The following is a 57,671-nucleotide window of genomic DNA, read 5'->3' on the forward strand; positions in this document are numbered from 1 at the left end:
CCCGTACCACTTCGGCATGCCGACCAGGGTCGGGTCCACGGTGAATGCGCCTCGCGGATGCTTGTCGAGGCCGATGGCAATGCCGATGTCGTACTTGCCCAACCGGATCGCGTCGGCGCATGCCTCGGTGGCGCTGGCCGCGGTGGCGCATGCGTTGAAAACATTCGTGAACGGTATCCCGGTCAGTCCCATGAGACTCACGATTGCATCCGGGTTGGCGACCTCCCAACTACCCCCGACCGCGAATTGCACGTCTTTCCAATCGATCCCGGCGTCGGCGAGGGCAGCGCGGATGGCATCGGCGCCCATCTGCATCGCCGTCTTTCCCTCGAATCGACCGAAGGGATGCATTCCCACCCCGATGATGGCCACGTCGTTCATGTCGCAGATCTCCTGTCCGTCAGACGGGTTGGAAGGCGAAGGTGAGTACGTCGTCACCGGTCTCGTCGGTGCCGAGGGGGATGGTCGTCAGCTCGACGTCCATGCCGAATTCGAGCTTGGCGGGATCGTTCTCGGTGAGTCGTCCCTCGACACGGATGACGTCGCCCAGCTGGACGAGTCCGACGCCGAACGGGACGAACGTCTTGGATGACTCGTCTCCCAGATAGGGGGCGCCGGGTAGGAAGCCCTGGGTGGTCCAGGCGATCAGGGTGCCGCGCCGCGGAAGCTCGATCTCGGTCATCGCCGGGCGGCTACACCGTGGGCACAGGTCCTGCACCGGGAAAACTGTCGCTTCGCAATCGTTACAGCTACTTCCGAGCAGGTGGGGTTCGGCGTCTGGCCACGTCGAGATCTCCGGTGCGATCATTCGTGTCATGGTGGTTCCTCACGTCGTGATGGTTGGGCGGGGCCGCACGTAGTTCACTCGGTGCCCACGGTCGCCGCCTGCTCGCGGGCCCAGCAGTAGTCGGCCTTGCCCACCGGGCTGCGCTGGATGGCAGGACTGAACAACACGGTCTTGGGCAACTTGTAGCGGGCGATCGATTGGGCGGCGTGATCGATGATGTCGTCTGCGGTCGCCTCCCCGCCCTCGATCAGCTCGACGATCGCGACCACCGCCTCACCCCACTTGTCACTGGGACGTCCGGCGACCAGCACATCGCCGACCGCGGGGTGGGACGCGATCGCCATCTCGACCTCTTCGACGAAGATCTTCTCGCCTCCGGAGTTGATGGTCACCGAGTCACGGCCGAGCAGGTGGATGGCACCGTCGGCGAGATGCTGTGCACGGTCGCCGGGGAGGGAGAAGCGTTCACCGCCGACGACGGGAAAGGTCTTCGCGGTCTTGACCGCATCACCCTTGTACCCGAGTGGCACGAAGCCACGCTGGGCCAACCAGCCGAGCCCGTCGTGCCCGGGTTCGGCGATCTGGTCGATGTGCTCGGTGAGCACACAGGTGTCGGAGCCGGGATTGAACGTGCCGGTGGTGACCGCGCCGGCCGTCGAGATGTGGGTCATCTGCGTGCCGGTCTCCGACGATCCGACGCCGTCGAGCACGATGGCATTGGGCAGTACGGCGAGTAGACGTTCTTTGATCGTCGGAGACAGCACGGCACCACCATTGGCGATCACCGCGATCGAGGAGATGTCACGGTCACCACGTTCGAACGCCGTGACCAGGGGGCGTGCGATCGCGTCACCGACCACCATGACGACCATCGGCTTCTCCCGCTCGATGGTCTCGACGACCACGTCCGCGTCGAGTCGGTCCACCACCGGAGACAGCACCACCGTCTGCCCCGATGTCAACGCGGTCATGATGGCCCATTGCGCGGCGCCGTGGATCAGCGGCGCGAGCACCATCACCTTCAGCTGGTTCCCCTGGGCGACGCGGTCTTTGACTTGTTCCAGCGACGACGTGAGTTCGCCCGTGTAGACGTCACGACCACCACCGCCTGCCATGTAGATGTCATGTTGTCGCCACAGCACCCCTTTGGGCATGCCGGTCGTCCCGCCGGTGTACAGGACGTAGAGATCGTCGGGGGAGGGTGTGACCGGCACCGGATCGGGCTGAGTTGCTGCCAGGAGCTCTTCGTAATCGACTGCGCCGGGCAGCAGTTCATTGCCGGAGTCGTCGGGGATCTGGATCAGCACACGTAACCGGGGCAGGTCCGGCAACACCTCCGCCAGTCGCGGCGCGAACGTCGCGTGGTAGACGAGTGCGGTGGCGCCGGCGTCGGACAGCAGGTACTGGAGTTCGTTCTTGACGTAGCGATAGTTCACGTTGAACGGTGCGACGCGCGCCCGAAACGCGCCCAGCATCGTCTCCACGTACTCGTTGCCGTTGTACGCGTAGATGCCCAACAGGTCCTGTCCGACCTCGTCGCCGGCAAGCGCGTCACGTTCGGCATACACGCCGAGGCCGCGGTAGTGGAGATACGCTGCAAGTCGCTTCGACCGGTCCGAGATCTGGCGGGTGGTGAGGTGGCGGTCGCCGAAGACGAGGAGATCCCGATCGGGCACGGTCTCCGCGACCGCGTCGGCGACCTCGGGAAAGGTGAACTGGCGTGTCGTGGTGGCGGTGGGGGTGGACTCGGGCACGTCTGCTCCTCGCGCGTCGGCGTTCATCGCTCTCGGTGTGGCTGTCATAGTAACTGTAAGCAATACGGAAAGGCTTGCGATAGGCCCCAGTGCCAATTGGCGCCGATCATCGTCCGACCCAGACCGGTGGTCGACGCTCGACAAAGGCCAGAGCTCCTTCGCGGGCGTCGTCGCCGTTCAGGATTCGGGCCGACTCCCGCTGGACCTGCTGTCGATGAGTGGCACCCCCGGTGGTGGATTCACGCATGTACTTCTTGGTGAACTGCACGGCCAGAGGGGCATTCGCTGCGATGACAGTGGCGAATCGGTCGGCCTCGGCCAGGACTTGCGACGCCGGCACGACACGATTGACCAGGCCGAGCCCATAGGCGCGTGCCGCATCGATCGGTAAGCCCGTCAAACCCAGTTCCAGTGCGACGGCCACCGGGACGCGGCGGGGAAGTTCGGAGATGCCGCCACCGGCCGCGACGAGTCCGTGTCGGGCCTCGGGCAGCGCGAAGGTTGCGTCGTCGGCGGCGACGACGACATCGCAGGCCAACACCAGTTCGAATCCGACGCCGAGCGCACGCCCGTTGACCGCGGCGACGATCGGTTTCGGAAAGTCCCGGGTCAACACGACATCGAGGCCCGGGCCATCGGTGTGGCCGGTGCCACTGCCGTTCTCCGCCAGCGACATCAGATCGAGACCGGCACAGAAGGATCGATCTCCGGCGGCCGCCAGGACCACCACAGCGACACGGCCGTCGGTCTCGGCGTCGGTGAACGCCCGGCCCAGGGCACCCATGGTCGCGCCGTCGAGCACATTGTGCCGTTCGGCGCGGTTCAGGGTGATGGTGACGATGGCACCGTGCTGTTCGACGAGGACGGACAATGTCCCGACCTCACGCGGCTCCGCGAGGTGTGGCCGCGGAGCCGATCGTCGTCAGGCGTTCCGCATGGTCGAGGATGCACTGCAGGCCGAACTCGAAGTTGTGATCATCCGGGGCGCCGCCGGTATAGCCATGTGCCGCGGCCCGCGCGAGGATCGGCGTCGCCTCCGGCGAGATGGCCAGGTCCTCGTAGTAGGTGCGGGCCGCGGGATCGGACGCCTTGCTCTTCTCGTGCAACCGGGTCAGCACGTTCGAACCGTGCAGATGAAGTTGCAGTGCGGAAAAGGTGTCAAACGCGTCATCGAAGCTGAGCCCTGCCTCCACCAGCCGCGCGACGAGTCGCTCGATGTGTTTGGCGCCGAGCTCGGAGTAACGGGGGCCGAGTGTCGCCCGGATGAGGATGAGGTCGACGAGGATCGGGTTGTCGAGAAATGCCCGGCGCATGGTGTGCGCGTAGTGGTAAAGCGATTCGCGCCAGTCGTCGGACTCCGGGAGCGGAACCGCGAGCAGGTACTGGCGCAGCGCGCGATCCGTCATCGCGTTGAGGAGGTCGTCCTTCTTGCGGAAGTACCAGTAGATGCTGGTGACGCCGACACCGAGGTGCTTGCCGAGCATGGGCATGCTCAGGTTGTCGATCGAGACCTCCTCGGCGAGCTCGAAGGCGCCGGCGATGATGTCGTCGGGATCGATCGAGCCGCGTTCACGCCGTTGGCGTTTGCGTCCGGTGCTCTGCTTCGGCATGTCGCCGCCTCTCCGTGAGCGGTCGCTCCTCTGTGACCGGTTACGACAACGTCCCTGAGGACTGTCGAGATAGCTTACGGTAAACGGTACAGTAGACGCCATGACCCTCGTGTCGACTTGGTTCGGGCGAGGGCGGGAGTTTGTTGCGGAACGCTCTACCGATAGGTATACAGTAGGCATGTCCAGTGATGTCGGGGCGACAGGAAGGCGCAGTCGTATGTTCGCGTGCGCGCCATGTGGACGGGAGTCGGCTTGAGTCTCGTCGAGCGGAGTCCGGAGAAGGTCGGCAGCGGCGTCGACGAGGCGGTGCGCTACGAGGTCACCGCGGGCGGCGTCGCGATTCTGACCCTCAACCGACCGGATCGGCTCAACGCGTGGGCCGCGGACATCGCCTCCTCGTTCGCCGGACTGATCGATCGCGCGGAGGATGACCCGGAGGTACGCGTCATCCTCATCACCGGCCGCGGGCGCGGATTCTGCGCGGGCGCCCACATGGGATCGGTCGAGCAGGTCGCCACGCTTGCCGACGGCGAGCCGGTCGACGTCGGCGTCGCGGTCGGCGAGCGGCCCGCACATTTCCTGCTCGCCGTGCGCAAGCCGGTGATCGCGGCGATCAACGGAGCCTGCGTCGGGATCGGCCTGACACATGCGCTGATGTGTGACGTGCGATTCGCCGCCGCAGGTGCCAAGTTCGCAGCGCCGTTCACGCGCCGTGGTCTCATCGCCGAGCACGGGATCTCCTGGATTCTGCCGCAGGTCGCGGGGCCCGCGGTCGCCAGGGAACTATTGCTCAGCGGGCGTACGTTTCTCGCCGAAGAGGCGTGCGACCTCGGGTTGGTCACGGCTGTGCTGCCTGCCGACGAACTGTTCTCGCACGCACTGCACTACGCCGAGGATATCGCCGCGAACTGCTCGCCGGCCTCTCTCGCCGTGGTCAAGGAGCAGTTGCGTGTGGACGTCGACAGCTCCGCCCAGGAGGCCGCCTCGCGGGCGGAGGATCTGATGAACGAATCCTTGACACGACCTGACGTGATCGAGGGGATCACGGCGTTCCTCGAGAAACGTACAGCCCGGTTTCCGCCGTTGTCGTGACGAGTCCACGACCATACAACGCCTGCACCACCGAACCACCCGACCACACTCCCATCACCTGGAGGACACGATGAACGAACTCGGATACCTGTCGATCGATGTCGACAACCACTATTACGAGCCGCTCGACGCGTTCACTCGCCACCTGCCCAAGGAGTTCCGCCGTCGAGGCGTGCGAATGCTGCAGGACGGCAAGCACACCGTGGCGGTCATGGGGGAGAAGGTAAACCGGTTCATCCCCAACCCGACGTTCGACCCCATCATCGAGCCGGGCTGTCTTGATCTGATGTTTCGGGGGCAGATCCCCGAGGGCGTCGACCCGGCGTCCCTGATGAAGGTCGAAGAGCTGGGCCTGCGACCTGAATATCAGAACCGCGACGCACGTATCAAGGTGCTCGAGAATCAGGAACTGGAGTCGATCTTCATGTTCCCGACGTTCGGGTGCGGCGTGGAAGAGGCACTCAAGAAGGACATCGGCGCCACGATGGCGTCGCTGCACGCATTCAACCTGTGGCTCGACGAGGACTGGGGATTCGACCGTCCCGACCACAAGATCTACACCGCGCCGATGATCTCGCTTGCCGACCCGGAGGCCGCCGCGGCGGAGGTCGACTTCGTCATCGCGCGCGGTGCGAAGCTCGTTCACGTCCGGCCCGCGCCGGTTCCGGGAAGCCCCAGGCCCCGTTCGCTCGGCCACGAGAGCCATGATCCGGTGTGGGCGCGTCTGGCCGAGGCCAACGTACCCGTGGCCTTCCATCTGGGCGACAGTGGTTACCTTCAGATCGCGGCCATGTGGGGCGGCAAGGAGAACTTCGAGGGGTTCGGCACGATCGACCCGTTCGACAAGGTGGTGGTGGACGACCGGGCGATTCACGACTCGATCGCGTCGATGATCGTGCACGGCGTGTTCGTGCGGCATCCGAAGCTACGGGTGGCGAGTATCGAGAACGGTTCCGAATGGGTCCACCGGCTGATCAAGCGATTGCACAAGCTCGCCAATCAGTATCCGAAGTGGTTTGCCGAGAACCCGGTAGACGAACTCCGCGAGCATGTCTGGATCGCGCCCTACTACGAAGAGGATGTCAAGCACCTCGCCAACACGATAGGCACCGAACGAGTCCTGTTCGGATCGGATTGGCCGCACGGTGAAGGCCTCGAGAATCCGACGTCGTACGTAGATGATCTCGCGGGCCTGAGCAGCGACGCGGAGATCCGCCGGGTGATGCGTGAGAACGCGCTGGAGTACCTGGGGATCTCGGTTCCGTCGGTGGCGTGATCTGCGGAGAACGGGAGACTCATGCCGCACAAGGTGATCGATTGTCTGGTCAACGTCCATTTCGGGGAGACCGAGCAGCAGCCGTCGTGGATGCTGGCCGTCCGGGACAACTATTTCAAGGGCGGCTCGTCGATGTTCGCGCCGGTCGACGTGTCGGAATTGCTCGACGAGATGGACGAGCAGGGTGTACGCCGGGCGATCCTGATGGATTCGCTGGCCAAGCCGTCGGTGACGGCGCGCAAGTTCGTCGAGGCTCATCCGGACCGGTTCTCGCTGGCCATGGGTGGCGCGAACCTGTTGCGTCCGGTCGCCTCGATGCGCGAGCTCGCGGCGGTGGTGGCCGACCTCCCGGTCACCTATGCCGCAGTGGGGCCGAGTTTCTGGGGTGATGCGCAGTACCCGCCGAGCGATGCGGTGTACTACCCGCTGTACGCCAAGTGCGCCGAACTCGACCTGCCGCTCTGTATCAACACGGGTATTCCCGGGCCGCCGATACCGGGGGAGGTGCAGAATCCGATTCATCTCGACCGGGTGTGCGTCCGGTTCCCGGAACTCAAGCTCTGCATGATCCATGGTGCCGACCCGTGGTGGGACGTCGCCATCCGGTTGCTCATCAAGTACCCGAATCTGCGCATGATGACCTCAGCCTGGTCGCCGAAACGACTGCCGGAGAGTCTGTTGCACTACATGCGCAAGCGTGGACCCGACAAGGTGATCTTCGGTTCGGACTGGCCCGTTCTCAGCCAGCGTCGCCTCATACCGGAGGCGGAGGCACTCGATCTGCCCCCCGACGTCCTCGACAACTACCTCTACAACAACGCCCACGAGTTCTTCTTCGCGAAACAGGAGCAGTGAGATGGACCGGTACGAATTGCGCAGGGAAGACTACAGCTTGTCTGCAGATCAGATCGACCTGCAAACCGCCTATGCGAAGTTCTTCCAGACCTATTCGACCATCGAGATCGTCCGGGCGGCTGAAGGCGAGGGGATCGACCGTGCGTTGTGGCAGCGACTGTGCGGCACCGGCGCGACCACGATGGCCCTGCCCGAGCACGTCGGCGGAGATGGTGCGACCCTGGTCGACCTGACCTTGGTCGCCGAGGAGGTCGGTCGATGGCTGGCGCCCGTGCCCTGGATTGATCACGTCTGTGCGACTCGCCTGCTCGCCCGTCTCGGCGCGATGGACTCCGGTGATCCGCGGACCGGTCGATTCCTCTCCGGCGCAAACATTCTCGGACTCGACGCGCAGATCGAGTCCGTATCGGGACCACGATTGATCCCGATCGGTTCGATCGCCGATGCCGTCGTGGTACGCGACGGCGAGGAGATCGTCCTGCTCTCCTTTGACGAACCTCTCACCAGGGTCGACAATCTCGGTCGTCTGCCGATGGCGTGGGTCGACCCGTCTGCGGCCTCCGAGCGGATCGCACTGGCCACGGGCGCCGCAGCGATCGCGGAGTATCGACGAGCGACCGACGAGTGGCGGCTGCTGACGGCGGCCGCCCTGGTCGGTCTGGTCGAGCAGACCATGCGAATCGCCGCGGAGTTCGCGACCACACGGTACACCTACGGTGTCCCGATCGCATCGCTGCAGGGTATCTCACATCCGTTGGCCAACATCGCGATCAGCGTGGAAGGCGGCCGGGCATTGGCACGCAAGGCCGCGTGGTACCTCGACTTCGAGCCGCAAGCGCGACCGGAACTCACCGGAGCGGTCTTCGTGTTCATGGCCGAAGAAGCCGCCAAGGCGGCAACGATGGCCGTGCATGTGCAGGGCGGTCTGGGTGTGTCCACCGAGGCCGCGGCGACGTCCTACCTGGTTCGTGCGCGCGGATGGCCGGTTGCCGGCGGAGACCCGGGGGCCACGGCGAAGCAGGTCGCCCGGACGATCGCCGACCGGGCCGCCGCCGAGTCCGTGGCACAGTCGGCAGCGGTCTGAAAGGAGCACGGACGATGGATTTTTCACGAGTGCAGTTGTCTGTTGAAGAGCAGGAATTCCTGGACGAGATCAGGGAGTTCCTGAGCACGCATGTCACCGACGACGTGCGGCGTCGGGACCGTGAGACCGGAGACAACTTCGACGAGGCCGTCCACCTGGCGATGGGGGCCGCCGGATATCTCGAGCGCGAGTATCGGCCGGCGGATCAGGGTGGGTTCGATCGGGTTCGCAGGCGGCTGTGGGAACTGGAGAAGCGGCGCGTGCACGTTCCCTGGGTGACCTGGGGGACCACTTCGATCGTCGCCCGCTCGGTGGAGAACCACGGCTCGCCGGAGCTCCGCGACGAGGTGCTGCCGAAGGTCTTCAGCGGGCACGTGCGGCTCTGCCTGGGTTACACCGAACCCGACGGCGGTTCCGACGTCGCGACCTGCAAGACCCGGGCCGTGCGTGACGGCGACGACTGGGTTGTCAACGGCTCCAAGATGTTCACCACCGGTGCCCACAACTGCCAGTATGTCTTCCTGATCACCAACACCGATCCGTCGGCCAAGAAGCACAAGAGTCTGACGATGTTCCTGGTGCCGTTGGACACGCCGGGCATCGATATCCAGGCGCTGTGGACCGTCGACGGTGACCGGACGAACATCGTCTATTACAGCGATGTCCGGATCTCCGACAAGTACCGTCTGGGCGAAGTGAACGAGGGGTGGACCGTGCTGCGCGGGCCACTGGACACCGAACATGGTGTGGCGGAGCCGAATACCGATGGACTCGAGGACGTCTCGATCATGCAGCACCAGGGGTCGTTCATGGCAACCACCGTCGACACGGTGTCCGAGATCGTCACGCGTCGCGGTCCGGATGGGCGGCGACGCATCGACGACGGTTCGATTGCCTACCGTCTGGGCCACAGCGTCGCTCGGATCGAGGCGTCGTTGAGTACGCCCAACATGTACGGGCGGGTTGCGTTGGCCCAGACGATGCGCGACGTCGCGCCCGAGCTGATGGACGTACTCGGGCCCGCGTCGGTGCTGCCGACCGAAACCTCCGGTGCGATCGACGACGGTGCGAGTGAGTACCTCTTCCGCTGGGCGCCGCTGTGCGGGATCTACGGAGGCACACTCGAGGTGTTCCGGAACATGATCGCTCAGCACGCTCTCGGGATGGGACGTCCCAGCTACGCGCAGACGCGCGCCGCTGCGCCGACGTAAGCCGACTCGGACCCGATACCCCGACGCCGCCGGCCGAGATCTCGCGTCTCGATCGGTGGCGTCGTCGTGTCTGTGCAGAAATCGTGGGAATGAGCTGGGCGAACGACTGTTTACGGGCGGTGTGAGAAGTTTGGTGATTTTCTACTGAAAGCCCAACTATTAGAGCTACCGTTCGATGTACCGTGGCTCCCTTCCCTCGACTGAGGTGGCTGCGCTGCTGGTGTCGTCGTACTTTCGCTCCCGAAGGGGACCTGCCCTGTGACCGACCACCTCCAATTCCTGTTGCTGGGCCTGGGTGCGGGCGCGGTGTTCGCCGCGTTGGCGCTGGCGCTCGTCATCGTCTACCGCAGTTCGGGAGTCATCAACTTCGGGACCGGATCGATCGCACTGTGCGGGGCCTACATCTACGCCTTTCTTCGCGAGGGCGAACTCGTCCTGCTCATCCCCGGGCTCCCCAAGACGATCGACGTGGGCGGCGACCCGGGGTTTTTTGTCGCAGCTCTCATCTCGGTGATCGTGTGCGCGGTGCTCGGCCTCGCGCTCTATCTGATCGTCTTCCGCCCGTTGCGCACTGCGCCTCCCGTCGCGAGAGCGGTGGCCTCCATCGGGGTGATGATCGTCTTCGCGGCCGCGACCGCTGCGCAGGTCGGCATCAACCCGGTCGGCGTCGACGCCATCTTCCCGGTTGACATCTGGGACGTCGGTTCCATCCGGATACCACAAGATCGGGTGTTGTTCGCGGCGACGATCGTTGCCGTGGCGATAGCGCTCGCCGTCGCCTATCGATTCACCCGATTCGGTCTGGCCACCCGCGCGACCGCGGAGAGCGAGGAAGGTGCCTATGTCAGCGGGCTGTCGCCGGACCGGATAGCCGCGGCCAACTGGATGGTCGGCTCGGCGGTGGCGGCCTTGGCCGGGATCCTGATCTCACCGATTGTCCCGCTCACCCCGATGGCCTACACCCTGTTCATCGTTCCGGCGCTGGCCGCCGCGATCATCGGCAGATTCTCGTCGGTGTTGGCCGCAGTGGCCGCGGGGCTGGTGATCGGCATGCTGCAGTCGGAGGCCACATATCTTCCGCGCGTCTATGATTGGCTGCCCTCCACCGGACTCGTCGAGCTGGTTCCCCTGATCATCGTGCTGGTGGTCCTCGTCGCCTGGGCGCGGCCGTTGCCGTCCCGGGGTGCGGTGATCGTCTCCGAACTCGGGCATGCGCCGTCGCCACGCCGGATCGTCCTGGGCTGCGTGGTGCCCGCCGCGGTCGCGGTCGTCGGTCTGCTGGTCGCCGACGGTGACTGGCGGTCGGCGCTCATCACCAGCATGATCCTGGCGGTGATCGGCCTGTCTCAGGTGGTCATCACCGGATATGCCGGGCAGGTCTCGCTCGCACAGCTGACCATCGCGGGTGCCGGCGCGTTCCTCGTCGGACCGATCACGGCGGGCTGGGGGGTACCGTTCCCGATCGCGCCGCTGCTCGCCGCGCTCATCGCGGCGGCGATCGGTGTGATCATCGGACTGCCGGCACTGCGGGTGCGTGGCCTGACCGTGGCCGTCGTGACGCTCACCATGGCGTACACGATCGAAGCGATCTGGTTCCGCAACGACACCTTCGTCGGCGCCGATGGCGTGGACGTGCCGGCGCCGAGCATGTTCGGACTCGACCTCGGTATCGGTTCGGGCAGTGCCTATCCTCGTGTGCAGTTCGGGCTGCTGTGCCTGGCCGTGTTGGTGTTGGTGGGTCTCGGCGTGGCATTCCTGCGGCGGAGCCGGCTCGGTACCCGCATGCTGGCGGTCCGCGCCAACGAACGTTCGGCCTCCGCGTCGGGTGTCGACGTGGTGCGGATCAAGCTCGTGGCGTTCGCCATCGGCGCGTTCATCGCCGGGCTCGGCGGGTGCCTTTTCGCCTATCAGCAGACCAACGTGTCGTTTCAGCCGTTCACGGTGATCATCGGCGTCACGTTCTTCGCCACCGTCTACCTGGCCGGGGTCACCTCCATCTCCGGGGGCATCCTGAGCGGGTTTCTCGGCATGGGCGCGGTGTTCTACCTACTGCTCGACCGGGCGCTCGGCGGCAGTGAGTACTACCAGGTCATCGTCGGGCTCGCGCTGATCGTGACGGTTCTGTTCAACCCGGAGGGCGTCGTCGGGCCCGTGCACGCGGCGCTGGCACGCAGGCGCGGGAGCGGCCCGGGTGCCACGCCGACGGGTTCGGCGGTGTCGGAACCATTGGCCCCGAGTGACTCCGCTCGTGTCGAGATGGGCGAGCCCATCTTGTCTCTCACCGGTGTCACCGTGCGATATGGAGGCGTCCTCGCGGTCGACGACGTCAGCTTCTCGGTTCGCCGGGGAGCGATCGTCGGTCTGATCGGTCCCAACGGGGCCGGGAAGACCACATTGATCGACGCGATCAGCGGTTTCGCCCGGTCGTCGGGGATCATCACCCTCGGGTCCGAGCAGATCGACGGGATGCGGTCCCACCGGCGTATCAGGGCGGGGCTCGGCCGCACCTTTCAGGCGATCGAGCTGTACGAGGACCTGAGCGTCCGCGAGAACATACTCGTCGGTCTATCCGGACGCGGCTTGTCGCTCGGCGCCGACGAAGCCGACCTCGACGAGATCTTCGCGACGCTCGGACTGGCCGAGGTCCGCGACGTGGCGGCGGGTGAACTCTCACAAGGACAGCGGCAGCTGGTGTCCATCGCCCGGGCCTTGGCCGGGCGGCCGCGGGTCCTGCTGCTCGACGAACCGGCCGGCGGCCTCGACAGCAACGAGAGCGCCTGGCTGGGTGAGCGGCTCAAGATGATCCGGGACACCGGCGTCACGATCCTGCTGGTCGAACACGACATGAGTCTGGTGCTCAGCATCTGCGACCGGATCGAGGTGGTGAACTTCGGGCGCCTGCTCGCCAGTGGCACTCCCGCCGAGATCAGGGCGAACCCTGCTGTGGCCGAAGCCTATCTCGGCACCGGGAGCGCACGTGACGGGCAACAACCACAACCCGATGTCACGCCGGAAGGAGTGGTCCTGTGAGCCTCGAGGTGCGGGGCCTGATCGCCGGCTACGCCAAGGTGCCGGTGGTGCGGGACCTCGACGTCGACGTGGCGGACGGGTCGGTGCTCGCGGTCCTCGGGCCCAACGGGGCAGGCAAATCGACACTCCTGCGCACCCTGGCGGGACTGCTGCCGCGCCTCGGCGGCGGGATTCGCGTGAACGGCAAGCCACTGCCGAGCGGAAACCCTGCTCGCGCCAACAGATCCGGTGTGGTGCTGGTACCGGACAACCGCGCGCTGTTCACCGGACTGACCGTGGCCGACAACCTGTCGATCGCACGACGCCGCGGCGGAATGTCGGATAACGATGTGCGTGAACTCTTCCCGGCCCTCGCCGACCGCTGGAAGCTGGCCGCCGGATCACTGTCCGGAGGTGAGCAACAAATGCTCGCCGTCGCACGTGCGCTCGTGCAGAAGCCGTCGGTTCTGCTCATCGACGAGATGAGTATGGGTTTGGCGCCGGTGATCGTGGAGGGCCTGCTACCGATGGTGCGGCAGATAGCCGACACCAGTGGTGCCACCGTCGTACTCGTCGAGCAGCACGTCCAACTCGCGCTCGAGGTCGCCGACGAGGCGCTGGTCCTGGTCCACGGCCGGGCCGCTCTGCGTGCGGAAGCCGGCGAACTCCGGGATGACCCACATCGTCTGCACTCGGCCTACTTCGGAGGTGAGCCGGCGCAGTCCCCGAGCTGACCAGATCGTCGTGTGCCACCGATGCGCCTCGCGCGCTCTCTGTTTCGACATTCAAACCTCTACATGTCAGGAGAACATGAAGTGAAATCCTCACACAGACGGTGGGCGATGCTGCCGTGCGTCGCGATGGCGGTGGCGCTGGTCGCCGCGGGATGCTCCGGAGACGACGGTGACTCGTCAGGCGGCGGCGCTCCGGACGAGTCGGTCCTGGGGACGCTGAAGCAGGCGAGCGGGGACCCGGTGAACGTCGTTTTCCAGACGACCGGTGAGCAGGGCATCACCTACACGCAGGAGAAGAAGGTCGCCGACGCCACGGTGTCCTATATCAACGACTACCTGGGCGGGATCAACGGACGACCACTCGCGATCACCGTCTGTGAGGACAAGGCGCAGGTCAGTCTGGCGCGTGAGTGCGCGAACAAGGCGGTGGCCTCCGATGCGGTCGCGGTGATCTCGGGAGACCCGTCGAACCCGGATGCGACCACCGCCATCACATCGCCGGCCGGGATGCTGTTCATGGATTCCTCGGGCGGTGGCCAGCCGACGCTGACGAGTCCACACTCCGCGGTGCTGAGCAACAGTCTGGCCGGATTGGTGGGCGTGCCTGCGTACTACGCCAAAGAGCAAGGCATCAAGAAGGTTGCCATCCTGACCATCGACGCACCCATCGCAACGGGCCCGATCAAGTTGATCGGACCGATGGCCTTCGGCAACGCCGGCGTCGAGATGGACCTGATCCCGGTGCCGATGGGCACGCCGGACATGACTCCCCAGGTTCAGGCTGCGCTGAAGAACGGGGACGGCATGTTTCACGTGCTCGGCAACGACAGTTTCTGTGCGACCGCCTTCAAGGCGATGCGCACCCTGAATGTCGACGCACCGGTCACGACGGTCAGCCAATGCATCGGTGACGCCGACGTGGCATCGCAGATCCCGGGCGGTTACGAGGGGATCAAGGTCGTACAGTCGCGTTCGCTCGATCCGAATGCGGCCGAGACCAAGGTCTTCGAGGCCGTGCTCGCGAAGTACGACGCGCAGGGCGCCGAGGACGGTGCTGCCGCGTATCTTTCGCTCGTGGCGTTCCAGCGAGCGCTCGAGGGGATGAGCGGTGCGATCGACCGCACGTCGGTCGCCGCTCAGGTGACCGGCATGACCGAGCCGAAGCTGTTGCCGCTCAACGCAGGAGCCGACTATCAGTGCGGTAGCAAGCCGATCGCGATCGCACCCAACATCTGCACCAACGACTCGTTGCTGGGAACCGCAGAGAAAGACGGCTCCGTCGTCGACGTCGAGGCCGTCGACGTCGCATCGCTGTTCCAGCGTCCGGGCGCCTGACACCTGCATGACCGCATTCGGCCCCGGGATCCGATCCGATCCCGGGGCCGAACGCGTTTGTCGGAGAGCTTGTCAGAGAACCGCGCCCGACACCTTCGCCGCGATGATCTCGTCCCAGGACATGCCGAGCTCGGCGAGGATCTCGTCGGTGTGTTCTCCGTGCTCGGGAGATCTTCCGGGCTTCGGCGGTGTCTGGTCGAACTGGATCGGTGCACCCACCGTCCGATAGGTGTTGCCGTCGACGTCGGGAACGCTCATCAGGTACCCGTTGGCGACGGCCTGCGGGTCGTCGAGGACTTCTTGCGGAGTCTGGATCGTCTCCCACACGCCGGGTTCGTCTTCGAGTGCCTTCTGCCAATGCGCCAGATCGTGTTCGGCGAAGATCTCGCGAAGAATCTTGGTCGCCTCGTCCCGGTTGCGGGTGAGGTTCGCCAGCGGCGTGAATCGCTCGTCCACGCCGAGTTCCGGGTGGCCGATCCGCTCGCAGAACCCGCGCCAGAACCGGTCGGCCTGGAGGAACATCAACTGGACCCAGCGTCCGTCTCGGGTCTTGTATCGGTTCACTGCGGGATTCGGTGCCTCACCGAACGCGTACGGGGGGATTCGTTCGATGCCGTGATAGTCGGCCGCCGAGATGTCGGGCGCGACGGCCCACATGCCCTGGGCCAGCAACGAACCGTCGACCACGGCGGCGTGTCCGGTCCGCTCTCGGGCGAACAGTGCGGCGGCGATCCCCCCCGCAAGGGTGCTGCCGCCCTGCAGATCGCCGAACGCGGGCCCCTGGGCGAAGGGGAACTCGGCGTTCTCGGGCATCAGGGCGTTGGCGACCCCGGCGCGCGCCGTGTACGAGGAACCGTCGAAGCCGCCCTTGTCGCGCTCGGGTCCCAGGGGGCCCTGTCCGCTGCCTCGGGCGATGATCACGTCCGGATTGAACGATCGGATCTTCTCGACGGACAGTCCGGCACGTTCGAGCTGGCCGGGCAGCCAGTTGGTGAGGAAGACATCGGCTTTCGCGATCAACCTGCCCAGGATGGCCAACCCGTCGTCGGTCTTGATGTCCATCGCGATGCTGCGTTTGCCGTGGTTGCCGATCTCCATCATGAAGCTTGCCTTGACCCGCGAATCGGCGGGATCGAGACCCCCGACGGTGAGGTAGCGACACGGGTCACCGCCTCTGGTGTCCTCGACCTTGATGACGTCGGCGCCCCAGTCGCGCAGGATCACTCCCGCACTCGGGACATAGGTCCACGAAGCGAGTTCCACGACGACGACACCGGTGAGCAGATCGGACATCCGCGTTCCTCCCGAAAGATTGGCACTACAGCATTGAGAGATATTACTGTAAGAATTACAGTTAGTCATCCGGTCGTGGTCGTCGAGTGAGGGAGTTGGATGGACACGGTAGAAAAATCGGTTCCGGTGCCGGACCCGGTGACCGCGTTCTACTGGGAGGCCGCGGCGCGCGAGGAACTGGTCGTGCAGGGGTTCGCGGGCACCGATGTGCTGCAGTTCCCGCCCGAACCGGTCGCGATGGGAGTAACGGGCCCGGTCGGTGACAGTATCGCCGTGCCGGTGTCCGGTCGGGGACGCCTGTACGCGTACACGGTGCTGCATCAGGCCTTTCACCCCGCGTACACGGATGCAGGTCCGCTGATCATGGCGTTGACCGAGCTCGACGATGCCCCGGGCACCCGGATTCTGACGAATCTGGTGGAGGTCGAGCCGTCCGAGTTGGTGGTCGACATGCCCCTCGAGGTCGTGTTCGAGGCGCGTGGGGATCATCGGATTCCGCAGTTCCGTCCGGTTCGCGAGGCTCGCGAGGAGGAGTCCGGAGATTCCCGGTCCCTGAGGAGGTCCGGAGCGCTAGCGGCTGAGGACGTATCTCCCCGGTCCCTGGAGGGGGCCGGTGCGGCGGCGGCTGAGGACGTATCTCCCCGGTCCCTGAGGAGGTCCGGTGCGGCGGCGGCTGAGGACGTATCACCCCGGTCCCTGAGGAGGTCCGGAGCGCTAGCGGCTGAGGACGTATCACCCCGGTCCCTGAGGAGGTCCGGAGCGGCGGCGGCTGAGCACGTATCACCCCGGTCCCTGGAGAGGGCCGGTGCGGCGGCGGCTGAGGACGTATCACCCCGGTCCCTGAGGAGGTCCGGAGCGCTAGCGGAGGGCCGTCACGAAGGGCCAGCCCTTCGTGACGCTCGCAAGCTCGCTCCTCAGGGGGCGGTGGAGGATGGCGAGCTCGGCGATTCCCGGTCCCTGGAGGGGGCCGGTGCGGCGGCGGCTGAGGACGTATCCCCCCGGTCCCTGGAGAGGGCCGGTGCGGCGGCGGCTGAGGACGTATCTCCCCGGTCCCTGAGGAGGTCCGGAGCGCTAGCGGAGGGCCGTCACGAAGGGCCGGCCCTTCGTGACGCTCGCAAGCTCGCTCCTCAGGGGGCGGTGGAGAATGGCGAGCTCGGTGATTCCCGGTCCCTGGAGGGGGCCGGTGCGCCGGCGGCTGAGGACGTATCTCCCCGGTCCCTGAGGAGGTCCGGAGCGCTAGCGGAGGGCCGTCACGAAGGGCCGGCCCTTCGTGACGCTTCCTCGCACGCTCGGGGGCTCCTCAGGGAGCGGTTGGCAGGGGACGCCAAGCTCGCTCCTGAGGCATCGGCAGGGGATGGCGAGTCCTCCAGTCAGCGATCACGCGGTGTGAGCAGGCCGCGCGCAGCGGTCGTCGGCGTCGGATACTCCTCGATCCACCGGGAGAAGGGGGTCGACTGCCGGCCACTCGCCGTCGAGGCGTGCCGGACGGCGATCGCCGACGCCGGCTTGTCGGTCGCCGACGTCGACGGCATCTTCGAGTACGCAGGCGACGAAGGTGCCCAGGACATCCAGCGGATGCTCGGCATCGACAACCTCTCCACCTACGCCGACTACACCGCCCGCTGCCCATCGGCGATCACCGCCGCGCTCGGCGCCGAGATGGCCGTGCTGTCCGGCGCATGCGACGTCGCGCTCGTGGTCCGATCCGTGACCCGCGAATGGGGCACGATGAGCGGCCGGCGGGTGCCGTCGGCGACCGGCCGGGGACAATTCGAACTGCCCTATGGCGTGATGGGCGGCGTGATCCCGGTGATGGGTATGCGCAAACAGCGGCGGTTGGCCGAGTTCGGCCTCACCGAGGACCACTACGCACATCTCTCCGTCGGTGCGCGGAAATGGTCGGCGCTCAACGACCGCGCGGTACTCCGCGACCCGATCACCGTCGACGACTACTTCGACTCCCGATACGTGGCAGAACCGCTGCGGCTCTTCGATTGTGACTATCCGGTCACCGGGGCGTGCGCGGTGGTGATCACGACTGCCGAGCGCGCCGCGGACCTCGCGCAGTGTCCGGTGGTCATCGATGCCAGTTCGATGGGCACTGGTCGCGGCGCCGATTGGACCTACACTCCCGACTTCGTCTTCGGCGGCACCCGGGCCTGCGCGGACAACATGTGGCGCAAGGCGTCTGTCACACCGGCCGACATCGACGTCGCCGAACTCTACGACGGCTTCACCCACATCGCCATCTCCTGGACCGAGGCACTCGGGATCTGTGGTCTCGGTGAATTCGGCGACTGGGTGGACAAAGGTCATACCATCGCGCCCGGTGGTGCGCTGCCACTCAACACCACCGGCGGGCAGCTGGCCGAGGGGCGGCTGCACGGCCTGAGTTTCCTCGCCGAGGCGGTGCTTCAGCTCCGCGGGGAGACCGGGGAACGACAGGTGCCCGATGCGGAGGTCGCGGTGGTGGCCAACGGTTTCGGTCCGCAGTGCGCGTCGATGGTGTTGACGCGATGACCCCCGACGCGCCGAGAACTACAAGAAGCCGACAGAGTTCGGAGATCAGGAGCACGGTGTGAGCGAAGTTGTCGATAGTACGGATGCACCGAGTGTCGAACTCGGCCGACGTGCTGCCGCACGAGCCGAGTCCAGGATGCTCATCGACGGCGCATTGGTGGCCGCCGCCGACGGCGCCACGTTCGAGAACCGCAGCCCGGCCACCGATCTGGTGCTCGGCGTGGCATCGGCGGCCGGTGTGGTCGACATGGAACGGGCCATTGCGGCCGCCCGACGCGCCTTCGACGAATCGGACTGGTCGACGAACCGCGCTCTCCGTAAGCGGTGTCTCGAACAGTTCCAGGCCGCGATCGAATTGGAGAAGGAAGACCTGCGGTCCGAACTCGTCGCCGAGGTGGGTTGCCCCGTCATGGCGACCCAGGACGCCCAACTGGACTGGCCGTTGGCCGAATCCTTGCGCTATCCGGCATCGTTGATCGACGACTTCGAATGGGAACGAGTCCTCGACGGCGGCGGGCTGTTCGGTGCGCGCAATGTGCGGTCCGTTGTCCAGGAGCCGGTGGGAGTGGTCGCCGCGATCACCCCGTCGAACTATCCGATCGAGGTCATCCTCAACAAGTTGGGTCCCGCACTCGCCGCCGGCAACACCGTCGTACTGAAGCCCGATCCCAACACTCCCTGGAACGCCGCACGATTGGGTCGCCTGATCGTCGAGAAGACCGAGTTTCCGGCGGGCGTCGTGAACGTCGTGACGACGCCGGACAACGAGGTCGCCGGGTTGCTCGCAACTGATCCGCGGGTCGATCTGATCTCGTTCACCGGATCGACCGCTGTCGGGCGGCTGCTCACCCGCGAGGGTGCGGCGACGATGAAGCGCACCTTCCTCGAACTCGGCGGCAAATCGGCGATGATCGTGCTGGAGGATGCCGATCCGGGCAAGGTGACCATGGCGGCCGTTGGCTCCTGCTCGCATGCCGGCCAGGCCTGCGCGGTCAACAGTCGTCTGCTGGTGCATCGATCGCTCTACGACGAGGTCGTGACCAACGTGGTCGCCGCCTACGAGATGATCCCGGTGGGCGACCCGGCGGAACCGGGGACTTTCGTCGGTCCGTTGATCAGCGCGGCACAGAAACGACGAGTTCTCGCCGCGCTCGATGGGGCGCGACGTGACGGTGCCGAATTCCGTGTCGGCGGAGGCGAATACGCAGGGTTGCCGGAGCATCTTCGGAACGGGCATTTCGTGGCGCCCACCATCGTCACCGGCCTCGACAACTCGGCTGCGATCGCGCAGGACGAGATCTTCGGTCCGGTGCTGGTGATCATGCCGTTCACCGACGACGAGGATGCCGTACGAATCGCGAACGACACTGCATTCGGCCTCGCCGGTGCGGTCCTGTCCGGCAGCCTCGACCGTGGACTGGGCGTGGCCCGTCGCATCCGGACCGGCGCGCTCGGCGTCAACGGCGGCATGTTCTACGGTGCTGACGCGCCGTTCGGCGGCTACAAGAACAGTGGTGTCGGACGGCAGTGCGGTCTCGAAGGATTCGGCCAGTACCTGGAAACCAAGACCATTGCACACCGAGTGCCGCGATCGACCACGTGAGTCGGACGGACAAACGTCCCGAGAACACATACGTAGAAAGGCAGCATCGAATGGGAAAGCTCGACAACAAGGTTGCTCTGGTCTCCGGGGCCGCACGAGGACAGGGGCGCTCGCACGCGGTGAGTCTGGCCGCGGAGAGTGCACACATCATCGCGCTCGACATCTGCGCTGACCTCGAGGGCAACACATATCCCCTTGCGCGGCCCGAAGACCTCGAGGAGACAGCCCGATTCATCGAGAAGGAAGGCGTGCGCGTCCACACCGTCATCGCCGACGTGCGGGAGCGCAGCGCGGTGTGGACCGCGATCGCCGAGGGCGTCGCGCAACTGGGTCGGCTCGACATCGTCGTCGCCAACGCGGGTATCTGCCCGATGGGCAAGGGTCAGACCCTGCAGTCGTGGTCGGACACCATCGACACCGATCTGGCAGGCGTCTTCAACGTGATCCAGGGCAGCATTCCCCACCTCGGGGAGGGCGCGTCGATCATCGCCACCGGTTCGCTGGCGGCGCAACTGGGCAGCGCCACCAACCAGGGTCCGGGTGGATCGGCGTACAGTCTGGCCAAGCAGATGGTTGCCAGATACGTCAACGATCTCTCGGTCCAGCTGGCCAGGAAGAACATTCGCGTGAATGCCGTTCATCCCACCAATGTGAACACCGACATGCTGCACAACGAGGGCATGTACCGGGTCTTCCGCCCCGACCTCGAACATCCCACCCGGGAGGAAGCCGAGGCCGCGTTCCCGGCCATGCAGGCCATGAAGGTGCCCTATATCGAGCCGAAGGACGTCTCGGAAGCGGTGGTCTTCCTGGCCAGCGACGCCGCCCGGTATATCACCGGAACGCAGCTGCGCATCGATGCCGGCGGCTATGTGAAGTCGGTGCCGTGGAAGGGATGACAGTGACATCGACGTCTGAGGTGATCGGATTCATCGGGGCCGGGCAGATGGGTGAACCGATGGTTCACCGGCTCCTCGGCGCGGGACACAAGGTCGTCCTGTACGCCCGCCGGGACGAAGTTCGCGAGCGGCTGTCGGAGGCAGGCGCTGTGCTCGTCGATTCGATCGCCGACGTCGCACGCCGCGCCGACATCCTCATCCTGTGCTTGTTCTCCGACGCTCAGTTGATCGAACTCGCCGGTGGTGCAGACGGTTTCATGTCCAACGCACGGCCAGGCGCCGTGATCGTGACGCACACGACGGGCACCGTGAGCACCCTCGAGCAGCTGATCGCCGAACATCCCGGTGGGCCGGCTCTCATCGACGCCCCGGTCAGTGGATCCGCCGACGACATCACCGCCGGGAAGCTGACGGTTCTGATCGGTGGAGACGAGGCGGTCGTCGATCGCGTCGAGCCCGTGCTGGCTTCCTACGCGGATCCGGTGGTGCGAACCGGTGATGTCGGGACGGCGCTGAATCTGAAACTGGTCAACAACCTGTTGTTCGCGGCCAACGCACAACTCGTCTCTGCGGCAGTCGAACTCGGCGAACGCCTCGGCATCGGCACCAAGGAGCTGTTGTCGGCGGTCGAACTGTCCAGTGGGCGCAGTCACGCTCTGTCATCGGTGAAGCTGCTCGGCGACGTGGCCACCTTCGCCAAGGTGGCGTCACCGTTCCTGCGCAAGGACGTTGCCGCATGTGTCTCGGCGGCCGACGCGGCGGGCGTCGAACTCGGCTGGCTGCGCTCGGTGGTCGACGGTGGACCGCTGGAACTGTCATGAAAGGCGCGATCCGTGAGTATCGTTGACCGAACCGACCGGCATGCACCGACGGACCATGCGCACATGTCGCAGATGCTCGACTCCCAACGGCAGTCCTTTCTCGCCGACGGACCGCCTGACGCGGCTATCCGTCGCAATCGGGTCGATCGTCTGATGGCGATGATGGTGGACAATTCCGACGCCATCGTCGAGGCCCTGGTGACGGACTTCGGCAGCAAGTCGAGGCTGGGCACGCTGTCGACGGAGATCGTCGGGTCGATCGCACAGATCGAACACACCCGCTCGCATATCCCGAAGTGGATGCGTTCTACCGCACTGCTTCGCGCCGGCCGGGCGTTCGGTCTGCGCGCCGAGGTGCAGCCCTCGCCCCTGGGCGTGGTCGGCATCATCGGGCCATGGAACTTCCCGGTGCACCTCGTTCTGGTACCCGCGGCCGCGGCGCTCGCGGCGGGTAATCGCGTCATGATCAAGATGTCCGAAGTCACCGCGGCCACCGCCGATCTGATGCAGTCGCTGGCCGGGCGATACTTCGCGCCGACCGAACTCGTCGTGGTCACCGGTGGTGCCGATGTGGCCGCCGAATTCTCCGCGTTGCCGTTCGACCATCTCTTCTTCACCGGTTCCCCTGCCGTCGGCAAGCTGGTGCAACGAGCCGCCTCGGAGAATCTCGTGCCGGTCACCCTCGAACTCGGTGGCAAGAACCCGGTGGTGGTCGCGCCCGGCGCCGACATCGAGCGATCTGCCAAACGGATCGCCCTGGGGCGTATGGTCAACGGCGGTCAGGTGTGCATCTGCCCGGACTACGTGTTCGTTCCCGATGGCAAGGTCGACGAGTTCATCGCCGTTGCGACACGGACCCTGGCGGAGGCCTTCCCGTCGGTGGTCGGTGATCCCGAGTATCCGGCGAGTGTGAATCAGGCGAACTTCGACCGGGTGGTCTCGCTCATCGACGACGCCCGGGACCGCGGCGCCCGTATCGAATCGGTTGTGCCACCGGGGGAACAACTCCCGGACGCTGCCACGCGCAAGATCGCACCGACGATCGTCACCGACGTCGACGAGACCATGACAATCGCAGACGAGGAGATCTTCGGACCTGTTCTCGTGGTGCGGCCCTATCAGATGCTGTCCGAGGTGATCGGGTACGTGAACGACCACCCGGCACCGCTGGTCACCTACTGGTTCGGTGCCGACGACGCAGATTTCCGTGCCTACCTGCGCAGTACGCGCAGCGGTGGTGTGGCGCGCAACGAGTTCGGTCTGCACATGCTCCCCTCGGGGGCACCGTTCGGTGGTGTCGGCAACAGCGGCATGGGCGCCTACCACGGCAAGGCCGGTTTCGACACCTTCAGTCATCGCCGCACCGTTGTCGGCTCCGACCTTCCGTTCATGCTGACCACGTCGACCGCCGTCCAACCCTTCGGGCGGGGCGCACGACGACTTGCCGACCTGAGCCTGGCGACCGCACGCCGTCGGACGCGCAGGCGACTCGCCGACAGCGGGCGAACTCGCACCCGGCCGACCCGCGCCGAGACCGACCATGAGGTGACGACATGAGCGTTTCCCTACTACTCGAGATGGCTTTGTCCGCCTACCCGGACCGGGTGGCGATCGTCTCCGATGACACCGAGGTCACGGTGGCTGATCTGCAGCGGAAGGCCGAGGCGGCCGCCCGCCGCATCCGGGCGAGCGGCGCCGAACACGTCGCGTACGTCGGTACCGGTGGAATCATGCTGCCGCTGCTCATCTTTGCGGCCGCCGAAGCCGGACGTGCCTTCACTCCGCTGAACTACCGCCTGGGCGAATCGACGTTGCGGGAGTTGATCGACCGGCTGCCCGAACCCGTGGTGATCGCCGATCCGGAATACGCCGACGTCGTTCGCGGAGCCGGGCGCGCAGTGATCCGTTCGGATGAGCTGCTCACCGTCGCCGTATGCGCCGACGATGTGGATGGCGCGACGTCGGATGTCGCCAACGAACCCGACGATGTGGCGGTCGTGCTGTTCACCTCCGGCACCACGTCTCGGCCGAAGGCGGTGGAGCTCACGCACGGCAATCTGTCCAGCTACGTGATGGGCACGGTCGAATTCGCCTCGGCCGCAGCCGATGATGCAGTCCTCATCTGCGTGCCGCCTTACCACATAGCTGGCGTCGGTGCGGCGCTGTCGAACATCTATGCCGGCCGGCGCATGGTCTACCTGCGCCAGTTCGACCCCGTGCGGTGGCTGCAGCTGGTATGCGATCAGCGCATCACCAACGCGACCGTCGTCCCCACCATGCTCGACCGCATCGTGGCGGTGCTCGACGATGACCCGATCGAACTGCCGACGCTGCGCTCATTGGCCTACGGCGGCTCCAAAGTGCCGTTGCCCCTGGTGCGCCGGACGATGGAACTCCTACCGCACGTCGGATTGGTCAATGCCTACGGACTCACCGAGACCAGCTCGACGATCGCCGTCCTCACCCCGGACGATCACCGGGAAGCTCACGGCAACCCTGACTCCACGGTGGCACGGCGCCTCGGGTCGGTGGGTCGGGCGGTGCCCGGCATCGAGATCCAGATCCGCGACGAGAACGGTACGGTGCTGGGTCCCGGGCACACCGGTGAACTGTTCATTCGCGGCCCCCAGGTCTCCGGGAAGTACACCGACGTCGGATCGGTCCTCGATGCCGATGATTGGTTCCCCACCAGAGATGTCGCCAGCTGTGATGCCGACGGCTACCTGTTCATCGGCGGACGCTCCGACGACACCATCATCCGCGGCGGTGAGAACATCGCGCCGGCCGAACTCGAGGACGTGATCCTCGAACATCCCGACGTCGCCGCGGTCGCCGTGATCGGCGTCGACGACGACCGGTGGGGACAGGCGATCGTCGCCGTCGTCGTCGCACGGAACGCGACGGCACCCGACCCGGATGACCTGCGCGCCTTCGTCCGGTCGCGCCTCCGAGGTTCCCGCACCCCCGACCGCGTCGTGTTCCGTGAGGAGTTGCCGGTGACACCCACCGGCAAGCTGTTGCGGCGCGTCCTCGTCGATGAACTCAGTCCCGCCCCGGCCGAATGAGTCGGCCCGAACAACCAAGGAGCACATGGTGCTGACAACAGGTACCCGACTGCAGAGCCAGGTCTGCGACACCCAGGTCATCGTGATCGCCGCGACGGACTCGCTCGACGATCTGCGGTGCGGGGGCGTCGCGATGGTGGGGGTCGGCGAGACGGGCGCCGATGGTGGTCCCATCGATGACCGCTTCGCCGATGGGACCACGCTGGGGAAACGCTACGTCGACGACTCCGGTGCCGAGGTGCTGGTCACGAAGGCGGGGGCCGGATCGCTGTCGGTGGGGGACTCCCCACTGCGGTTCAAGGAATCGAAGGCGTTGCCCGCCAGTGACTGACGGACGCGCCACGGCGATCGTCGGTCAACGGTTCAGCCATGCACCGCACAGGTCGTCGGTGGAGGTGACCGTGGCGAGCAGCGACAGTGTGTTGTCGAGGACCGCCTGTCCGTAGTCGGCCGGGACGCCGGCCACAGCGTCCCGGGGTACGACGACCCGATAGGCCGCGTTGACCGCGTCCATCACCAGATTCGGGATCGCGATGTTGAGCGAGACACCTACGGCCACAACGGTGCTCACCCCGAGATTGCGCAGGATCGCGTCGAGGTCGGTGCCGCCCATCGGCCCGAGACCGTGCAGACGGTGCAACACGAGGTCGGTGGGTTCGGGACCGAACTCGGGCAACAGGGCGGCGCCCGGGGTGCCGGGCGCGATCGACACGGCATCCCGGCCCATCGCGAACAGCTTGGCATTGCGGTTGGAACCGCGGCCGTCGTCGCGTCGCTGGACCAGGCAATGGATCACCGGCACTTCGGCGTCGCGCGCCACCTTCAGCAGCCGCGCGATGTTGGGTAAGGCCTCCCGGCGCGCTTCGTCGGCGAGCGTTTTCAGTCCGGAGTCGGGCCCGACCACCGCCCCCTGACACTCTTGCGTCACCAGCGCGGTCCGGGCCGGGTCGACCAGGTCCGCGAGCCGCGTCGTCATACGCCGGCCTTCTCGGTGACCGGTGGCACCTCATAGAACTGCGTGGCCCATTGACGCATGGCCATATACGGTTTGGCGTCGATCCGGGCGAGGGGCGGCCGCTCGACATACTTCTGGTAGCGCCAGATGCCGAGATCCTCGAAGACGGTGACCAGGAATCGGCGCTCGACCTTCTCGCGGATGTGTTCCGGCGGCACGTCGGATTCGGCATCGCGATCCAGTGGCCACCAGATCGAGTAGAAGAGGTCGGAGTGGCCGTCGTCGACCGGTGTGCAGGCGAAGATGAGCCGATGATTCTGCGCGCCCTCGAAGGCGCTCATCGCGTAGCCGAGACCGGAGAAATGGCTGTGGATGCGCAGCGCCATCTTGTCCGGATCGTCGCTGGTGGTGTCGGGCCATCCGGTGAGGAAGCGCCACTCGTTGTCAACGGCCTCCCAGTCGAGGCAGACGGGCGTGACCGACGCGCCGTGGACGTAGCGGAAGTGTGAGCTGTCCGGGCCGTTCTCCGCGACGATCTGCGGGTGGACCGGTTCGTACTCCGCCTTGCGGGAGAACTCCGGATAGATCCGGTAGTAGCTCTCCGGACCGGGCGTGATCTCCGGGAACTTGGTGAATGGATCGGGGAGTTCCCACTGTGGCGGCTTCCCGTCGGGTTGGTACCACATGTAGACCACACCATGCTGTTCCTGAACCGGGTAGACGCGCAGCTTGAGCAACTTGTTGGGCCGATCGGGCTCGTACGGGATGAAGCGGTTGGACCCGTCCGGGCCCCACCGCCACCCGTGAAAAGGGCATTCGACGCAGTCGCCGACCACCTTGCCGCCGTGCCCCAGATGCGCGCCCAGATGTTTGCAGTGGCCGGTCATCACGTGCAGCTCGCCTGCCTCGTCTCGATAGGCGACGAGATCCTCGCCGAAGTACCGTAGCGCCCGGGTCTGTCCCTGCTCGAACTCGGGTGACCACCCGATCACGAACCATCCGGTGACCTTCCAGGTGAACGGTACTTCCATGTCGAACCTCCTCGGGCGAGTCGAACTGGCCATGGGGCGTCGGGCCGACATCGCATCAATTACTGTTGGTCTTACAGTAACTCAGCGGCCGACAAAGGGGAACGGATGAATGCGCAACACCTACGGATCGACTCGGGCGTGGCGAGCCGACTCGCCGGCGTGCCGGACGCGGCAACCGACGTCGAGCGCCGGGGTTTTGACGGCTGCTGGGCCGGGGAGACCAATCACGATCCCTTTCTGGCTCTCACCCTGGCGGCCGAACACACCTCGCGCATCGAGCTGGGCACCAACATCGCGGTCGCTTTCGCCCGCAACCCGATGTCGGTGGCAAGCCTTGCCTGGGATCTGCAGGACTATTCGCGCGGACGGTTCAATCTGGGCCTCGGCACGCAGATCAAGCCGCACATCGAGAAGCGTTTCGGCATGCCCTGGGGCGACCCGGTTGCTCGCATGCACGAATTCGTCGAAGCGCTGCATGCGATCTGGGATGCGTGGCGGGATGGCACGAAGCTGCGATTCGAGGGTCGGTTCTACACCCACAAGATCATGTCCCCGATGTTCACCCCTGAACCGTCGGCGTTTCCGGCTCCGCGGGTGTTCGTCGCCGCCGTCGGGGGCAGGATGACCGAGATGTGTGGGGAGGTCGCCGACGGTCTGCTGACCCATCCGTTCACCACCCGAGAGTTCCTGGACCAGGTGACCGTACCGACCCTGCGGCGTGGGCTGGACCGCGCGGGCCGCGATCGCAGCGAGTTCCAGTTGACCGCACCGGTCTTCGTCGTCACCGGTGAGAATGAGCGGGATCTTGCGGAGTCGGCGGCCGCCACTCGCCGCCAGATCGCCTTCTATGGATCGACGCCGGCGTACCGAAAGGTTCTCGAGCTGCACGGTTGGGGTGACTTGCAGACCGAGTTGCACGACCTGTCGCTGGCCGGCGAGTGGGAGACGATGGGCTCGCTCATCACCGACGAGATCCTCGCGACGTTCGCGGTGGTGGCGCCTGTCGACGGTGTGGCCGATGGTCTCCGTACGCGCTGCGACGGCGTGATCGATCGGGCGGTGCCGTCGTTGCCCAAGTCGCTGTCGGCCGACGCGGTCATGCAGATCTTGGCGGATCTGCGCGCAGACATCCCCGAGGCCGTCTGACCGCCGACAGAAACCGAGTTCGCGTCGACAGAACCCGAGTTCGCGCCGACAGAACCCCGAACCTCGCCGACGGAACCCGAGTTCGCGCCGACAGAACCCGAAATCGCGCCGACAGAACCCGAGATCGCGCCGACAGAACCCAAGGTCGCGTCGTCGGAACCCGGTGAGGGATTCTGTCGGCGCAATCCTGGGTTCCGTCGGCGCAATCCTGGGTTCCGTCGGCGCAATCCGAGGTTCTGTCGGCGAGATTCGGGGTTCTGTCGGCGCAATCCGAGGTTCTGTCGGCGAGATTCGGGGTTCTGTCGGCGGGATGCGGGTGGCTCAGCGCTTGGAGCGCTGCATTCCGGTGGCCGCCTTGATCTGCTGCTCCCAGGCGGCGAGCTTCTGCTCCGCGTTCGATTCATGCTTGCTGAGTGCCCGGATGCTGACGTCGTGATCGGCCGAGGCGGCGCGCAGCGCCCCCACTGTCGCCTGCTCCTTGGGCACATGCTTGAACGGGTCGAAGGAGTACCAGTTCATCGCGTTCTGATGCGTCATCTTGTTGATCTCGTCGTCGGGCACCTGCTCGGCGTCGAAGACTCCACCGAGCTCCTCGGGAGCGCCGGGCCACATCGAGTCACTGTGCGGATAGTCCATCTCCCACGAGATGTTGTCGATGCCGATCTGGTGGCGGAGCTTGACGCCCAAGGGATCGCTGATGAAGCAGGTGAGGAAGTGCTCGCGGAACACCTCGCTGGGGAGCTTGCCGCCGAAGTCCTGCAGCGTCCAGGTGGCATGCATGTCGAAGGTACGGTCGACGCGTTCGAGGAAGTACGGAATCCAGCCGGTGCCGCCCTCGGAGAGAGCGATCTTGAGGTCCTTGTACTTCTTGATCGGCTTGGACCAGAGCAGGTCGGCGGCCGCCTGCACGATGTTCATCGGTTGCAGGGTGATCATGACGTCGGGCGGTGAATCGGTGGCCGGGATCGACAGCCGGCCCGACGAGCCGATGTGCACCGACAGCACGGTATTGGTCTCGACGAGCGCGCGCCACAGCGGCTCCCAGTAGTCATCGTGGAAGCTCGGATAACCCAGCGCGGCGGGGTTCTCGGTGAACGTGAGCGAGTGCACGCCCTTCTTCGCGACGCGCCGGACCTCCTGCGCACACAACTCGGCATCCCAGATCACCGGCAGCGCCATCGGGATGAAACGACCGGGGTACGCGCCGCACCATTCGTCGATATGCCAGTCGTTGTAGGCCTGCACCAACGCCAGCGAGAAGTCCGAGTCCTCGGTGGCGAACAGTCGCGCGGCGAATCCGGGGAACGAGGGGAAGTTCATCTGCGCCAGCACGCCGCCGGCGTTCATGTCCTTCACACGTTCGTCGACGTTGTAGCAGCCGGGTCGGATCTCGTCGAGGCCCTCGGGTTCGAGGCCGTACTCCTCCTTGGGGCGGCCGGCAACGGCATTGAGGGCCACGTTGGGGATGATCCGATCACGGAACTTCCACATGTCGGCACCGTTGTCCATGTGCACCAGCCGGGGGGCGTCGTCGGCGTACTTCGCCGGCAGGTGGTTGGCGAACATGTTCGGCGGCTCGATGATGTGGTCGTCGACGCTGATCAGGATCATGTCGTTCTTGTCCACGTCGGTACTCCTTTCTGAGTCCTCTACAGTATGTCTTACCATAGCGGGCTTCGGAACCGCTTGGACGAGGAAGAATCGAGAGCTCAGGGCATTATGGCGGTGCGCATCACGGGCTCTGGTGCGGCTTGACGGGAGTACAGGCCGCGGCGCAGGGCGGTCAGCAATACATTGCGGGTCTCGCGCGGGTCGATCATCTCGTCGAAGCCCATGTGCTCGGCGGAGTTGTAGGAGGCGGCGAGCTCCATCTCGCGCAACACCGTCGCGAAGTCTTCGCCGGCTTTGGCGGCCTGTCCCATTGCTGCCGCGCCCATCGCACCCATCGTCGCGCCAGGATATGCAAACGTCGCGACCTGATCGTCGAAACCCAACAGCGACATGACCATCGACCCGAATCCGAACGCCTTGCGAAGCGTCACGTGCAGTTTGAGGGTGGTTGCCGTGGTCTGCGCGGTGAACATCCGGGCGCCGCTGCGCAATACGCCGCTTTGTTCCGAATCGCTGCCCGGGAGCATGCCGGGATTGTCGGTGAGGAAGATCAGCGGAAGGTGGAACGCGTCGGCCACGCTGATGAAGTGGGCCGCCTTGTCGGCGGCATCGGCATCGATCGACCCCGCCAGTACCAGTGGCTGATTCGCGACCACGGCGACGGGATGACCGCCGAGGTGGGCGAGTGCGCAGATGATGGCCGGGCCGAACTCCGGCTGGACCTCGAACCAGTCCGGCCGGTCGAACACAACGTCGAGCACGTCGCGGGCGTCGTAGACGAATTTGTTGTCCCGCGAGATGATGTCGAGCAACTCGGGTGTCTCGCGCGGTTCGCAGGTGTCGTCGACAGGCTGCGACGGGGGATAGGACCACGCACTCGAGGGAAAGTACGAGAGGTATCGGCGAATCGCGTCGAGGGCCGATTCATCGTCGTCGGTGACGTTGTGGACCACGCCGCTGGGCAGGGCGACGTCGGGTCCGCCGAGGTCTTCCTTCGAGACATCCTCGCCCGTGGACTGTTTCACCACCGGCGGCCCCGCGGTGAAGATGGCGCCGTGCGGACTCATCACGGAGAAGTCGCAGACCGGCGAGACGAGTGCGCCGTGTCCGGCGGACGGGCCGAGGACCCCGGAGATCAACGGCACCTTTCCCGAGCAGCGCGCCTGTGCGAGCAGGTCGGTGGGGGTGCGCCCATAATGGTCGCCGGTGGGGCGGAAACCGGCACCCTCGAGCAGCATGATCATCGGCACCTTGGTGCGTAAGGCCAACTCGGCAAGTCGATATCGCTTCGAGTTGCTGCCCGGCGCGATGGTCCCGGCGAAGGTGGTGAAGTCCTCGGCGCCGACGAGGACGGGGCGCCCGTCGATCTCGCCGGTCCCGGTGACGATGGCGTCCGCCGCGATGTCCCCGCCGACCAGGGTGCCGAACTCCTGGAAGGTTCCGGGGTCGAGCAGGTAGTCGATGCGTGCCCGAGCATCGAGCTTTCCCTTGGCATGGTGCTTGGCGAGCCGCTCGGGACCGCCCATCCCCCAAGACGTCTGCCGTCGGCGTTCCAGATCGTGGAGTGTCTCGGTCCAACTGTCCGCGTACGTCACCTGGCTGCCCTCCAGTGGCCGACGATGGTGCTGTGAAAATGACGATTTATAAATACACCGTTGTTTTATCAGAGGGCGGGGCGGGTCACAAGGCTGCCGGCTTGCCGGCGACTGCCTGCAGAAGATTGAAATATGTTCCACTGCTTGACTAGTCGGCAAAGCGGAGCACACCGTGTCGAGGCGGACGACGCCGGACGGGATTGGCGTCAGTGGTGACCGGAGGACCCTATGGGATCGGATTCGTAGATCTGGCGCAGGATCTCGTCGAGAGCGGGATCATCGTCGCGGATGACCTCGGCCTGCGCTCGCCACGTGTGCAGTTGCCGTCGTCGCTTCTTGACCTCGGGCATGGCCAGTTTGGAGTGTGACGCCGAACTGAGGCTGCTGATGTGGGCGTCGATCTCTTTGAGGGTTTCATCTCGGCGCATGCGTTGGTCCTTCGCTCGATGGTGCCGATCGAATCACGCGGTCGCCAGCGCCGGTGGTTGGGCCGCGGCGGGATCCGGATTGGCGATCGGCAGGCCCATGAAGCGTCGTGCGTTGTCGCCCATGAAGTCCCAGGTGCGTCTGGTGTCCATGCCTTCGGCGTATTTCCAGAAGCCCTTCGGCTCGGGCAGTCCCTCCGGGTGCGGGTAGTCCGACCCGAACATCACCTTGTCCCAGCCGACGGTCTCGACGACGTCGGACACCGATCCCTCCCAGAAGGGGCTGACCCAGATGTTGCGACGGAACACGTCGAGCGGATCCTCGGGGAAGTTCTGCGGCATCTTCTTGGTGAGGTCGGCCAGGTCGTGGAACAGGGGATGAATCCACGAACTGCCGTTCTCGACGCTCGCTATCCGCAGTGCGGGGAAGCGGGTCAGCGTGCCGTGGCAGATGAGGCTGCCGATCATGTCGGAGATCTCGCGGTGGCCCAGTGCCAACCACCGGAACGAGCTCATCGCCATGAAGTTCTTCGTGTTCGGCGGCTCCCACCTGTTCACGTACTCGTCGAGCGGTGGCTGGCTGGCGTGCAGGACGATCGGGAGGCCCGAGGCCTCGACGTCGCGCCAGAACGGATCGAACTCGGGTAGGGCGGGCGACCGCCAACCGTGCAGGCCCTTGACCGGCGCAGGCTTGATGAGCGCGACCTTCGCGCCGTTGTCGAGGATGTACTCGAGTTCGCGACGCGCGCCGTCGACCTCGGCGCAGTTGATGATCGGGGTCGAGAACACACGATCCTGGTAGGCGTACGTCCAGTGCTCGAGCATCCACTCGTTGAGCGCGTGGATGATCGCCAGCGTCAGTTCGGGATCGTCGGCCGCTGAGTGTTCGACGAGGCTGGCCAGCGTCGGATAGTTGAGACACTCGGCCACGCCCTGTCGATCGAGCTCGGCGACCCGGTCGGCGGGGTTGCGCGTGGCCGCGGGCGCGTCGATGGCCTTGCCCTGCATCTCGCGCAGGGTGAGACCCTCGGTGTTCTCGCCGGCGAAGAACTTTTCGTGCGCGCCGGGCGCTGCGACGCGGTCGAACGTGGGGTTCGGGATGAAGTCGGTGATCCTCCCGTTGATCGCGATCCGGGTGTGACGTCCGATCTGAACGTATTGAACGGCCTGCCTGTACTGCTCCGGCAGGTACTTGGTGAGCGCGTCCGCCGTCTCGTACATATGCGAGTCGGCGTCGAAGATCGGCGCGTCGGTGGACTGCGTCATGTCCGCCCTTCTGCTGTGCGTCGCGGCTGTGGCCCGAGGTCGGGGCTCTGTGCAACACTATCAACGGTAATGGCAACAGTAAACACCTTCGGCAGGCTGCCCGGCGGGGTCGGATCGGCCATTGTCGGGCGGGCGGGGTCGCGAGTGTTGTAATAATTACTGTTGCTGCGACGGTAACTATTGCTGGAGGCGCTTGTGCGGGAATGGACGGTCGGCGAGATCGTGGATGCGATCGCGCGCAAGGTGCCCGATCGGGAAGCCACCATCTGCGGAGACAGACGAACCACGTTCGCCGAAACCGCGGAACGCTCCCGCAACCTCGGGAACTACCTGGCCTCGCGCGGCCTGGGTGTGCGGGTACCGCGCGCCGACCTCGACCGCTGGGAGTGCGGACAGGATCGGATCGCCCTGCTCATGCACAACGACCAGTATGTCGAGGCGTTCCTCGGATGCGTGCGTGGCCGGGTTGTTCCGGTCAACATCAATCACCATTACTCTCCTCGCGAGATCACGGCTCTGCTCGACCACATCGCACCGTCGGGGGTGATCTTTCATCGGTCCCTGGCGCATCTGATCGCCGAGGCGACGCTGCCGGCAGGTGCTGATGTCCTCGTCGCGATCGACGACGGCGATGGGCCGCGGGTCCCGGGCGTGGTCGGCTACGAGGAGGCGTTGGCCATCGGGGCCGGCGCCGCGCCCGTGGCGTCGTCGCCCGATGATCTCCTGATGGTCTGCACCGGCGGCACCACCGGCCTGCCGAAAGGGGTGTTGTGGCGGCAGGCGGATGCCTATATCTCGACCATGACCGGAATGGAACACGAGTCCGAGGATGCGCTCCTCGGCTTCGTTCCCGAGACGGGCGAACCGTTCTTCGCGGTGTCACCGTTGATGCATTCCGCCGGGCTCTCCACCGCCCTGAGTGCCATCGTGGCCGGTCGTACTGCCGTCGTCTACGACAACCGCGATCGTTTCGACGCACGGACGGTGCTGGAGACCGCCGAGCGTGAGCAGGTGCGCATCCTCACGATGGTCGGCGACGCATATGCCGGTCCACTCGTCGCCGAACTGCGCTCCCGGTCCTACGACCTGGGGCAGCTCATCGGTATCGGCAGCGGCGGTGCCGCGATCAATCCGCGACACAAGTCGGAACTGTTGGAGTTGCTGCCGCACATCGCGGTTCTGGACACGTTCGGCTCGTCGGAAACCGGTGGCATGGCCACCAGCCCGAGTCTTCGCGGCGCCCCGGCCGAGACGTTCGTCATGCACCCGAGCGGGCGGGTCGTGTCGGCCGACCGCACGCGTTTCCTCGAGCCGGGTGACGCCGAGATCGGCTGGCTCGCCCGTGCGGGGCGAGTGCCGTTGGGCTACTTCGCCGATCGGGAGTCGACCCTGCGTACGTTCCCGGAGATCGACGGGCTGCGGGTGTCTATTCCCGGTGACCGCGCGAGTCTGCAAGCCGACGGGTCCATTCGCCTGCACGGACGCGACTCGTTGGTCATCAACAGCGGCGGCGAGAAGATCTTCGTCGAAGAGGTCGAGGAGATCCTGCGCAGTCATCCCGGGGTGGTCGATGCGCTGGTGGTCGGCCGCCCCAGCGAGCGGTGGGGCACAGAGGTGGTCGCCGTCGTCGCGATCGATCCCGACGTCGACCTCGGCGCCGACAACCTGCGGGAGTTCGCCGGCGGACATCTGGCCCGGTTCAAGGTGCCCAAGGAGATCATCGTCGTCGACTCGGTTGCGCGCCTGGCAAACGGCAAGGCCGACTACCGCTGGGCGCGGACGATCGCGACCCGCGGTGGGGCACTGACCGCGTCGTAGGGAAAGGACGCCCATGGATTTCTCAACCGTTGCGCTCACCGACGCCGACCGCGAGTTCCGGGCTCGGGCACGGTCGTTTCTGGATGAGCAAGTCGATGCCGAGATGCTCAGTGCGGCGAAGGCGACCGGCGATGGTGTCATCGTCGATCTGCACCGGGCGATGGGTGTCGAGGGCTGGCTGGAGGCGGAGGCGAAACAGGTCGACGACGGCGGCCTGACCGCGTTGCAGCGCCGCATCTGGGACCTCGAGCGGCGACGCCTCGGCATTCCGCTGGAACGATGGGGATCGACGATGATGATCCTGCAGGCGGTCACAGTGTACGGCAGACCGGAACTACTCGACGAGGTGCTGGCGCCGGTCTGCGCCGGCGAGGCACTGTTCGCCATGGGATACACCGAACCAGAAGGCGGTTCGGACATCGCGACCTGCAGGACCCGCGCCGTCGCCGACGGCGGCGAATGGATCATCAACGGGCAGAAAATGTTCACCTCGGGCGCCGATGTCTGTCAGTACGTGTTCCTGCTGACCAACACCGATCCTGCCGGAAAGCGGCACCGCAATCTCACGATGTTCCTGGTACCTCTCGACACCCCGGGGATCGAGGTACAGCGGTTGACAACCGTGGACGGCAACAGCACGACGATCACCTACTATGCGGACGTCCGCATCCCGGACCGGTATCGGCTCGGACCGGTGAACGACGGATGGGCCGTGCTCAGTGGCCCACTCGCCGCCGAACACGGTGCGGGTGAACCCGGCGATGCCGGGTTGTCCGACATCACCATGATGAGCAACTTCGGCATGGCGATGGCGGTGTCGGCCGATCTCGCCACCGATGCAGTCCGGCAGGTGGACGCCGACGGCCGCCGTCGGCTCGACGACGAATCGATCGCCTACCGTCTCGGGCGGGCCCACTCGCGGATCGAGGCGGCACTGAGCACGCCAAGTCTGTTCGGGCGAGTGGCCATTGCGCAGTCCATGCGTGACCTCGCGCCCGAACTCATGGATGTCATCGGGCCGTCGGCAGTGCTGTCTCCAGGGACTGCAGGAGCACCGGCCGGTGACGAGTTCGGTCCCGAACACCTGTATCGCTGGGCGCCCCTGCTCGGCATCTACGGTGGCACGATCGACGTCTTCCGCAACATGATCGCTCAGCACATTCTGGGCCTGGGGCGGCCGACGTACGTGAAGCCGACGCACTGAGCACCGCCCGCGGTCAGTCGCCGCCGGGATAGAGTGCGACGACATCAGGAATCCGGACCTTCCATGCCGCATTCCGCGGAAGGCGAGTCACGATCGAGATGGCCACGGGAACATGGTGACTCGGGAGCGCGACGCGGACCATATCGGTGAGCTCGGCTTCCGAAGGCGGTATTGCACCGCTGCGGAGTTCGACAGCGGCGAACGGAACCTGACCGAGCCGGCGGTCATCCACGCCGACGACCGCGGCGTCGAGCACGGCCGGATGTCGGATCAGCACCGCGCGAACGGTTTCCGGCAGAATCTTGAACCCGCCACGGTTGATCGCGCCGTCGCCACGTCCGTGTAGATAGATGAATCCGTCCGCGTCGACCGATGCCACATCGGTGGTGCGGATCCAGTCGGGCCCGATCACGTCGACGCGCCCCTCCAACAGTCCCTGCTGTCCGGTCGCGACCTCTGCGCCGGTGTCGGCATCGACGATGCGGACGTGGGCGCCGCGCAGCGGGCGCCCCACGCTCTCGGGTTTCTCCGCGCCGTAACGGCGATGATCATCGGGTGTCCACGCGCAGACCGACCCGGCGAATTCCGTTGCGCCGTAGGCCCACAGCAGGGGAATTCCGTAGCGTCCCTCGAATTCCGCACGCAGTTGCGGTTCGAGTGGTCCGGACCCTCCGGGCAGATACTGCAGGGAGGCCAGGTCCTCCTTGTCGACGTCGGCGTCGAGGATCATCCGCAGCAGTGCGGGCTGTACGCCGGCACGGGTGATCCGGTAGGTCTTGACGGCCCGCACCCATTCGTCGACGGTGAACTTCTCCAGCAACACCATCCTCTTGTCCAGAAACGGTGCGGCCAGCAACTGGCACACGCCGACGCTGCCGAACGGCCAGTAGACGATCTCGGGTGGGTCGTCGTATCGACCGCTCGTACCCATCGTCATGGTGGTGACCGTGTGACTGAGGATGTCGGTGCGCAGCTCGAAGCGCTTGGGCGGTCCGGTGGTTCCGCTCGACAAGATGTGCAGGCCCGGACTGGCGACCGCGGTGTCCGCGACCGGCCGACGACCCTGATCCCCGGGCGCGATCAGCTCCGCTGCCGGCGGCCGCGACGACAGTGCGATCGCGGCGCAACCGGCACGTCGAGCGGCCTCCCGGGTGCGCGGCGTCCAGTCCTGCCCGTCGGCGATCACTGCCGCCAGAGCAAGCGAGGCGATGTCGTCGGCGATCGCCTGGTCGGATTGGTAGGAGTAGATCATCACCACCGGCCGACGGGATGCGATGAGGCCGAGCGTGGCCGCCGCGTGGGGCAGTCGATTCCGGGCGACCACCCCGATGCCCGCCGAGTCCGGGACATCGGCCTCGGACAGCACCGACCCGATGGTGTCGACGAATCGGGTGACGTCGTCACCGGTGTACCACGTTCGCTCGAACTCGATGAACGGTCTCGATCCGTAGCCGGCGAGGTGTGCGGCCAGTTGATCGGCGAAGTCCGCGGAGGAATCCGACGCGGACTGTTCGGCTTTCGTGGCCCCCTCGGCGTTCACCGACAACCTCCTGATCGACCGACCGTATCGACGTTCACCATACTGAAAAGGTTACTGTAGTGTGCCGGGTCCGTCGTTCCGTCGAGTGATGTTTTGAGCGTCACCACTCGGTTGCTGTGGAGCGAGCGTGCGTGCGTCGCTTCGCGGTCCCTGAGGAGCGAGCTTGCGAGCGTATCCACCCCGGTCCCTGAGGAGCGAGCTTGCGAGCGTATCCACCCCGGTCCCTGAGGAGCGAGCGTGCGAGCGTATCCACCCCGGTCCCTGAGGAGCGAGCTTGCGAGCGTCACGAAGGGCCCTTCGTGACGCATCCTCGCAGGCTCGGAGGCTCCTCAGGGATCGGTTGGTGGGATGGTGTTTTGGGTTCTTTCGGGTGTTGGGTGGTTGCTGTTGGCCGGTCGCCATTCGGTTGCTGTGGAGCGAGTTTGGGAGTGTCGCTACCCCGGTCCCTGAGGAGCGAGCTTGCGAGCGTAACCACCCCGGTCCCTTGGGAGCGAGCTTGCGTGCGTCACGAAGGGCCCTTCGTGACGCTTCCTCGCAGGCTCGGAGGCTCCTCAGGGATCGGTTGGTGGGATGGTGTTTTAGGTTTCTTCGGGTGTTGGGTGGTTGCTGTGGGCCGGTCGCTATTCGGTTGCTGTGGAGCGAGTTTGCGAGTGTCGCCACCCCGGTCCCTGAGGAGCGAGCTTGCGTGCGTCACGAAGGGCCCTTCGTGACGCATCCTCGCAGGCTCGGAGGCTCCTCAGGGATCGGGGTGGTGACGCAGCGCTTTGGGTGTTCTCGGGGGGTCGGGTGGTGACGCAGTGCTTTGGGTGTTCTCGGGGGGGTCGGGTGGTGACGCAGCGCTTTGGGTGTTCTCGGGGGGGCGGTTGGTGACGCAGTGCTTTGGGTGTTCTCGGGGGATCGGTTGGTGGGATGGCGTTTTGGGTTTTTCGGACCTCTTCGGGGATCGGTTGGGAGTCGGTGCTCTGGGCCCGTCAGCCGAGATGCACCGGGGCGCCGTCGACGATCGTTGCGACGATGCCGATGGCGGAGGAGTCACGGCGGAGGTCGTCGAGGGAGCCGCGGGCGATGGTCAGGTCGGCGAGGGCGCCCGGCTGAACGCGGCGAGGCACGTCGAGCCGATCTGCGTGACCCCAGAAGAGGCCGAGCGCCACGGTCGGCGTCACTCGTTCCGCCTGATCCCGATCAGAGTGATCGATGACTGCGGCGCGAATGGCCTCCCACGGGTCCGCCCCGCCGAACGGCGCGTCCGTGCCGGCCGCGACCAGGACGCCGCCCGCCAGCAGGCTGCCCAGGCGCCACAGATCCGGCTTGTCGTGGTCGGGCACGTCGGTCCGATACTGCTCGGACCGTTCGAGCGGGAAGTTCGGCTGTGTGACGACCGGAATCCGACGCTCCCGCAGCCATTCGAAACAGTCATCACCGATGATTGCGCCATGCTCGATCCGGTCACCGGCCAGCACGCCCGCGCCGTCGAGAGCGGCCATCGTGAGGACCAACTGAACACGGGTGACACAGTGCACCGCAACGGGTTTGCCCGCACTGTGTGCCTTCTCGATGGTGTGGGTGAACTCGTCGAGTCCGGGAAGTCGGTCGTCATCGAGCAGGATCTTGGTCGGTCCGAGGGTGAACTTCGACGGCAGACCGGTGTCGGCGGGTGGGCGGATGTCGGCCGTGGACATGCAGTGGACGCGTTGCATGATGTCGCCGGACTGTACGGCGCCAGCGAGGTCGTCCACCGAGGATTGATCCAAGCCGGGTGTGGCATCGGTGAATCCGGTGACACCGCGCGCCGCGGCGTCGCGGCTGACCGATGCGATGTCGGGTGCGGCAGACCCCACCCGACCGCCCAGCCAGGCGTCCATTCGCCACAGCCGTCCGGTGGGTTGTCCGGCGTCGTCGCGCTCGACCCCGGGTAGGTCACATCCGTCGACGCCGGTCAGCCGGCAGGCGGCGCTGTTGAGAATCCAGAGTGCACCCGAGCGGTGTTGGACACGCAGTGGACGGTCGGGCACCAGGTGGTCGAGCACCTCGCGCGTCAGCGGTCCCGCCACGGATTCGTGATATCCGTAGCCACGCAACCAGGCCCCGTCGTTGGCGGAGCGGGCGGCCGCATCCAGCAGACGCGCGAGGTCGTCGCGGTCGTGTGCCGCGGGCGGACCGAGTCGCACCGAGTTCGCGGTCGCCGCGAGAGACCGTAGATGGATGTGATGGTCGTGCAGGCCGGGCATCACCCACGCGCCCGCCACATCGAGATCGACCTCGCCCACGAGCGGTCTCAGGTGCTCGCCGATCTCACTGATCCGGCCTGCAGCACAACGGATGTCGACGAGCCGGCCATCCAATGCGGCATTTCGGATCAGCACGCGACCCTCGGCGGTCTGGGGTCGAGTACCTGCTGCCGGCGGTGTTCGTGTGTGCACACCACGTCGACACGGTCGCCGTCGGCAGACACGTGATGATCTCCGGGACAGGCGATCTCGATCCCGGCATAGGCAGCTGCGGTGTCCACCATCGACACGTCGATCAACGTCCCGCCACCGGCATGGGCGGATGCCGCGACCGCCAGGGCCGCGGTCACACCGGACAGGGGATCGGCGACGGCGTCCGCGCAGAACACCGGTTCCCCGCCGGACCAGCCGACAAGTCCGCCGCCGACGGCGGCGTCGTCCCCGAAATCGACCTGCATCGGGTTGCGTCGTCCTCCGCCGGTGATGCTCACCCAGATCCGGCCCGGGCGGTGCGCGACCTGTGTGGGCGACAGTCCGAGACCCTCGAGGGCCCGCGGCCGCGACGCCTCGATGACGATGTCGGCGCCACCGATCAGGTCGGTGAGCTCGGCTCGTCCGTCCTCGGTGGTGAAGTCGACGCTGCGCATCTCCTGGTCCCGGTGCAGCCATCGGAAGAACTCCGGGTCTCCGATGCGGGCGCCGTCGGGACGGGTTGTGCTCTCGACCTTGGTCACCTGCGCGCCGGCACGATGCAGGATCATCCCGCACAACGGCCCGGCCCACAGTGACGACAGATCGACGACGCGTGCCCCGGCCAACCCGATGGCACGGTCCGGCCGGCTGATCGCGGTGACCTGGAACGGCAGAGTGGGAGAGGGCCGGGCGGGTAGCTCCGCGGCCGCGATCCCGAGGAGCTGCGCTCGGGCGACCACATCGCCGGCATTCGAGCGTGACGCGAAGGCGGTCACGTCCTGCCACGGGTCCTCGCTACCGTGATCACCGATGAGGGCCGGGACCGAAGCGACATCATCCGGACGGCACAACGCGAGCGCCAGCCAACCGTCGTCGGCCCGCAAGATCCGGGTCATACCCCCGGTGGAGACATCGCCGCCGCGCCGGAAGCCGCGCAGCGCAGCGCGGCCTGCGATGATCTCGGCGGCATCGAGGGAAACCTCCTTGCCGACGATCGCGGTCAGTCGGGTCAGGTGGCGCATCGCGGTGTCGAGTGCACCGAATGCCCCGGCCGGGGTGAGCACCGGAGTTCCGTTCGGATGGCCGGTCAGCGCCATGCCCCCGCTCGCTGCCCAATCGAGCACGGCGCAACCGGATTCGGCTGTCGGGGCGGACGGAACCGACGGCCACCACGTCTGTAGCCAGTGATCGACGACGCCGGCCGGCGTGCTGATGCTCGTCACCGCCCGACAATTCGGGCGAATCCGGTCCTCACGAGGTGATCCTCCTCGTCGCGCTGAACTCAACGGCACGTCAGTTGCCGCGACACCAGTCTATGGGGGTCGGCCTCAGGCGAAGATCGGCGGCAGGCAGAACAACACCACCGCACCCCAGATCACGTGGGTCACCATCGGCGCGAGTACCCCGTCGGTGGAGCGGCGCAGGATCGCGCACACCGTGCCGAGGATGACGGCGGCGAAGCCCAGCATGACGTTTCCGCTGGCCAAGGTGGTGAACGTGTACAGAATCGTCGACACCACCACCGGGTGATGCCAATGAACGGCCGAATAGACGGCGCCCCGGAAGAAGACCTCCTCGGCCAGGCCGTTGCCGAGGGTGATGATCGTGATCACGACGATGCTGCCCTCGTCCCGGAACGCGAGGACGTCGGTCACCAGTGACGCCAGGGCAGGGATCTCCCGGGTGATCAACGCGCCGATCACGAACGCCAGCCCCACCGCGAGACCCGTCACGATGCCGAGCGCCGCCGCGCCGCCGGTCGTCCCGTCGCCACGCAGACCGAAGCGGCCCAGAAACAACGGACCCGACATCAATCCACCGATGAGCCAGGTCGCGGCCAGGGCGATGGTGAGTGGATAGAACGAGGAGTCGCCGGGCTCCGCGGACAGCGAGAAACCGAGGATGACCGCGCCGATGACCAGGAAGATAGCCACGACGATTCTTCGCCGGGCCCAGGTGGCGGGACCGTCGAATCGGGTGTCGGGTGCAGGGGCCGCGAGGCGGCGGACAAGGGTCTGGGTGGTCGCAGTCATCCTGTCAGCAGGGATACCATGCCGCGGACGATCTGGCTGGTCGAGGTCACGGCCGAACCGACATGGCGGCGCATCCTCATCAGGTCGCCGCCGGCCCACTGGGGGTCGGTGTCGGCGAGGTGATGCAGGTTCGACAGTTCGCAGACCGGACGCGGGGCGCCGGTGCGCACCGACGACTCGATGGCCGTTCGCATCGGCGTGAGTCCTCCGTGCGGTTCGGGCACCAGGTCCCGGATCGTGTGCTCGGAGGCGACCATTTCTTGACTCAGCGACGTCACGAGATCTTCGGTGAGTGAGGTCGGTACCGGCACGATCCGGCCCGCGACCAGCCCCACGAGACGGGTGTCGATGTTGATGAACGGGATCGGGAGACGAATCCGCGGCTGTTTGATGGCGCGCAGATACTCCGTCAGCACCGAGCCGTAGCGCGCGCCGACGTCCGGTCCGGCGATGTCATAGGTGCCCGCCGGTATGTCGGTGCTCGCGACGGCGGTCAGATAGTGGATGACGTCGCGAATCGAGATCGGGTCCATCGGATTCTTGGTCCAGCTCGGTTCCGGGATCACCGCGAGACGGTCGGCGACATACCGGATGATCTCGAACGACGTCGATCCGGCCCCGAGGATCACCGCGGCACGTAACCACACGAGTTCCGGACCATCGGGGATGTTCAGGGCATCGGCGACGTCGGCGCGACTGCGCAGATGGGGTGACAGGCTGTCGCGATCGGTGTCCGGTACGAATCCGCCCAGGTACACGATCCGTCCGACGTCGGCGTCGCGCGCTGCGAGCGCGACGTGGCCCGCGGCGCGAACGTCGAAGTCGTCGAAATCGTCCTGCCCGATCCCGTGGACCAGGTAGTACAGCGCGTCGATGGGCCCGACAGCGGACAGCGCCTCCTGCGGCGAGAGTGGATCGTCGGCATCCATCTCGACCGCGGTCACGCTGTCGTACCAGCTGAAACGTCGTAGCGAACCCGGCACGCGGCTGCTCACCACCACATCGTGGCCGGCCGCGAGCAACCGGCAGACCAGGCGCGAACCGACGTAGCCGGTGGCACCCGTGACGAACAGTCTCATGGAGGGCATACGTCGACGCTACGAGCCCAACGCGGTGGAGCGGGGGGTGAGAATGGCCATAGCAACGCGATCGCGATCGAGGTGACGGTTGGGTAACGGCCGACGGTGACATGATCGGGGCATGCTGATCACCGTTGACGAACTGACCGAGGCGATGCTGTCGGACCATCCGCCCGTGATTCTCGACGTTCGGTGGCAACTCGGCGACACCCACGGTGCCGAGCACTATCGGGCAGGCCACATCCCGGGTGCGGTGTTCGTCGATCTCGATGCCGAACTCGCCGCGCCGCCCTCGCCCGAGCGCGGCCGACATCCGCTGCCGCAGGTCTCCGCGCTGCAGACGGCGGCCCGGCGGTGGGGCATCGACGACACCTCGCGCGTCGTGGTCTATGACGACATCGGGAACCTGGCATCGGCGCGCGCCTGGTGGCTGCTGCGCTGGGGTGGGATGTCGGAGGTCAGGATGCTCGACGGCGGCCTCGGGGCGTGGCGAGATGCCGGCCTGCGCGTCTCGTCGGGCGACGCCGAACCGCGACCGGGAACCGTCACGTTGACGTCGGGCCGGATGCCGGTCGTCGAGATCGACGATGTCGCAGGCACCTCGTCGATCGTGCTGGATGCCCGTGCGGGAGAACGGTATCGCGGGGAGGTCGAGCCGGTCGACCCGCGGGCCGGCCACATTCCCGGCGCGATCAGCGCGCCCACGGCCGACAACAGCGGACCCGATGGCCGGTTCCTCGACGCGGCTGAACTTCGAGATCGATTCACCGCGTTGGGAGTTCGCGAGGAAGGCGAGGTGATCGCCTACTGTGGTTCGGGCGTCAACGCCGCACACGAGATCGCGGCATTGGAACTCGCGGGGTTCCGCGCCGCGCTTTTTCCGGGTTCCTGGTCGCAGTGGTCCTCGGACCCGGACCGACCGGCCGAGATCGGGGCGAGCGGGCACCGGTGACGGTGGTCGCGCGGTCCGACCTCGGAATGATGTGGACGTGAGTACGTTGGCTCTGGAGGGAGAAGTAGCCGAACCAGCAAGGAGGTGGACATGGCACGAACAGTGCTGTTCGTCATGACCGGATCGAGCACGTGGACGCTGAACGACGGGACCACGCACAAGACGGGGTTCTGGGCCGAGGAAGCGGTCGCACCCCTCGAGATCCTCACCGATGCCGGATATGACGTGATCGTGGCAACACCCGGCGGTGTTCGGCCGCCGGTCGACGAGGGCAGCTTGACCGCCGACCGGGCGGGTTCCGAGGAGGCCGCGGCGCACCTGCGCCAGGTCGTGGAGACCGCCCCGCAGTTCCAGAACCCGATCGCGCTCTCCGACGTCGTCGTCAGCGACTACGACGCAGTCTTTGTTCCGGGTGGGCACGGGCCGATGGAGGATCTGGCCGTCGACCCTGACGCAGGCAAGATCCTGACCACCGCCGATGATGCGGATCAACCCCTCGCGATCGTCTGTCACGGTCCGGCCGTCCTGCTCGCGGCGGTCGACGACAACGGCACGAATGCCTTCGCCGGCCGTACCGTGACGGGATTCACGAACGAGGAGGAGACGCAGGGCGGTTTGGCGCCGAAGGCGAAGTGGCTCTTGCAGGATCGGCTCACCGAGGCCGGTCTGACGGTGGTTGCGGCGCAACCGTGGGCACCGCACATCCAGACCGATCGGAACCTGCTCACCGGCCAGAATCCGGCGTCGTCGGCACCGCTCGCGAAGGCTCTGCTCGAACGGTTGGGAAAGGGCGCCTGATGTCGCAGCCCCCACTTCCGCAGCCGGCGAAAGATCTTCTCGCCAAGCCGAATCCGTGCGTGATGGCCACGGTGCGCAAGGACGGGTCACCGGTGACCGCGGCCACCTGGTACCTGATGGACGGAGATCAGGTGCTGCTCAACATGGACAACGGGCGCGCCCGTCTCGGCCACCTGCGGCGGGATCCGCGTGTGACGGTGACGGTGCTGGACGAGAACTGGTACACGCACGTCACCCTGATCGGGCGAGTCGTCGAACTCCGTGACGACGAAGGCCTGGCCGACATCGATCGGATCTCCCGTCACTACACGGGCGACGCCTATCCGGAGCGGGCGCGGCCGCGGACCACCGCGGTGATGGAGGTCGAACGCTGGTATGGCTGGGGCGCGATGAAGGACAACGACCAGGCCTCCACGATCTGACGGTGTCACTCCGCAGCGGTCAGAGGCCTCGGCGTTCGAGCTCCTCGTCGAACTCCTCGGCGGCCGCCTTCTCGCCCTTGCCGTCGGCGATCGCACGCTGATAGATCGCGAACAGTTCTTCGCCGTGTGCGGCATAGCGGCGTGACCAGTCGTCGCTGTCCGCGCGCCAGTAGCCGGTGATGTCGTAGTGGTCACGCCGCCAGCCGTGTTCGTGGCGGAGATACTTCCGGACCGCACGCGACTGGGCGGCCTCACCGGCGAACCAGCAGTATCCGTCGCCGGTCGGAAGAGGTACGGCGCGCACGGTGGCGGCGAGCCGGCTCGGACCGATCCCGTTGCCGCCGGGCGTGGTCGGGATGATCTGCACGTCCGGTCGGTCGTCGCGGACGGAGGCCAGATAATCGAGATCGTTGTCGTCGACGACCTCGACGACAGCGATCACCGGGGATCGATGCCGATCCTCTTCCAGAATTCTGCCCAGGGCGGGAAGCCCTGCCAGGTCGGCGGCCAGGAGACGCCACTGCGCCGTGGGTGGTGGTCGATACCAGCCGTGCGCATGCGCCATCACCACCCGATGCCCCGACCGTGCCCGTTGCGCCCACGTGGTGGCCGGCCCCACAGCGTGCACCATGAAGTCGACAGTCATCGTGCGGCTCTGCAGATCGACCGCGCGGACCGAGTAGGTTCGGGACGTCGGGATCGAATCGGGGTCGTGATATCCCCAGATCCCGTCGCGATACTCCGGGGCGGGCACCGAGGTCCGGTCGGCGGAGGGGAGATAGATGCCCACCGCTTCGTCCGGATGACCCGGTAACCCCAGTCGTTCGAGGTCGGGAACCTCGAATCGAATGCGGCGGAAGTGCGGATTCAGGTCGAACACGCCTGTGACGTGCGCGAGCACGTGACCCACCGCAGACGCCTGGTCGCTAGCCGGGCGTCGACGACAGCAGGGCGCGGAGTGTGGCCAGCAGTCCGTCGACGCCGTCGGCCGTCGTTGCGGGTGACGCGACCAGCCGGACGACGCCGGGCTCGGGGATGCCGTGATGGAACACATAGCCTAGGTCGCGGAGACCTGCGATGACTTGTTCGGACAGCTCGCAGAAGACGATGTTCGCGTCCGCGGCACCGCGCACCCGTACGCCGAGACCTCCCAGAGCCGAGACGAGCCGGCGTGCCATGTCGTTGGCGTGGCGCGCGTTGCGCAGCCACAGGTCGTCGGCAAGGTAGGCGAGGATCTGTGCTGATTCGAAACGCATCTTGGACGCCAGCTGACCGGCTCGCTTGGTGCGGAATGCCAGCTCGGTGGACACCGCGTGATCGAAGGCGACCACCGCGTCGGTGGTCATGCCTCCGTTCTTGGTGATGCCGAACGAGAGAACGTCCACACCGGATCGCCAGGTCATCTCGGCCGGTGTCGCGCCGAGTGACGCCAGAGCGTTGGCGAAGCGGGCGCCGTCCATGTGCACCCGCAGACCGGCGTCACGGGCGATACCGGTGAGAGTCCGGATCTCGTCGAGTGTGTACACCGAGCCGGTCTCGGTGGCCTGCGTGATGCTCAGCACCTGGGGCTGCACGCTGTGCACATCGCCGACCCGATGGTGCACGGCTCGCCGCAGCCCGTCGGGGTCGATCTTGCCGTCGTCGCCGTCGAGCAGGGTGAGCTTGGCACCACCGGTGAAGAACTCCGGCGCTCCACACTCGTCGACCTGGATGTGACTCATCCGGTGGCACAGGATCGATCCCCAGGGACGGGCGAGAACCGACAGTGCCAGCGCATTGGCCGCCGATCCCGTGGACACGCAGTGGAGATCCACGTCCCGCTCGAACACCTCCGACATGCGCCGGCCCGCTGCCGCGGTCACCGGATCGTGTCCATAGGCGAGGTGTGCGTCGGTGGCAACGCGAACGACCGCATCGACGATCTCCGGTGATGCCCCCGCCGCATTGTCGCTGGCGAACATCTTGTCGGCGGGTGTGCTCGGCCCGGCGTCCCGCAATGCATCCACGCGGCCGAGTGTATCGATGGTCGCCGACGCCGGACGGTGCGCCGGGACTCGTTGTCACTCCCCGCCGGAGCGTCGATCGCACACACTGGACGGGTGGCAGACATCCTGGTCGACACCGACGGTGGTCTCGACGACCTGCTCGCCATCGCCGCGATCGCCGGGGCCGGGCGGCTGTGGGGTGTCACGACGACGTGGGGCAACGTGTCCGCGATGGCAGCGGCACGCAACGCCGCACTCGCAGCACCCGACTCCGACATCTGGTGTGGCGAGGCCAGGCCGCCGACGACATGGCGACCGACCGCAGCCCACGGACACGATGGGGTGGGTGACACGCTCCGCGGGCGTCGGCGCCTGGTCCGGCCGCGGTTCGACCCGGGCGCCGCGCACGTCATCTGCCGGTTTGCGCGAGAGAACCCGGGCGGCACAGTGCTCTGTATCGGTCCGCTGACGAATCTTGCGCGCGCGATCGAACTGGACCTCGCAGCACTCACCGGCCTGGGGACGGTGGTGGTCCTCGCCGGATTCGGGTTCGCACAGCCGGCCGTTCTGCGACGGATCACGGACACCAACACTCGCCACGACCCCACCGCGGCGCTCGTTGTCGCGCGGGCCGTCGGGGTGCCGGTCCGTTGGGTCGGGCTCGATGTGTCGCGGGCGTTGGTGCTCCGTGTCGCCGACCTGCCACGCACCGGGATCGGGGACTTCGGATCGATGCGCGCCTACGGTCTGCGGCGACATCCGGCCGGCATCGGACATGGCTGGTCGGCGCCCTGCCACGACCTGGTCGCCGCGGCCGCGGCGATGTGTCCGGAGATCGTTGCATGGCGCCCGGCAGGAGTGCGGGTGGAGTGTTCGCCGACGGTCCACGTCGCGGCCGGTGATGCAGGCACGGGGGCGCACCTGGTGGCGTGTGACATCGACATCGACCACGTCCGCGTTCACGACGCTCGGTGGGCCGGACTCAACTTCCGGTAGCCGAGGCTCGCGGCCCCATCCAGAGGGCGGGATCCGGGGTCGGCCGGGGCGGCTGTCCGCGGCTCCGCAGCCACCACGCGCCCACGAACACGACCACCCACACCACCAGCAGCGCGATGCCCAGACCCAACCAGTAGTCGCGGTCGAGAACGCTCGAATTGCGTGCGGCCTGATCGGCCGGACGAGGCGCGATGACCGGCAGGGCCAGGATGACCAGGACGTTGGTGAAGGCGAGCGCGACCAGCAGGGTGCGGCTCCACCAGGGTGGCAGCGACCGTCGGAACAGCCACGAGAGGGCGAGCGCGATCGGGGCGAGCACCGCGTCGTGCGCCAGCAGGGCGATGGCGAGCCAGATGATCACGGAGATCTGATCGGTGGTGGAGAAGTCCCAGATCCGCGAGATGCCGTACCCGATCAGCGCGAGGCCGACCACCACCAGCGTCACGCGAACGATCCGTTCGGCCATTCAGAGCACCTCGATCCGGGAGACCCACTTGGTCTGCATGACACCGGGCAGGTTGGGCGCGATGAGACGGCAGGGGTAGCCGTGATCGATGTCCAGCGTCTCCCCGTTGAGCTCGAACGCGATGAGACTGAGTGGATCTCGGGACTGGGCCACCGGAAGGGTGCTGACGGCGTACGGACCCCGTTCCAGCGAGATGACCCGAATGCCGTTGTCGCCCGTCGCGCCGACCAGCGCGGCGAGGTCGCGGAGCCGCACGCCGGTCCAGGTGGCACCAGCGCTCCAGCCCTCGACACAGCTGATCGGTAGGTCCACGGTCTGCACCGGCAGGGCGCGGAGTTCGTCGATCGAGAGCTCACGGGACCGGGGCCCGACGACATGCAGGCGGTACGCGTCGTCGGTCGCCTGCTCCACCACCCGGGCGTCGTGGGCGGTTCGATTGACCGGCAACCCCTGTGGGCCGTCGCCGCTTCTGGGTGCGAGGAAGGCGACATCACGCAGGAGCGGGACCGTCTGCCCCGCGAAGGCGAGCGCACCGATACCGGCAGCCACCCAGGTGAGATTGAGGAATCCACGTCGGCTGAGCCCGGACTCGCCCCGAACCGGGACCGTCGACGCTCCGTCGACGCCACCCTCGAGAGCGGTCCGGATGACAGGGAGCTTGACCGCGATGTGGATGGCGAGAGCGCCGATAACCACGTAGGCCATCGCGTAGTGGGTGGTGGTGAAGAAGAACTTCCAGGGATACCACTGGGCGATGTTGAACAGCCCGGTCATCACCTGAAAGATGCCGGCGGACACCAGGACGGCGATCGATGCGCGCTCGAGTGCCCGTGCGGGAGAGCCGAGGAGGGGTTTCTCGAAGAGCTTCGGGTACACCACGGCCAGCTTCGCGATGAGCAGCACGATGGCCACACACCCGGAGATGACGTGGAGACCCTGGGTGACCCGGTAGATCCACACCGGTCGCGAGATCCAGTCGAACCACGACGCCGGGTGCTGAATCCCGTGGCTCAGCAGTCCGGTCGCGAAGCAGATGAGAAAGCAGATGCCCAGGGCCAGACCGATGCGTGCGGTCACCCGCGGGCTGCGTAGGCCGGCCGCCCACTCCTGTGCGGCGTCCTGGTCGTCGGTCGTCGTCATGTGTGGCTCATCTCCACCACCTGGCGGCCCGAGAGTTCCCACGCGTTCCGGATCGTCAGCCCGCACTCGCGCCCGACGTCCTCGACCCCGAGCAGACCGATTCTGGCCCAGGCGAACCAGCTGCTGGAGAACTGGGCACCCTCCACCCGCACCGTTTCGCGTTCGATGTGCTCGACCTCGGGATCGATCTCGACCAGGATCGAGCCACTGCGCCGAACCAGCTCACCGGCCCTCATCAGGACTCGCTCCGGCGCGCCGCCGATCCCGACGTTGCCGTCGATCAGAAGTGCTGTGGTCCAACGACCTTCGCCGGGGAGCGGGTCGTAGATGTCGCGGCGCAGCACCGCGAGTCCGCGGTCGCGGGCCATCGACACCGCCACCGATGAACTGTCGATGCCCAATGCGATCATGTCCCGGCCGGCCAGCAGGTCGACCAGTCGTCCCGGTCCGCAGCCGAGATCGATTGTCGCACCGCGGCAACGGTCGGCGACCATCCGGTCGAAGTCACTGTCGTCAAGATCCGGGTCCACCCCGCACCAGCGGTTGACCGGCCACTCATCGACCGACCCGTCTGCGCGACGCAACACACATCGGCCGGCCGCGAACATTGCATCGAACGGGTTGGGGCCGGTCGGACACAATCGGATGATCATGGCGTCACCGCACTGAGAAGGTCTGCGGTACGGGCGAACTCGCTCTGCGGCGGGCACAACCGGGCCACCGGGTCGACCTCGCCGGGCTCGTCGACGTCGGCGAGTCTCTCGAGTTCGCAGACGGTCAGTCCGGCCTGCTCGAGTGCCCGCCGCGTCAGTCGCGCGGTGTCCGGATCCGACATGGGTACGTCGGCCAGGTAGCGGGCTCCACGCGCACCGGTGGTGGCAAGCGCCCACCACCCGCCGTCGAGTGCTTCGCCGAGCGCACAGCGCGGTTGGCCGGGATCGAGCAGCGTGAGTGCATCCGCCAACTGATCGGTGCGCACCTGAGGGGTGTCCATGCCGATCTGGACGACGCGTTCGGCTCCGAGCGCGGCGGCGTCGAGGTGGGCGTTCATCAAACGCTCGGCGAATCGCCGTCCACGTTGCGGGACCAGAATGCAGCCGGAAAGTGCTTCGGCGATCTCGTCGGAGCGCACGGAGGCTTCGAGATCACCGGTGTGAGCGACGATCACCGAGGCGTCCGGCACGTGTCGTGCGGTTCGGATGGTGTCGAGCAGGGCCGCGGCGGCCAGACCGGCGGCGCCCTCAGGGCCGTAGCGGACCGCCAATCGGGTCTTGGCGAGACCGGGGACGGGCGCCTTGGCCACGATCAGCACCGCCGCTGCCACCGTCATCGCAGGGCCGCCAGGAAATCTCGCGCCGCCCGCACCGAACCGCGTACCGAACCGGACACCTTGGATCGTCCGGCGGTGCGCGCGGTGTAGCCGACGTCCCGCTCGACCACCTGCAGCCCGGCCTCGCCGGCCCGCTTCAACAGCTCGACGGGGTACCCACTCTGACGGTCCCGCAGGTCCAGGGCGGTCAGCGTGTCCCGCCGGATCGCCCGCATCGGACCGATGTCGTGGACGGGCAGACGGTACCGATGCCGCAGATACGCGGCGACCGCCGCCGAGCCGGCGCGGGCGTGATAGGGCCACACCGCTGCGCCGGCGGGGCGCCGCCGGCCGACGGCCAGATCGGCGCCGCGATCGAGTTCATCGACCAGACCGAGGAGATCGTCCGGATCCATCGACCCGTCACCGTCGATCGTGCACACCACCGGCCGGCGCGCGGCCGCGACGCCTGCGGCGACCGCGGCCCCATAGCCGGGCTCCGACTCCGCCACGACGACGGCGCCCGCAGCCCGTGCCAGATCGGCTGTCGCATCGGTTGATCCGTTGTCGACGACGATGCTCTGCATCCCCGGCGGCACCCGGGACAGCACGCCGGACACCGATCCGGCCTCGTTTCGGCACGGGATGATCACGGAGATGTCGCTCGGCTGCACACGAACAACGGTATGAGGATCCGCCTGGAAGGGACAGGTGTTGTGCGGTTACGGAAGTATGACGTCCTGACCGTCACCGCCCGAGATCGGCACGTCTACCAATAGCGTTGCAGCATGGCCGAAACCGTGACCGACGAGGAGGCGGACGCACGAGCGGCCGACGACGAGCCGATCGCCGACGGTCGCGGTGTGCTCCGGGACGTCGTGAGTGTCACGCTCGCAGCGACACTCGTGGCTGCGGCGACACTGGTTCCGCTGGTGTTCGATCGCTCACTGCTGGGCAAGATCTTCGCCGAGGCGCCCCCGCTGTTCGGCAACTGGTTGCCCCACACCGGACCGGGGACCGCGCCCGCGATCGCTCTGGCGATCGCCGCGATCGTGCTGATGCCGGTGTGGGCGCAGCGGTTGTCCTGGGCGCGGCTGTGCGCCGTCGTCTGGGCCTGGGCACTGGTCTGGACGGTGAGCCTGGCCCTCGTCGACGGGTGGCAGCGCGGGTATGCGGGCCGGCTCGAGCGCCGCCCCGAGTACCTCGCCGAGGTTCCCGGTGTCAGGGGGATCGGCGAGCTGCTGCGCACGTTCTCCAGTCGCATCCTGGACGGTCAGCCGGACTCCTGGACCACCCATGTGTCCGGCCATCCTCCCGGTGCCCTGCTCACCTTCGTCGTCCTGGACCGTATCGGGCTCTCGGGTGGCGGTTGGGCGGCCACCTGGTGCGTTGTCGTCGGTACCAGCGCCACCGTCGCCGTTCTGGTCACCCTGCGCCGCGTGGGTGACGAGGGCTGGGCCCGTCGCTGTGCACCGTTCCTGGTCCTGTTCCCGGGCTGGGTCTGGGTGGGGGTGTCCGCCGACGGCTACTTCATGGGAGTCGCCGCGTGGGGGGTGGCACTGCTCGCGGTCTCGGCCTCTGAGCGTGGGGTGCGTGCAGCGGTCTGGGGGGTCGCGGCCGGACTGCTGCTCGGTTTCGCCGTCTTCCTCAACTACGGATTGGTGCTGATCGGACTCGTCGTTCTCGCAGTACTCGTCGGGGCGCGTTCGGCCCGTCCCGTTCCCTGGGCCGTCGCGGCTGCGCTCGCCGTGGCCGGGGCGTTCTGGCTTGCCGGCTTCTGGTGGCTCGACGGCTATCACCTGGTGGTCGAGCGCTACTACCAGGGCATCGCGAGCAAGCGTCCGTTCGCCTACTGGGGATGGGCCAATCTGGCGGCCACCCTGTGCGCTCTCGGCCCGGCCGTCGCGGCAGGCGTGGGCCGAGTGTGGCACCGTCCGCTGCGGCAGGCATTGCTGCGGCCACCCGTCCTGCTCGCACTCGCCGGCCTGTTGGCGATCCTCGCCGCCGATCTGAGCGCTCTCAGCAAGGCGGAGACCGAACGGATCTGGCTGCCGTTCTCGCTGTGGGTACTCGTCTGTACCGGTCTGTTGCCGCGGCGCCACCAGCGCATCTGGCTGACCGGCCAGGCCGCGGTGGCGCTGATCGTCAATCATCTGTTGTTAACGTATTGGTGAAGTGAGAGCTGGTACATGGTGCGCATTCTCGTAGCCGACGACGACCGTGTGGTCGCCGATGTGGTCCGTCGCTATCTGCAACGCGACGGCATGGACGTCACGGTGGTGTCCAGCGGCGCGCAGGCGCTGGCCCAGATCGAGTCGAATCCGATCGATCTGGCGATCCTGGATGTGATGATGCCCGACGGCGACGGCATCACGGTGTGCGAGCAGATCCGCCGCGGCGATCACGCCGACCTGCCGGTCATCATGCTGACCGCTCTGGGCGAGGAAGACGACCGAGTCGCCGGACTCGAGTCCGGCGCCGACGACTACGTGGCCAAGCCCTTCAGTCCACGCGAGCTGAGTCTGCGGGTGCAGTCGGTGCTCCGGCGCGCGCAGGCGCCCCGATTCAGCAATGGGTCGCAGCTGTCCGACGGGCCGATCAGTGTCGACCAGGCGTCGTGTGCGGTGTTCGTCGGCCCGCGGAAGGTATCGACCACCAAACGTGAGTTCGACCTGCTGGTCTTCTTCCTCACCCATCCGGATGCGGTCTTCACCCGCGAGGAACTGCTCGATCAGGTGTGGGGTTGGACATTCGGCGACATCTCCACGGTCACCGTGCACGTCAAACGTCTACGGGCCAAACTGGGCGACGCGGCCAGGATCGAAACCGTATGGGGTCGTGGATACCGCTGGAATGCCTCCGCATCGGAGTCGGATCGGGGACGTGCATGAACACCGAGACCCTGCGCATCTTCGGTGTGGCCCTGGCGATGACGGCGCCGATCGCCGCGGTGGGAGCCGGAGTGCTCTATCTCATCCGGGGAATGTCCCTGCGGGTCAACATGGTCGCGATCATCCTGGTACCGCTGTCCGCCACCTTCACCGCGATCTTCGGGATCAGCGGGTTCATGTTCACCGAGGACAGCTCCCGGGTGGCCGCGGTACTCGCAGCGGTCGCGCTGGTGACTGCCCCGCTCGCACTGATGCTCGGACACATGCAGGCGAAACGCACGGTGTGGGAGCGGCAGATGCGGGACCAGGAGCGCGCCGCGGAGCGGTCCCGCCGTGAACTCATCGCCTGGGTCAGCCACGATCTGCGGACACCGCTGGCCGACATCAAGGCGCTCGCCGAGGCGTTGTCCGACCAGGTGGTCACCTCGCCGGACGAGATCAGCGAATTCGCCCGCGAGATCGACACGAACACCATCCGTCTGTCGCAGATGGTCGACGATCTGTTCGAGATGTCGAGAATCAATTCCGGTGCAATGACATTGGAGTTCGAACCGATCGACGTGCGAGAGGTGGTCGACGAGGTCACCACTGCACTCGGCGGTGCCGCACGCCGGGCCGGCGTCACGCTCGGCGTCGACGCGCCGGACGTCGCGGTGATCGCGACCGCGAGTTCGACTGCGCTGTCACGGATTCTGACCAACCTCGTGGTCAACGCGATCGCCCACACCCGCGCCGGTGGTTCGGTCGACCTCGTCGTCGCGCCCGCAGCTGCCGGGGTGTCCATCGTGGTCGACGACGACGGCGTGGGCATCCCCGAGGAGGACCTCCCGCGGATCTTCGAGGTGGCTTACCGCGGTACGAAGTCGCGGACCCCGATCAACGGCGACGGACTGCCGGTCGGGTCGGGGATGGGACTGGCGATCGCGCAGGGGCTGATCGCCGCGCACGCCGGTGAGATCACCGCGTCGAACACCGAGCGGGGGAGCCGATTCGAGGTGTTTCTGCCGCGCGTGGCATCCACGTCGCGGGCGCTCGGCACCGGGACGTCGTCGACGCCCGGATGAGTCACGGTGCCGCCGGGTCACGCAGCGGCGCGGTCGCGAACTCAGCGAGCCCCTCGTCGGGCCCGATCCGCGCCGTGAAGCCGAGCACCCGGTGTGCGCGGGCCGGATCGGCGACGATGTGCCGGATGTCGCCCGGGCGCACCTGGCCGGTCACCACCGGATCCGGGCCGTCGATCTGACGCGACAGGACCTCCGCCACGTCCTTGATCGCGATCGGCCGGCCGGAGCAGACATTCAGCGGAGTGAATCCGCCGATGTCGCAGGTGATCGCGGCGAGATTGGCCTCGGCGACATCGGCGACGTGGACGAAGTCGCGCATCTGACCGCCATCCTCGAACACCAGGGGAGCCTGCCCGGCCGCGAGCCGTGATCGGAAGATCGACGCGACACCGGCATACGGGGTGTCTCGGGGCATGCCGGGACCGTAGACGTTGTGATAGCGCAGTGCGACCACCGCGCCCCCGGTGGCCAGCGACCACGCCCGTGCGTAGTGTTCCTGCGCGACCTTGCTGGCCGCGTAGAGGCTGAGGGGTGCCAGTGGGGCGTCCTCGTCGGTCAGCTCCCAGGTGATGGGTCTGTCGTCGGCCGTGCGGTACTCGAAGTCACCGGAACCGGTGCGCCGTGGATCCCGCTCCGGCAGTTCGGAGACCGGCCGGCCGTCGTCGGTGCGTAGGCGGCCGGGCCCGTAGACCACCATCGACGATGCGAGAACGAGACGCCCGCAGCCGGCGCGGTGCATGGCGGCCAGTACGGCTGCGGTCCCCAGGTCGTTGTGCCGGGCGTAGGCGGGTGCGTCCGCCATGGTCACGCCCATACCCACCATCGCGGCCTGGTGGCAGACGACGTCGACGCCATCGAGGAGATCGGTGAGCGCGTCCACGTCGGTGACGTCGACGCGTACCGTGCCCGGTGGTGGTTGCGAGGACGGACCGTGTGCCTCCGGAATCATCGCGTCGACCGCGACCACCTCGAAACCGCGGGCATCGAGCAGCTCGCGAACCGCCGACCCGATGAACCCCGCGGCCCCGGTCAGCGCAACCCGCGTCACGCCAGCTCTCGCATGATGGCGTCGACATCGTAATCTGCTGTTGCGCAGTCGCACTCGGTGGTCAAGTCAACCGCGAGGATCGCACCGAGGAGCAGCTTCGCGAAGGCGGGCAGGTTACGTTCGAACTCGGCGAAGACCTCGGCGGCGGTCACGCCTTCTCCTTCGGAGACACCTGCGTCGAGATCGGTCACCAGGCAGGCGTTGGCGTAGCAGAGCTGGAGCTCGCGAGCCAGCACCGCCTCGGGGTGTCCGGTCATGTTGATCACCGACCAGCCCTGTGCGGCATACCATCGGCTCTCCGCCCGAGTGGAGAACCGAGGCCCGTCGATCACCACCAGGGTGCCGCCGTCACGAACGTCCGTGGATTGGCGGGTCATCGCGGTTCGTAGCCGCGGACAGTAGGGGTCGGCGAACGACGCGTGGATCGGACCGTACGGGTTTCCTGCGGGCAGACGATCGAAAAAGGTCTGCGGACGCCCGGATGTCCGGTCCACCAGCTGGTCGGGCACCACCACGGTGCCCTGACCCGCTTCTGTCTTCAGGCCGCCCACCGCCGATGCGCTGAGCACCCGCCGGACTCCGAGTTCGCGCAACGCCCAGAGGTTTGCGCGATAGGGAACGCTGTGCGGGAGAAACTCGTGGGCGACGCCATGCCGGGGGAGGAAGACGATGCGACGGCCGTCGATCCTCCCTTCGGTCAGTGGCGCCGACGGCGCGCCGAACGGCGTGGTGACGCGGTGTTCGACCACGTCGCTGAACGAGTCGTCCTCGGCCAGCCACGAATAGAACCCGGAACCCCCGATCACCCCGATGGCTGGTTCCTGCGATGTGTTGCGTTCGGCCATGGCGTCCATCTTGCGGGTGCGGCCCGTGAGGGGCCGACAGAATCGGGGGTCGGTCACTCTTTCGTTACGAACATGCCGACAGGCGAAGCGGGCAAGGGTGCGCCCGTTACGTTCCGGGGGTGAAGCGTATGGGAAGCCTCGTCGTCGGGCTGAGTGCTGCTGTGGCCATGGTCGGCGCAGTACCTGCCGCGGCCTCGGCAACCCCGTCATCCGGTGTCACGGCAACCACCCTCGCCGAGGCCGACATCCCCGCCGGCGTGGTGCCCTTCGTGCCCGCCGGCGTTCACGTCGCGCTGCGTGAGGTCACAATCGCGCCCGGTGGGACGACCGGTTGGCATTATCACGACGGTGATCTGTACGGGATCGTCCGATCCGGGACCCTGACGCATCCGGGGCCAGATTGTGTGCCGACCATCTATCGGCAGGGTGAGCTCATCACCGAGCCTCGCGGGCAGGCGAACACGCATCAGGGGCAGAACCTGGGTGCCGTGCCGGTGGTGCTCGACGTCGTCTATCTCATTCCGCTCGGCAAGCCTCTGTCGGAGGATGCGCCCGCCCCGGCCTGCGATCGGTCGTAGCGCTCCGGACGCCGCTCAGTCGCGGCGACGCAGCCGCAGACGTGGCGTGTCCCGCTCGTCGTTGACCCACGCGTAGTAGAAGCCGATCAGGATGCCGCCACCGACC

53 protein-coding genes and 1 pseudogene (2 of these 54 cut by a window edge) are annotated in these 57,671 nt (G+C 66.7%); 27 read left to right on the forward strand and 27 right to left on the reverse strand.

Going from position 1 to position 57,671, the window contains the following annotated elements; all coding sequences use genetic code 11:
• From AC4AMJ_RS00495 to AC4AMJ_RS00515, 5 genes are all read right to left on the reverse strand, one after another.
• A protein-coding gene (locus tag AC4AMJ_RS00495) for a thiolase family protein (RefSeq protein ID WP_489916589.1) crosses the window boundary here: on the reverse strand, positions 1-381 show its start. 765 nt of this gene lie to the left of the window's left edge; only the first 381 of its 1,146 coding nucleotides appear in the window; the start codon lies at positions 379-381; the stop codon falls past the left edge of the window.
• A 19-nt stretch (positions 382-400) separates the two neighbouring features.
• Positions 401-817 (reverse strand): Zn-ribbon domain-containing OB-fold protein, encoded by a 417-nt coding sequence (locus AC4AMJ_RS00500; protein ID WP_489916591.1) that lies wholly within the window; start codon positions 815-817, stop codon positions 401-403.
• Positions 818-861: 44 nt separating this feature from the next.
• Positions 862-2,568 carry an acyl-CoA synthetase gene (locus tag AC4AMJ_RS00505; RefSeq protein WP_489918544.1) on the reverse strand — a complete coding sequence of 569 codons (1,707 nt, stop codon included), beginning with the start codon at positions 2,566-2,568 and terminating at the stop codon, positions 862-864.
• Between the two features lie 79 nt (positions 2,569-2,647).
• On the reverse strand, positions 2,648-3,412 hold the full coding sequence (locus AC4AMJ_RS00510) for an enoyl-CoA hydratase/isomerase family protein (RefSeq protein ID WP_489916593.1): 765 nt from the start codon (positions 3,410-3,412) through the stop codon (positions 2,648-2,650).
• A 10-nt stretch (positions 3,413-3,422) separates the two neighbouring features.
• Positions 3,423-4,151: a TetR/AcrR family transcriptional regulator gene (locus AC4AMJ_RS00515; protein ID WP_489916595.1), complete on the reverse strand. Its 729-nt coding sequence runs from the start codon at positions 4,149-4,151 to the stop codon at positions 3,423-3,425.
• A 252-nt stretch (positions 4,152-4,403) separates the two neighbouring features.
• Here AC4AMJ_RS00515 and AC4AMJ_RS00520 point away from each other — a divergent pair, with 252 nt between their 5' ends.
• The 8 genes from AC4AMJ_RS00520 (at position 4,404) to AC4AMJ_RS00555 (ending at position 14,747) form a co-directional block, all read left to right on the forward strand.
• The gene (locus AC4AMJ_RS00520; RefSeq protein ID WP_489897524.1) at positions 4,404-5,243 is read left to right on the forward strand and encodes an enoyl-CoA hydratase; all 840 of its coding nucleotides are present in this window, start codon (positions 4,404-4,406) and stop codon (positions 5,241-5,243) included.
• A gap of 70 nt (positions 5,244-5,313) precedes the next feature.
• Positions 5,314-6,519 carry an amidohydrolase family protein gene (locus tag AC4AMJ_RS00525; RefSeq protein ID WP_489897523.1) on the forward strand — a complete coding sequence of 402 codons (1,206 nt, stop codon included), beginning with the start codon at positions 5,314-5,316 and terminating at the stop codon, positions 6,517-6,519.
• Between the two features lie 21 nt (positions 6,520-6,540).
• Positions 6,541-7,374, forward strand: coding sequence for an amidohydrolase family protein (locus tag AC4AMJ_RS00530; protein ID WP_489916597.1), 834 nt, complete (start codon positions 6,541-6,543; stop codon positions 7,372-7,374).
• 1 nt (position 7,375) lies between these two features.
• Positions 7,376-8,458: an acyl-CoA dehydrogenase family protein gene (locus AC4AMJ_RS00535; protein ID WP_489916599.1), complete on the forward strand. Its 1,083-nt coding sequence runs from the start codon at positions 7,376-7,378 to the stop codon at positions 8,456-8,458.
• A gap of 14 nt (positions 8,459-8,472) precedes the next feature.
• Positions 8,473-9,669, forward strand: coding sequence for an acyl-CoA dehydrogenase family protein (locus AC4AMJ_RS00540; protein ID WP_489916601.1), 1,197 nt, complete (start codon positions 8,473-8,475; stop codon positions 9,667-9,669).
• A 258-nt stretch (positions 9,670-9,927) separates the two neighbouring features.
• Positions 9,928-12,699 carry an ABC transporter permease subunit gene (locus tag AC4AMJ_RS00545; protein WP_489916603.1) on the forward strand — a complete coding sequence of 924 codons (2,772 nt, stop codon included), beginning with the start codon at positions 9,928-9,930 and terminating at the stop codon, positions 12,697-12,699.
• A complete protein-coding gene (locus AC4AMJ_RS00550) occupies positions 12,696-13,412 on the forward strand; it encodes an ABC transporter ATP-binding protein (protein WP_489916605.1) in 717 nt (238 codons plus the stop codon). Before AC4AMJ_RS00545 ends, AC4AMJ_RS00550 begins: the two co-directional genes overlap by 4 nt.
• An 81-nt stretch (positions 13,413-13,493) precedes the next feature.
• A complete protein-coding gene (locus tag AC4AMJ_RS00555; protein ID WP_489916607.1) occupies positions 13,494-14,747 on the forward strand; it encodes an ABC transporter substrate-binding protein in 1,254 nt (417 codons plus the stop codon).
• 72 nt (positions 14,748-14,819) lie between these two features.
• Here AC4AMJ_RS00555 and AC4AMJ_RS00560 read toward each other — a convergent pair whose 3' ends face one another.
• Positions 14,820-16,040: a CaiB/BaiF CoA transferase family protein gene (locus tag AC4AMJ_RS00560; RefSeq protein WP_489916609.1), complete on the reverse strand. Its 1,221-nt coding sequence runs from the start codon at positions 16,038-16,040 to the stop codon at positions 14,820-14,822.
• 237 nt (positions 16,041-16,277) lie between these two features.
• Here AC4AMJ_RS00560 and AC4AMJ_RS00565 point away from each other — a divergent pair.
• The 8 genes and pseudogenes from AC4AMJ_RS00565 to AC4AMJ_RS00600 all read left to right on the forward strand — a co-directional run.
• Positions 16,278-16,502, forward strand: a pseudogene (locus AC4AMJ_RS00565) (Zn-ribbon domain-containing OB-fold protein); the annotation flags it as partial.
• Positions 16,503-17,426: 924 nt separating this feature from the next.
• Positions 17,427-18,560 (forward strand): thiolase family protein, encoded by a 1,134-nt coding sequence (locus AC4AMJ_RS00570; RefSeq protein WP_489918545.1) that lies wholly within the window; start codon positions 17,427-17,429, stop codon positions 18,558-18,560.
• 58 nt (positions 18,561-18,618) lie between these two features.
• On the forward strand, positions 18,619-20,163 hold the full coding sequence (locus AC4AMJ_RS00575; RefSeq protein WP_489916611.1) for an aldehyde dehydrogenase family protein: 1,545 nt from the start codon (positions 18,619-18,621) through the stop codon (positions 20,161-20,163).
• 50 nt (positions 20,164-20,213) lie between these two features.
• Positions 20,214-21,062: a mycofactocin-coupled SDR family oxidoreductase gene (locus AC4AMJ_RS00580; protein WP_489916613.1), complete on the forward strand. Its 849-nt coding sequence runs from the start codon at positions 20,214-20,216 to the stop codon at positions 21,060-21,062.
• Positions 21,063-21,064: 2 nt separating this feature from the next.
• Positions 21,065-21,883, forward strand: coding sequence for an NAD(P)-dependent oxidoreductase (locus AC4AMJ_RS00585; protein ID WP_489897515.1), 819 nt, complete (start codon positions 21,065-21,067; stop codon positions 21,881-21,883).
• Positions 21,884-21,955: 72 nt separating this feature from the next.
• The gene (locus AC4AMJ_RS00590) at positions 21,956-23,440 is read left to right on the forward strand and encodes an aldehyde dehydrogenase family protein (RefSeq protein WP_489918546.1); all 1,485 of its coding nucleotides are present in this window, start codon (positions 21,956-21,958) and stop codon (positions 23,438-23,440) included.
• Positions 23,437-24,948 carry a class I adenylate-forming enzyme family protein gene (locus AC4AMJ_RS00595; protein WP_489916615.1) on the forward strand — a complete coding sequence of 504 codons (1,512 nt, stop codon included), beginning with the start codon at positions 23,437-23,439 and terminating at the stop codon, positions 24,946-24,948. Before AC4AMJ_RS00590 ends, AC4AMJ_RS00595 begins: the two co-directional genes overlap by 4 nt.
• Positions 24,949-24,976: 28 nt before the next feature.
• Positions 24,977-25,279 carry a hypothetical protein gene (locus tag AC4AMJ_RS00600; RefSeq protein ID WP_489901057.1) on the forward strand — a complete coding sequence of 101 codons (303 nt, stop codon included), beginning with the start codon at positions 24,977-24,979 and terminating at the stop codon, positions 25,277-25,279.
• Between the two features lie 24 nt (positions 25,280-25,303).
• On the opposite strand, the gene AC4AMJ_RS00605 is transcribed toward AC4AMJ_RS00600, so the two are convergent.
• Entirely contained in the window at positions 25,304-25,924 is a 621-nt protein-coding gene (locus tag AC4AMJ_RS00605; RefSeq protein ID WP_489916617.1) for a cysteine hydrolase family protein, read from the reverse strand.
• Positions 25,921-26,934, reverse strand: coding sequence for a Rieske 2Fe-2S domain-containing protein (locus tag AC4AMJ_RS00610; RefSeq protein ID WP_489916619.1), 1,014 nt, complete (start codon positions 26,932-26,934; stop codon positions 25,921-25,923). Before AC4AMJ_RS00610 ends, AC4AMJ_RS00605 begins: the two co-directional genes overlap by 4 nt.
• A gap of 105 nt (positions 26,935-27,039) precedes the next feature.
• Here AC4AMJ_RS00610 and AC4AMJ_RS00615 point away from each other — a divergent pair, with 105 nt between their 5' ends.
• On the forward strand, positions 27,040-28,080 hold the full coding sequence (locus tag AC4AMJ_RS00615; RefSeq protein WP_489916621.1) for an LLM class F420-dependent oxidoreductase: 1,041 nt from the start codon (positions 27,040-27,042) through the stop codon (positions 28,078-28,080).
• A 321-nt stretch (positions 28,081-28,401) separates the two neighbouring features.
• On the opposite strand, the gene AC4AMJ_RS00620 is transcribed toward AC4AMJ_RS00615, so the two are convergent.
• The 4 genes from AC4AMJ_RS00620 to AC4AMJ_RS00635 form a co-directional block, all read right to left on the reverse strand.
• On the reverse strand, positions 28,402-29,706 hold the full coding sequence (locus AC4AMJ_RS00620) for an amidohydrolase family protein (RefSeq protein ID WP_489897510.1): 1,305 nt from the start codon (positions 29,704-29,706) through the stop codon (positions 28,402-28,404).
• Between the two features lie 83 nt (positions 29,707-29,789).
• Positions 29,790-31,286, reverse strand: a complete 1,497-nt coding sequence (locus tag AC4AMJ_RS00625) for an acyl-CoA carboxylase subunit beta (RefSeq protein WP_489916623.1) — start codon at positions 31,284-31,286, stop codon at positions 29,790-29,792.
• A gap of 206 nt (positions 31,287-31,492) precedes the next feature.
• Complete coding sequence (locus AC4AMJ_RS00630) at positions 31,493-31,714, reverse strand: hypothetical protein (protein ID WP_489916625.1); 222 nt, start codon at positions 31,712-31,714, stop codon at positions 31,493-31,495.
• Positions 31,715-31,747: 33 nt separating this feature from the next.
• Entirely contained in the window at positions 31,748-32,977 is a 1,230-nt protein-coding gene (locus tag AC4AMJ_RS00635; protein WP_489916627.1) for an amidohydrolase family protein, read from the reverse strand.
• 195 nt (positions 32,978-33,172) lie between these two features.
• On the opposite strand from AC4AMJ_RS00635, the gene AC4AMJ_RS00640 reads away from it, so the two are divergent.
• Both AC4AMJ_RS00640 and AC4AMJ_RS00645 read left to right on the forward strand, forming a co-directional pair.
• The gene (locus tag AC4AMJ_RS00640) at positions 33,173-34,795 is read left to right on the forward strand and encodes an AMP-binding protein (protein ID WP_489916629.1); all 1,623 of its coding nucleotides are present in this window, start codon (positions 33,173-33,175) and stop codon (positions 34,793-34,795) included.
• A 13-nt stretch (positions 34,796-34,808) separates the two neighbouring features.
• Positions 34,809-35,999, forward strand: a complete 1,191-nt coding sequence (locus AC4AMJ_RS00645; protein WP_489916631.1) for an acyl-CoA dehydrogenase family protein — start codon at positions 34,809-34,811, stop codon at positions 35,997-35,999.
• A gap of 13 nt (positions 36,000-36,012) precedes the next feature.
• On the opposite strand, the gene AC4AMJ_RS00650 is transcribed toward AC4AMJ_RS00645, so the two are convergent.
• The 5 genes from AC4AMJ_RS00650 to AC4AMJ_RS00670 all read right to left on the reverse strand — a co-directional run bounded on the left by AC4AMJ_RS00650 (position 36,013) and on the right by AC4AMJ_RS00670 (position 43,071).
• Positions 36,013-37,539 carry a class I adenylate-forming enzyme family protein gene (locus tag AC4AMJ_RS00650; RefSeq protein WP_489916633.1) on the reverse strand — a complete coding sequence of 509 codons (1,527 nt, stop codon included), beginning with the start codon at positions 37,537-37,539 and terminating at the stop codon, positions 36,013-36,015.
• Between the two features lie 971 nt (positions 37,540-38,510).
• Positions 38,511-39,902 (reverse strand): amidohydrolase family protein, encoded by a 1,392-nt coding sequence (locus AC4AMJ_RS00655; protein ID WP_489916635.1) that lies wholly within the window; start codon positions 39,900-39,902, stop codon positions 38,511-38,513.
• Entirely contained in the window at positions 39,896-41,182 is a 1,287-nt protein-coding gene (locus tag AC4AMJ_RS00660; protein WP_489916638.1) for a CoA transferase, read from the reverse strand. Before AC4AMJ_RS00660 ends, AC4AMJ_RS00655 begins: the two co-directional genes overlap by 7 nt.
• A 105-nt stretch (positions 41,183-41,287) precedes the next feature.
• The gene (locus AC4AMJ_RS00665) at positions 41,288-41,992 is read right to left on the reverse strand and encodes a CPBP family glutamic-type intramembrane protease (protein ID WP_489897501.1); all 705 of its coding nucleotides are present in this window, start codon (positions 41,990-41,992) and stop codon (positions 41,288-41,290) included.
• Positions 41,989-43,071, reverse strand: a complete 1,083-nt coding sequence (locus tag AC4AMJ_RS00670) for an NAD(P)H-binding protein (RefSeq protein WP_489918547.1) — start codon at positions 43,069-43,071, stop codon at positions 41,989-41,991. Before AC4AMJ_RS00670 ends, AC4AMJ_RS00665 begins: the two co-directional genes overlap by 4 nt.
• A gap of 121 nt (positions 43,072-43,192) precedes the next feature.
• Between AC4AMJ_RS00670 and AC4AMJ_RS00675 the strand changes: the two genes are divergently transcribed.
• From AC4AMJ_RS00675 to AC4AMJ_RS00685, 3 genes are all read left to right on the forward strand, one after another.
• A complete protein-coding gene (locus tag AC4AMJ_RS00675; RefSeq protein ID WP_489916640.1) occupies positions 43,193-44,023 on the forward strand; it encodes a sulfurtransferase in 831 nt (276 codons plus the stop codon).
• Between the two features lie 90 nt (positions 44,024-44,113).
• Positions 44,114-44,821 (forward strand): type 1 glutamine amidotransferase domain-containing protein, encoded by a 708-nt coding sequence (locus tag AC4AMJ_RS00680; protein WP_489916642.1) that lies wholly within the window; start codon positions 44,114-44,116, stop codon positions 44,819-44,821.
• Entirely contained in the window at positions 44,821-45,243 is a 423-nt protein-coding gene (locus AC4AMJ_RS00685) for a PPOX class F420-dependent oxidoreductase (RefSeq protein WP_489897498.1), read from the forward strand. Before AC4AMJ_RS00680 ends, AC4AMJ_RS00685 begins: the two co-directional genes overlap by 1 nt.
• Before the next feature lie 19 nt (positions 45,244-45,262).
• Here AC4AMJ_RS00685 and AC4AMJ_RS00690 read toward each other — a convergent pair whose 3' ends face one another.
• On the reverse strand, positions 45,263-46,153 hold the full coding sequence (locus AC4AMJ_RS00690) for a siderophore-interacting protein (protein ID WP_489916644.1): 891 nt from the start codon (positions 46,151-46,153) through the stop codon (positions 45,263-45,265).
• 16 nt (positions 46,154-46,169) lie between these two features.
• On the reverse strand, positions 46,170-47,249 hold the full coding sequence (locus tag AC4AMJ_RS00695; RefSeq protein ID WP_489916646.1) for a threonine aldolase family protein: 1,080 nt from the start codon (positions 47,247-47,249) through the stop codon (positions 46,170-46,172).
• Between the two features lie 93 nt (positions 47,250-47,342).
• Between AC4AMJ_RS00695 and AC4AMJ_RS00700 the strand changes: the two genes are divergently transcribed.
• Positions 47,343-48,224: a nucleoside hydrolase gene (locus AC4AMJ_RS00700; RefSeq protein WP_489916648.1), complete on the forward strand. Its 882-nt coding sequence runs from the start codon at positions 47,343-47,345 to the stop codon at positions 48,222-48,224.
• On the opposite strand, the gene AC4AMJ_RS00705 is transcribed toward AC4AMJ_RS00700, so the two are convergent.
• Genes AC4AMJ_RS00705 through AC4AMJ_RS00725 form a run of 5 tightly spaced genes read right to left on the reverse strand, consistent with a single transcriptional unit; the run spans position 48,211 to position 51,813 of the window.
• The gene (locus AC4AMJ_RS00705; RefSeq protein ID WP_489916650.1) at positions 48,211-48,690 is read right to left on the reverse strand and encodes a hypothetical protein; all 480 of its coding nucleotides are present in this window, start codon (positions 48,688-48,690) and stop codon (positions 48,211-48,213) included. The genes AC4AMJ_RS00700 and AC4AMJ_RS00705 overlap by 14 nt on opposite strands.
• Positions 48,691-49,830 (reverse strand): molybdopterin-dependent oxidoreductase, encoded by a 1,140-nt coding sequence (locus tag AC4AMJ_RS00710; protein WP_489916652.1) that lies wholly within the window; start codon positions 49,828-49,830, stop codon positions 48,691-48,693.
• On the reverse strand, positions 49,827-50,483 hold the full coding sequence (locus AC4AMJ_RS00715; RefSeq protein ID WP_489916653.1) for a methionine biosynthesis protein MetW: 657 nt from the start codon (positions 50,481-50,483) through the stop codon (positions 49,827-49,829). The genes AC4AMJ_RS00710 and AC4AMJ_RS00715 overlap by 4 nt, the downstream gene beginning before the upstream one ends.
• Positions 50,480-51,160, reverse strand: coding sequence for a TIGR04282 family arsenosugar biosynthesis glycosyltransferase (locus AC4AMJ_RS00720; protein ID WP_489897491.1), 681 nt, complete (start codon positions 51,158-51,160; stop codon positions 50,480-50,482). Before AC4AMJ_RS00720 ends, AC4AMJ_RS00715 begins: the two co-directional genes overlap by 4 nt.
• Positions 51,157-51,813 (reverse strand): glycosyltransferase, encoded by a 657-nt coding sequence (locus tag AC4AMJ_RS00725; protein WP_489916655.1) that lies wholly within the window; start codon positions 51,811-51,813, stop codon positions 51,157-51,159. The genes AC4AMJ_RS00720 and AC4AMJ_RS00725 overlap by 4 nt, the downstream gene beginning before the upstream one ends.
• Before the next feature lie 114 nt (positions 51,814-51,927).
• Between AC4AMJ_RS00725 and AC4AMJ_RS00730 the strand changes: the two genes are divergently transcribed.
• From AC4AMJ_RS00730 to AC4AMJ_RS00740, 3 genes are read left to right on the forward strand one after another with little or no spacing between them, the layout of a single operon-like run.
• A complete protein-coding gene (locus AC4AMJ_RS00730) occupies positions 51,928-53,313 on the forward strand; it encodes a hypothetical protein (RefSeq protein WP_489897489.1) in 1,386 nt (461 codons plus the stop codon).
• 15 nt (positions 53,314-53,328) lie between these two features.
• Entirely contained in the window at positions 53,329-54,030 is a 702-nt protein-coding gene (locus AC4AMJ_RS00735; protein ID WP_489897488.1) for a response regulator transcription factor, read from the forward strand.
• Entirely contained in the window at positions 54,027-55,094 is a 1,068-nt protein-coding gene (locus tag AC4AMJ_RS00740) for a sensor histidine kinase (RefSeq protein WP_489916657.1), read from the forward strand. Before AC4AMJ_RS00735 ends, AC4AMJ_RS00740 begins: the two co-directional genes overlap by 4 nt.
• A gap of 1 nt (position 55,095) precedes the next feature.
• Here AC4AMJ_RS00740 and AC4AMJ_RS00745 read toward each other — a convergent pair whose 3' ends face one another.
• Both AC4AMJ_RS00745 and AC4AMJ_RS00750 read right to left on the reverse strand, forming a co-directional pair.
• On the reverse strand, positions 55,096-56,142 hold the full coding sequence (locus tag AC4AMJ_RS00745) for an NAD-dependent epimerase/dehydratase family protein (protein ID WP_489916659.1): 1,047 nt from the start codon (positions 56,140-56,142) through the stop codon (positions 55,096-55,098).
• Positions 56,139-56,987: an S-methyl-5'-thioadenosine phosphorylase gene (locus AC4AMJ_RS00750; protein WP_489916661.1), complete on the reverse strand. Its 849-nt coding sequence runs from the start codon at positions 56,985-56,987 to the stop codon at positions 56,139-56,141. The genes AC4AMJ_RS00745 and AC4AMJ_RS00750 overlap by 4 nt, the downstream gene beginning before the upstream one ends.
• Before the next feature lie 128 nt (positions 56,988-57,115).
• Between AC4AMJ_RS00750 and AC4AMJ_RS00755 the strand changes: the two genes are divergently transcribed.
• Complete coding sequence (locus tag AC4AMJ_RS00755; protein ID WP_489918548.1) at positions 57,116-57,565, forward strand: cupin domain-containing protein; 450 nt, start codon at positions 57,116-57,118, stop codon at positions 57,563-57,565.
• A 15-nt stretch (positions 57,566-57,580) separates the two neighbouring features.
• On the opposite strand, the gene AC4AMJ_RS00760 is transcribed toward AC4AMJ_RS00755, so the two are convergent.
• Positions 57,581-57,671, reverse strand: the final stretch of a protein-coding gene (locus tag AC4AMJ_RS00760) for a formate/nitrite transporter family protein (protein ID WP_489897483.1). 779 nt of this gene lie beyond the right edge of the window; 91 of the gene's 870 nt are visible here — the last part of the coding sequence; its start codon lies beyond the right edge, outside the window; its stop codon occupies positions 57,581-57,583.

The sequence above is a fragment of the Gordonia sp. LMA484 genome, assembly GCF_058129505.1.

Coding starts and splice junctions, on each gene's coding strand:
- AC4AMJ_RS00500 (WP_489916591.1), bottom strand. CDS start 817: ATGACACGAATGATCGCACCGGAGATCTCGACGTGGCCAGACGCCGAA.
- AC4AMJ_RS00505 (WP_489918544.1), bottom strand. CDS start 2,568: ATGAACGCCGACGCGCGAGGAGCAGACGTGCCCGAGTCCACCCCCACC.
- AC4AMJ_RS00515 (WP_489916595.1), bottom strand. CDS start 4,151: ATGCCGAAGCAGAGCACCGGACGCAAACGCCAACGGCGTGAACGCGGC.
- AC4AMJ_RS00525 (WP_489897523.1), top strand. CDS start 5,314: ATGAACGAACTCGGATACCTGTCGATCGATGTCGACAACCACTATTAC.
- AC4AMJ_RS00530 (WP_489916597.1), top strand. CDS start 6,541: ATGCCGCACAAGGTGATCGATTGTCTGGTCAACGTCCATTTCGGGGAG.
- AC4AMJ_RS00535 (WP_489916599.1), top strand. CDS start 7,376: ATGGACCGGTACGAATTGCGCAGGGAAGACTACAGCTTGTCTGCAGAT.
- AC4AMJ_RS00540 (WP_489916601.1), top strand. CDS start 8,473: ATGGATTTTTCACGAGTGCAGTTGTCTGTTGAAGAGCAGGAATTCCTG.
- AC4AMJ_RS00560 (WP_489916609.1), bottom strand. CDS start 16,040: ATGTCCGATCTGCTCACCGGTGTCGTCGTCGTGGAACTCGCTTCGTGG.
- AC4AMJ_RS00580 (WP_489916613.1), top strand. CDS start 20,214: ATGGGAAAGCTCGACAACAAGGTTGCTCTGGTCTCCGGGGCCGCACGA.
- AC4AMJ_RS00590 (WP_489918546.1), top strand. CDS start 21,956: ATGCTCGACTCCCAACGGCAGTCCTTTCTCGCCGACGGACCGCCTGAC.
- AC4AMJ_RS00595 (WP_489916615.1), top strand. CDS start 23,437: ATGAGCGTTTCCCTACTACTCGAGATGGCTTTGTCCGCCTACCCGGAC.
- AC4AMJ_RS00605 (WP_489916617.1), bottom strand. CDS start 25,924: ATGACGACGCGGCTCGCGGACCTGGTCGACCCGGCCCGGACCGCGCTG.
- AC4AMJ_RS00610 (WP_489916619.1), bottom strand. CDS start 26,934: ATGGAAGTACCGTTCACCTGGAAGGTCACCGGATGGTTCGTGATCGGG.
- AC4AMJ_RS00615 (WP_489916621.1), top strand. CDS start 27,040: ATGAATGCGCAACACCTACGGATCGACTCGGGCGTGGCGAGCCGACTC.
- AC4AMJ_RS00630 (WP_489916625.1), bottom strand. CDS start 31,714: ATGCGCCGAGATGAAACCCTCAAAGAGATCGACGCCCACATCAGCAGC.
- AC4AMJ_RS00635 (WP_489916627.1), bottom strand. CDS start 32,977: ATGACGCAGTCCACCGACGCGCCGATCTTCGACGCCGACTCGCATATG.
- AC4AMJ_RS00645 (WP_489916631.1), top strand. CDS start 34,809: ATGGATTTCTCAACCGTTGCGCTCACCGACGCCGACCGCGAGTTCCGG.
- AC4AMJ_RS00665 (WP_489897501.1), bottom strand. CDS start 41,992: ATGACTGCGACCACCCAGACCCTTGTCCGCCGCCTCGCGGCCCCTGCA.
- AC4AMJ_RS00670 (WP_489918547.1), bottom strand. CDS start 43,071: ATGAGACTGTTCGTCACGGGTGCCACCGGCTACGTCGGTTCGCGCCTG.
- AC4AMJ_RS00675 (WP_489916640.1), top strand. CDS start 43,193: ATGCTGATCACCGTTGACGAACTGACCGAGGCGATGCTGTCGGACCAT.
- AC4AMJ_RS00680 (WP_489916642.1), top strand. CDS start 44,114: ATGGCACGAACAGTGCTGTTCGTCATGACCGGATCGAGCACGTGGACG.
- AC4AMJ_RS00685 (WP_489897498.1), top strand. CDS start 44,821: ATGTCGCAGCCCCCACTTCCGCAGCCGGCGAAAGATCTTCTCGCCAAG.
- AC4AMJ_RS00705 (WP_489916650.1), bottom strand. CDS start 48,690: ATGGCCGAACGGATCGTTCGCGTGACGCTGGTGGTGGTCGGCCTCGCG.
- AC4AMJ_RS00710 (WP_489916652.1), bottom strand. CDS start 49,830: ATGACGACGACCGACGACCAGGACGCCGCACAGGAGTGGGCGGCCGGC.
- AC4AMJ_RS00715 (WP_489916653.1), bottom strand. CDS start 50,483: ATGATCATCCGATTGTGTCCGACCGGCCCCAACCCGTTCGATGCAATG.
- AC4AMJ_RS00720 (WP_489897491.1), bottom strand. CDS start 51,160: ATGACGGTGGCAGCGGCGGTGCTGATCGTGGCCAAGGCGCCCGTCCCC.
- AC4AMJ_RS00730 (WP_489897489.1), top strand. CDS start 51,928: ATGGCCGAAACCGTGACCGACGAGGAGGCGGACGCACGAGCGGCCGAC.
- AC4AMJ_RS00735 (WP_489897488.1), top strand. CDS start 53,329: ATGGTGCGCATTCTCGTAGCCGACGACGACCGTGTGGTCGCCGATGTG.
- AC4AMJ_RS00740 (WP_489916657.1), top strand. CDS start 54,027: ATGAACACCGAGACCCTGCGCATCTTCGGTGTGGCCCTGGCGATGACG.
- AC4AMJ_RS00750 (WP_489916661.1), bottom strand. CDS start 56,987: ATGGCCGAACGCAACACATCGCAGGAACCAGCCATCGGGGTGATCGGG.
- AC4AMJ_RS00755 (WP_489918548.1), top strand. CDS start 57,116: ATGGGAAGCCTCGTCGTCGGGCTGAGTGCTGCTGTGGCCATGGTCGGC.